50 protein-coding genes, 1 tRNA gene, 1 pseudogene and 1 riboswitch (1 of these 53 cut by a window edge) are annotated in these 55,933 nt (G+C 71.8%); of the genes and pseudogenes, 17 read left to right on the top strand and 35 right to left on the bottom strand.

From position 1 onward, the window contains the following. On the bottom strand, positions 1 to 980 hold the 5' portion of the coding sequence (locus tag AC0ZLC_RS30565; protein ID WP_476755178.1) for a 5-(carboxyamino)imidazole ribonucleotide synthase. It extends 160 nt beyond the left edge of the window; the window shows 980 of its 1,140 coding nt (coding positions 1-980); it begins with the start codon at positions 978 to 980; its stop codon lies beyond the left edge, outside the window. 187 nt (positions 981 to 1,167) lie between these two features. On the opposite strand from AC0ZLC_RS30565, the gene AC0ZLC_RS30560 reads away from it, so the two are divergent. After that, on the top strand, positions 1,168 to 1,707 hold the full coding sequence (locus AC0ZLC_RS30560; protein WP_476755177.1) for a GtrA family protein: 540 nt from the start codon (positions 1,168 to 1,170) through the stop codon (positions 1,705 to 1,707). A 28-nt stretch (positions 1,708 to 1,735) separates the two neighbouring features. Here the strand turns inward: AC0ZLC_RS30560 and AC0ZLC_RS30555 are convergent, their stop codons facing one another. Further along, a complete protein-coding gene (locus AC0ZLC_RS30555; RefSeq protein WP_476755176.1) occupies positions 1,736 to 3,010 on the bottom strand; it encodes an ATP-binding protein in 1,275 nt (424 codons plus the stop codon). Positions 3,011 to 3,155: 145 nt separating this feature from the next. Beyond that, positions 3,156 to 3,833 carry a response regulator transcription factor gene (locus tag AC0ZLC_RS30550; protein WP_358855789.1) on the bottom strand — a complete coding sequence of 226 codons (678 nt, stop codon included), beginning with the start codon at positions 3,831 to 3,833 and terminating at the stop codon, positions 3,156 to 3,158. A 573-nt stretch (positions 3,834 to 4,406) separates the two neighbouring features. Between AC0ZLC_RS30550 and AC0ZLC_RS30545 the strand changes: the two genes are divergently transcribed. Further along, positions 4,407 to 5,903 carry an oligopeptide:H+ symporter gene (locus AC0ZLC_RS30545; RefSeq protein ID WP_476755175.1) on the top strand — a complete coding sequence of 499 codons (1,497 nt, stop codon included), beginning with the start codon at positions 4,407 to 4,409 and terminating at the stop codon, positions 5,901 to 5,903. Between the two features lie 108 nt (positions 5,904 to 6,011). On the opposite strand, the gene AC0ZLC_RS30540 is transcribed toward AC0ZLC_RS30545, so the two are convergent. The 5 genes from AC0ZLC_RS30540 to AC0ZLC_RS30520 all read right to left on the bottom strand — a co-directional run bounded on the left by AC0ZLC_RS30540 (position 6,012) and on the right by AC0ZLC_RS30520 (position 10,930). Then, positions 6,012 to 7,292: a hypothetical protein gene (locus AC0ZLC_RS30540; protein WP_476755213.1), complete on the bottom strand. Its 1,281-nt coding sequence runs from the start codon at positions 7,290 to 7,292 to the stop codon at positions 6,012 to 6,014. A gap of 38 nt (positions 7,293 to 7,330) precedes the next feature. Next, on the bottom strand, positions 7,331 to 8,446 hold the full coding sequence (locus AC0ZLC_RS30535; RefSeq protein ID WP_476755212.1) for a hypothetical protein: 1,116 nt from the start codon (positions 8,444 to 8,446) through the stop codon (positions 7,331 to 7,333). A 134-nt stretch (positions 8,447 to 8,580) separates the two neighbouring features. Beyond that, entirely contained in the window at positions 8,581 to 9,282 is a 702-nt protein-coding gene (locus AC0ZLC_RS30530) for an LPXTG cell wall anchor domain-containing protein (RefSeq protein ID WP_476755174.1), read from the bottom strand. A 530-nt stretch (positions 9,283 to 9,812) separates the two neighbouring features. Beyond that, positions 9,813 to 10,325 carry an ATP-binding protein gene (locus tag AC0ZLC_RS30525; RefSeq protein WP_476755173.1) on the bottom strand — a complete coding sequence of 171 codons (513 nt, stop codon included), beginning with the start codon at positions 10,323 to 10,325 and terminating at the stop codon, positions 9,813 to 9,815. Between the two features lie 236 nt (positions 10,326 to 10,561). Continuing rightward, the gene (locus tag AC0ZLC_RS30520; protein ID WP_358855793.1) at positions 10,562 to 10,930 is read right to left on the bottom strand and encodes an STAS domain-containing protein; all 369 of its coding nucleotides are present in this window, start codon (positions 10,928 to 10,930) and stop codon (positions 10,562 to 10,564) included. Between the two features lie 238 nt (positions 10,931 to 11,168). Here AC0ZLC_RS30520 and AC0ZLC_RS30515 point away from each other — a divergent pair, with 238 nt between their 5' ends. After that, complete coding sequence (locus AC0ZLC_RS30515) at positions 11,169 to 12,092, top strand: RNA polymerase sigma factor SigF (RefSeq protein ID WP_476755172.1); 924 nt, start codon at positions 11,169 to 11,171, stop codon at positions 12,090 to 12,092. 169 nt (positions 12,093 to 12,261) lie between these two features. Here AC0ZLC_RS30515 and hutI read toward each other — a convergent pair whose 3' ends face one another. The 4 genes from hutI to hutU form a co-directional block, all read right to left on the bottom strand. Further along, positions 12,262 to 13,437, bottom strand: coding sequence for an imidazolonepropionase (gene hutI / locus AC0ZLC_RS30510; protein ID WP_476755171.1), 1,176 nt, complete (start codon positions 13,435 to 13,437; stop codon positions 12,262 to 12,264). An 89-nt stretch (positions 13,438 to 13,526) separates the two neighbouring features. After that, on the bottom strand, positions 13,527 to 14,861 hold the full coding sequence (locus AC0ZLC_RS30505) for a formimidoylglutamate deiminase (RefSeq protein WP_476755170.1): 1,335 nt from the start codon (positions 14,859 to 14,861) through the stop codon (positions 13,527 to 13,529). Further along, positions 14,858 to 16,081: an allantoate amidohydrolase gene (locus tag AC0ZLC_RS30500; RefSeq protein WP_476755169.1), complete on the bottom strand. Its 1,224-nt coding sequence runs from the start codon at positions 16,079 to 16,081 to the stop codon at positions 14,858 to 14,860. The genes AC0ZLC_RS30505 and AC0ZLC_RS30500 overlap by 4 nt, the downstream gene beginning before the upstream one ends. Then, complete coding sequence (hutU, locus tag AC0ZLC_RS30495) at positions 16,078 to 17,742, bottom strand: urocanate hydratase (protein ID WP_476755168.1); 1,665 nt, start codon at positions 17,740 to 17,742, stop codon at positions 16,078 to 16,080. The genes AC0ZLC_RS30500 and hutU overlap by 4 nt, the downstream gene beginning before the upstream one ends. Before the next feature lie 143 nt (positions 17,743 to 17,885). Here hutU and AC0ZLC_RS30490 point away from each other — a divergent pair, with 143 nt between their 5' ends. The 5 genes from AC0ZLC_RS30490 (at position 17,886) to AC0ZLC_RS30470 (ending at position 21,781) form a co-directional block, all read left to right on the top strand. Then, positions 17,886 to 19,307, top strand: a complete 1,422-nt coding sequence (locus AC0ZLC_RS30490; RefSeq protein WP_476755167.1) for a type III PLP-dependent enzyme domain-containing protein — start codon at positions 17,886 to 17,888, stop codon at positions 19,305 to 19,307. A gap of 237 nt (positions 19,308 to 19,544) precedes the next feature. Continuing rightward, entirely contained in the window at positions 19,545 to 19,943 is a 399-nt protein-coding gene (locus AC0ZLC_RS30485; protein ID WP_476755166.1) for a hypothetical protein, read from the top strand. Between the two features lie 113 nt (positions 19,944 to 20,056). Further along, a complete protein-coding gene (locus tag AC0ZLC_RS30480; protein WP_476755211.1) occupies positions 20,057 to 20,794 on the top strand; it encodes a transcriptional regulator in 738 nt (245 codons plus the stop codon). 38 nt (positions 20,795 to 20,832) lie between these two features. Then, a complete protein-coding gene (locus tag AC0ZLC_RS30475) occupies positions 20,833 to 21,390 on the top strand; it encodes a roadblock/LC7 domain-containing protein (protein ID WP_476755165.1) in 558 nt (185 codons plus the stop codon). Positions 21,391 to 21,406: 16 nt separating this feature from the next. Continuing rightward, positions 21,407 to 21,781 (top strand): roadblock/LC7 domain-containing protein, encoded by a 375-nt coding sequence (locus tag AC0ZLC_RS30470; RefSeq protein WP_476755164.1) that lies wholly within the window; start codon positions 21,407 to 21,409, stop codon positions 21,779 to 21,781. Positions 21,782 to 21,786: 5 nt separating this feature from the next. On the opposite strand, the gene AC0ZLC_RS30465 is transcribed toward AC0ZLC_RS30470, so the two are convergent. Both AC0ZLC_RS30465 and AC0ZLC_RS30460 read right to left on the bottom strand, forming a co-directional pair. Then, positions 21,787 to 22,371, bottom strand: coding sequence for a hypothetical protein (locus AC0ZLC_RS30465; protein ID WP_476755163.1), 585 nt, complete (start codon positions 22,369 to 22,371; stop codon positions 21,787 to 21,789). Between the two features lie 116 nt (positions 22,372 to 22,487). Then, positions 22,488 to 23,330, bottom strand: a complete 843-nt coding sequence (locus tag AC0ZLC_RS30460) for a MurR/RpiR family transcriptional regulator (RefSeq protein ID WP_476755162.1) — start codon at positions 23,328 to 23,330, stop codon at positions 22,488 to 22,490. Between the two features lie 243 nt (positions 23,331 to 23,573). Here AC0ZLC_RS30460 and AC0ZLC_RS30455 point away from each other — a divergent pair, with 243 nt between their 5' ends. Further along, positions 23,574 to 24,002, top strand: coding sequence for a hypothetical protein (locus AC0ZLC_RS30455; RefSeq protein WP_476755161.1), 429 nt, complete (start codon positions 23,574 to 23,576; stop codon positions 24,000 to 24,002). Between the two features lie 427 nt (positions 24,003 to 24,429). Here the strand turns inward: AC0ZLC_RS30455 and AC0ZLC_RS30450 are convergent, their stop codons facing one another. Next, positions 24,430 to 25,824, bottom strand: a complete 1,395-nt coding sequence (locus tag AC0ZLC_RS30450) for a cystathionine beta-synthase (RefSeq protein WP_476755160.1) — start codon at positions 25,822 to 25,824, stop codon at positions 24,430 to 24,432. A gap of 171 nt (positions 25,825 to 25,995) precedes the next feature. Here AC0ZLC_RS30450 and AC0ZLC_RS30445 point away from each other — a divergent pair, with 171 nt between their 5' ends. The 3 genes from AC0ZLC_RS30445 (at position 25,996) to AC0ZLC_RS30435 (ending at position 29,946) form a co-directional block, all read left to right on the top strand. Continuing rightward, a complete protein-coding gene (locus AC0ZLC_RS30445) occupies positions 25,996 to 27,021 on the top strand; it encodes an SGNH/GDSL hydrolase family protein (RefSeq protein ID WP_476755159.1) in 1,026 nt (341 codons plus the stop codon). A 562-nt stretch (positions 27,022 to 27,583) separates the two neighbouring features. After that, positions 27,584 to 28,804: an acetyl-CoA C-acetyltransferase gene (locus AC0ZLC_RS30440; RefSeq protein ID WP_476755158.1), complete on the top strand. Its 1,221-nt coding sequence runs from the start codon at positions 27,584 to 27,586 to the stop codon at positions 28,802 to 28,804. A 359-nt stretch (positions 28,805 to 29,163) separates the two neighbouring features. Then, a complete protein-coding gene (locus tag AC0ZLC_RS30435) occupies positions 29,164 to 29,946 on the top strand; it encodes a hypothetical protein (protein WP_476755210.1) in 783 nt (260 codons plus the stop codon). 52 nt (positions 29,947 to 29,998) lie between these two features. Here AC0ZLC_RS30435 and AC0ZLC_RS30430 read toward each other — a convergent pair whose 3' ends face one another. Continuing rightward, the gene (locus AC0ZLC_RS30430; protein ID WP_358855384.1) at positions 29,999 to 30,310 is read right to left on the bottom strand and encodes a hypothetical protein; all 312 of its coding nucleotides are present in this window, start codon (positions 30,308 to 30,310) and stop codon (positions 29,999 to 30,001) included. A 101-nt stretch (positions 30,311 to 30,411) separates the two neighbouring features. Here AC0ZLC_RS30430 and AC0ZLC_RS30425 point away from each other — a divergent pair, with 101 nt between their 5' ends. Beyond that, positions 30,412 to 30,642 (top strand): DUF4287 domain-containing protein, encoded by a 231-nt coding sequence (locus AC0ZLC_RS30425; protein ID WP_358855383.1) that lies wholly within the window; start codon positions 30,412 to 30,414, stop codon positions 30,640 to 30,642. 112 nt (positions 30,643 to 30,754) lie between these two features. On the opposite strand, the gene AC0ZLC_RS30420 is transcribed toward AC0ZLC_RS30425, so the two are convergent. The 8 genes and pseudogenes from AC0ZLC_RS30420 to AC0ZLC_RS30385 form a co-directional block, all read right to left on the bottom strand. Further along, positions 30,755 to 31,654, bottom strand: a complete 900-nt coding sequence (locus tag AC0ZLC_RS30420) for a Bax inhibitor-1/YccA family protein (RefSeq protein ID WP_476755157.1) — start codon at positions 31,652 to 31,654, stop codon at positions 30,755 to 30,757. A gap of 148 nt (positions 31,655 to 31,802) precedes the next feature. Continuing rightward, positions 31,803 to 32,979: pseudogene (locus AC0ZLC_RS30415) on the bottom strand (4-hydroxybenzoate 3-monooxygenase). A gap of 650 nt (positions 32,980 to 33,629) precedes the next feature. Continuing rightward, entirely contained in the window at positions 33,630 to 34,391 is a 762-nt protein-coding gene (locus tag AC0ZLC_RS30410; RefSeq protein WP_476755156.1) for a JmjC domain-containing protein, read from the bottom strand. A gap of 147 nt (positions 34,392 to 34,538) precedes the next feature. After that, positions 34,539 to 35,036, bottom strand: coding sequence for a hypothetical protein (locus AC0ZLC_RS30405; RefSeq protein ID WP_476755155.1), 498 nt, complete (start codon positions 35,034 to 35,036; stop codon positions 34,539 to 34,541). Between the two features lie 91 nt (positions 35,037 to 35,127). Then, on the bottom strand, positions 35,128 to 35,361 hold the full coding sequence (locus tag AC0ZLC_RS30400) for a DUF397 domain-containing protein (RefSeq protein WP_476755154.1): 234 nt from the start codon (positions 35,359 to 35,361) through the stop codon (positions 35,128 to 35,130). Between the two features lie 259 nt (positions 35,362 to 35,620). After that, positions 35,621 to 36,022 (bottom strand): ATP-binding protein, encoded by a 402-nt coding sequence (locus AC0ZLC_RS30395; protein WP_476755153.1) that lies wholly within the window; start codon positions 36,020 to 36,022, stop codon positions 35,621 to 35,623. A gap of 5 nt (positions 36,023 to 36,027) precedes the next feature. Continuing rightward, a complete protein-coding gene (locus AC0ZLC_RS30390) occupies positions 36,028 to 36,192 on the bottom strand; it encodes a hypothetical protein (protein WP_476755152.1) in 165 nt (54 codons plus the stop codon). After that, positions 36,186 to 36,671 (bottom strand): hypothetical protein, encoded by a 486-nt coding sequence (locus AC0ZLC_RS30385; RefSeq protein WP_476755151.1) that lies wholly within the window; start codon positions 36,669 to 36,671, stop codon positions 36,186 to 36,188. Before AC0ZLC_RS30385 ends, AC0ZLC_RS30390 begins: the two co-directional genes overlap by 7 nt. Before the next feature lie 170 nt (positions 36,672 to 36,841). Here AC0ZLC_RS30385 and AC0ZLC_RS30380 point away from each other — a divergent pair, with 170 nt between their 5' ends. Beyond that, positions 36,842 to 38,191, top strand: coding sequence for a hypothetical protein (locus tag AC0ZLC_RS30380; protein ID WP_476755150.1), 1,350 nt, complete (start codon positions 36,842 to 36,844; stop codon positions 38,189 to 38,191). Between the two features lie 108 nt (positions 38,192 to 38,299). Here the strand turns inward: AC0ZLC_RS30380 and AC0ZLC_RS30375 are convergent, their stop codons facing one another. Next, entirely contained in the window at positions 38,300 to 38,443 is a 144-nt protein-coding gene (locus AC0ZLC_RS30375) for a hypothetical protein (RefSeq protein WP_476755149.1), read from the bottom strand. A 356-nt stretch (positions 38,444 to 38,799) separates the two neighbouring features. After that, positions 38,800 to 38,885, bottom strand: a tRNA-Leu gene (locus tag AC0ZLC_RS30370). Between the two features lie 386 nt (positions 38,886 to 39,271). On the opposite strand from AC0ZLC_RS30370, the gene AC0ZLC_RS30365 reads away from it, so the two are divergent. Both AC0ZLC_RS30365 and AC0ZLC_RS30360 read left to right on the top strand, forming a co-directional pair. Beyond that, entirely contained in the window at positions 39,272 to 40,045 is a 774-nt protein-coding gene (locus tag AC0ZLC_RS30365; protein WP_476755148.1) for an ABC transporter ATP-binding protein, read from the top strand. A gap of 252 nt (positions 40,046 to 40,297) precedes the next feature. Further along, positions 40,298 to 42,826 carry an ABC transporter permease gene (locus tag AC0ZLC_RS30360; RefSeq protein ID WP_476755147.1) on the top strand — a complete coding sequence of 843 codons (2,529 nt, stop codon included), beginning with the start codon at positions 40,298 to 40,300 and terminating at the stop codon, positions 42,824 to 42,826. 61 nt (positions 42,827 to 42,887) lie between these two features. On the opposite strand, the gene AC0ZLC_RS30355 is transcribed toward AC0ZLC_RS30360, so the two are convergent. The 9 genes from AC0ZLC_RS30355 to AC0ZLC_RS30315 form a co-directional block, all read right to left on the bottom strand. Then, positions 42,888 to 44,183, bottom strand: a complete 1,296-nt coding sequence (locus AC0ZLC_RS30355) for a class I SAM-dependent methyltransferase (protein WP_476755146.1) — start codon at positions 44,181 to 44,183, stop codon at positions 42,888 to 42,890. A gap of 258 nt (positions 44,184 to 44,441) precedes the next feature. Beyond that, a complete protein-coding gene (locus AC0ZLC_RS30350; RefSeq protein ID WP_476755145.1) occupies positions 44,442 to 45,848 on the bottom strand; it encodes an NAD(P)/FAD-dependent oxidoreductase in 1,407 nt (468 codons plus the stop codon). 466 nt (positions 45,849 to 46,314) lie between these two features. Then, positions 46,315 to 47,256, bottom strand: a complete 942-nt coding sequence (locus tag AC0ZLC_RS30345; RefSeq protein ID WP_476755144.1) for a Ppx/GppA phosphatase family protein — start codon at positions 47,254 to 47,256, stop codon at positions 46,315 to 46,317. 237 nt (positions 47,257 to 47,493) lie between these two features. Continuing rightward, the gene (locus tag AC0ZLC_RS30340; protein ID WP_476755143.1) at positions 47,494 to 48,033 is read right to left on the bottom strand and encodes a DUF501 domain-containing protein; all 540 of its coding nucleotides are present in this window, start codon (positions 48,031 to 48,033) and stop codon (positions 47,494 to 47,496) included. A gap of 26 nt (positions 48,034 to 48,059) precedes the next feature. Continuing rightward, positions 48,060 to 48,536, bottom strand: a complete 477-nt coding sequence (locus tag AC0ZLC_RS30335) for an FtsB family cell division protein (protein ID WP_476755142.1) — start codon at positions 48,534 to 48,536, stop codon at positions 48,060 to 48,062. A 97-nt stretch (positions 48,537 to 48,633) separates the two neighbouring features. Further along, on the bottom strand, positions 48,634 to 49,920 hold the full coding sequence (eno, locus tag AC0ZLC_RS30330; RefSeq protein WP_358850111.1) for a phosphopyruvate hydratase: 1,287 nt from the start codon (positions 49,918 to 49,920) through the stop codon (positions 48,634 to 48,636). A gap of 358 nt (positions 49,921 to 50,278) precedes the next feature. Then, on the bottom strand, positions 50,279 to 51,010 hold the full coding sequence (locus AC0ZLC_RS30325; protein WP_476755141.1) for a transglycosylase family protein: 732 nt from the start codon (positions 51,008 to 51,010) through the stop codon (positions 50,279 to 50,281). A 4-nt stretch (positions 51,011 to 51,014) separates the two neighbouring features. After that, a riboswitch (cyclic di-AMP (ydaO/yuaA leader) is annotated at positions 51,015 to 51,185 on the bottom strand. Positions 51,186 to 51,400: 215 nt separating this feature from the next. After that, positions 51,401 to 52,399, bottom strand: coding sequence for a LysM peptidoglycan-binding domain-containing protein (locus tag AC0ZLC_RS30320; RefSeq protein WP_476755140.1), 999 nt, complete (start codon positions 52,397 to 52,399; stop codon positions 51,401 to 51,403). A 255-nt stretch (positions 52,400 to 52,654) separates the two neighbouring features. Continuing rightward, positions 52,655 to 53,938, bottom strand: coding sequence for a cytochrome P450 family protein (locus AC0ZLC_RS30315; RefSeq protein ID WP_476755209.1), 1,284 nt, complete (start codon positions 53,936 to 53,938; stop codon positions 52,655 to 52,657). Between the two features lie 462 nt (positions 53,939 to 54,400). Here AC0ZLC_RS30315 and AC0ZLC_RS30310 point away from each other — a divergent pair, with 462 nt between their 5' ends. Further along, positions 54,401 to 55,693, top strand: coding sequence for a globin domain-containing protein (locus tag AC0ZLC_RS30310; protein WP_476755139.1), 1,293 nt, complete (start codon positions 54,401 to 54,403; stop codon positions 55,691 to 55,693). Positions 55,694 to 55,933 lie beyond the last annotated feature (240 nt).

The raw sequence follows: 55,933 nt of genomic DNA, 5'->3' as shown, positions 1-55,933 counted from the left end.
CAGTGCAGATACGCGGAGTACATGTCGGGGTAGTCGCCGCCGAGGACGTTCACCATGACGGTCCAGGGGGCGCGGGGGCGCGGGTCGCCGAGGGGCAGGTCGAGGACCGCGCGGACGTGGTTGGCGAACTGGGAGGTGATCGCGCCGTCCTGGGTCCAGTGGCCCGAGTTGTGCGGGCGCATCGCCAGTTCGTTGACGAGGATGCGGCCGTCGCGGGTCTCGAAGAGCTCCACGGCGAGGTGTCCGACGACGCCGAGCTGCTGGGCGATGCGCAGGGCCAGTTCCTCGGCCTCGAGCGCCAGCGACTCCGGGATGCCGGGCGCGGGCGCGATCACCGTGTCGCAGACGCCGTCCACCTGCTGGGACTCGACGACGGGGTAGGCGACCGCCTGCCCGTGCGGTGAGCGGACCACGTTGGCGGCGAGCTCGCGGACGAAGTCGACCTTCTCCTCGGCGAGGACCGGCACACCGGCCTGGAAGGGGGCGGCGGCCTCCTCCGCGGAGCGGACGAACCAGACCCCCTTGCCGTCGTAGCCGCCGCGGACGGTCTTGAGGATCACGGGGAATCCGTCGCCCTCGGCCGCGAACGCGGCGACGTCGTCGATGTCGCGCACGATCCGGTGCCGGGGGCACGGCACACCGATCTCGTCGAGCTTCGCGCGCATCACGCCCTTGTCCTGGGCGTGCACGAGCGCGTCGGGGCCCGGCCGGACGGGGATGCCGTCCGCCTCCAGGGCCCGCAGATGCTCGGTGGGTACATGTTCGTGATCGAAGGTGATCACGTCGCAGCCCCGCGCGAAGTCACGCAGCGTGTCGAGGTCGCGGTAGTCGCCTACGACGACATCACCGACCACCTGCGCCGCTGAATCCTGCGGGGTGTCACTGAGGAGCTTGAACCTGATGCCGAGCGGGATGCCCGCCTCGTGTGTCATACGAGCGAGCTGCCCCCCGCCGACCATGCCGACTACCGGGAACGTCACCCCCCAAGAGTATCGGCCACGCGGCGGCGGCCGGATTCCGTCCCCCCGGCCCCGCTCCGGGTGGGCCCCGGCGCCCGTCTTCACACGCGTGTCCGCCCGTACGCGGGCGTCGCGGCGGGCCGCTGGTTAGCATGGCTTGGTTGACGCAACCGACCTACGCATCCGACCGACGGGGGATGGCGACACGATGGGCAGTGGTTCCACGGACGTGCGCGCGCCCCGCAGTGCGGTGCGCGAGCGGTTCGACCGGCTACTCCGCGAGGTCGCGAAGTTCGGGGCCGTGGGCGCCCTGGGCACCGTGGTCAACTTCGCCGTGTCCAACCTGCTGTGGCACACCACGGACCTGCAGGCCGTGCGGGCGAACGTGATCGCCACGGTCGTCGCCATCGGCTGCAACTACGTGGGGTTCCGTTACTTCACGTACCGCGACCGCGACAAGAGCGCCAGGACCAAGGAGCTGTCGCTCTTCCTGGCCTTCAGCATGGTGGGCCTGGTCATCGAGAACGGCGTGCTCTACGCGGCGATCTACGGCTTCGGCTGGGACAGCCCGGTGCAGCGCAACGTCTTCAAGGTCCTCGGCATCGGCATCGCGACGATGTTCCGCTTCTGGTCGTACCGCACCATGGTGTTCCGCTCGCTGCCGGACAGCGGGACCGTGGCGGACGCGGAGCCGTTCCTCGGACCCCGGCCGGAACAGGCCGGGCGGCCCACCCAGCGCGTGCCCTGATCCGGCCCGTGCCGCGGGCCGCCGTCCGTCACCGGACCGTGGGCTCCTCCTCCCCCTCCGCGGGACGCCTCAGCGGCGTACGCGACAGGAAGAGGCCGAAGACCGGGGGGTTGGCCTGGAGCATCTCCAGCCGGCCGCCGTCGGCCTCCGCCAGGTCGCGGGCGACCGCCAGGCCGATGCCCGTGGAGTTGCGGCCGCTGATCGTGCGCTCGAAGATGCGGGCGCCGAGGTCCGCGGGGACACCCGGCCCCTCGTCCGTGATCTCGACGACGGCCTGGTTGCCGGTGACGCGGGTGCGCAGGGCGACGGTGCCGCCGCCGTGCATGAGGGAGTTCTCGATGAGGGCGGCGAGGACCTGGGCGACCGCGCCCGGGGTGCCCACCGCCCGCAGGTGCCGTTTCCCGGAGCTGACGATGGCGCGGCCCGCGCTGCGGTAGGCGGGCCGCCACTCGGCGAGCTGCTGGAGGATGACCTCGTCGAGGTCGAAGGAGACCGCGGAGCCGGTGCGCGGGTCGCGGGAGTTGGTGAGCAGCCGTTCCACGACGTCCGTGAGCCGCTCGACCTGGGTCAGCGCGATCGTCGCCTCTTCCTTCACGGTGTCCGGGTCGTCCGTGAGGGTGATCTCCTCCAGCCGCATGGACAGCGCAGTCAGGGGGGTGCGGAGCTGGTGGGAGGCGTCGGCGGCCAGCCTGCGCTCGGCGGTGAGCATGCGGGCGATCCGCTCGGCGGAGGAGTCCAGCACGTCGGCGACGCGGTCCAGCTCCGGAACGCCGTAGCGCTTGTGGCGGGGGCGGGGGTCGCCGGAACCGAGCCGTTCCGCGGTCTCCGCGAGGTCGGTGAGCGGGGAGGCGAGCCGGTTCGCCTGCCGTACGGCGAGCAGGACGGCGGCGATCACGGCGAGCAGCGCGACCGCCGCGATGATCAGGAGCGTCCGGCCGACCTCGCGGGTCACCGAGGAGCGCGGTTCCTCGACCGTGACCGTCTCGCCCTGCTCGCCGGTCGCCCTGGAGCGGATGACGTCGCCGGTGGGCGCGGTGCCGATCTCGATGGGCGGCCGCCCGGGGACGCGGATCACGGCGTAGCGGCCCTCGGCGACCTGGTCCCTGAGAATGACGCCGCTGATCCGCTCGTCCCCGAGGATCCGGCTGTCCACGATGCTGGCGAGCCGCAGGGCCTCGGAGTCGACGCGTTCCTGGGCGCTGTTGCTGATCGTCCGGGTCTCGACGAGGACGAGGGACACGCCGAAGACGGCGATCACCACGAGCACGACGGCGAGCGTGGACTGGATGAGTCGTCGGCGCATGACCTGTCACCTGGAAGGAACGGGGGCTGGGTCCGCTGCCCGGACGGGCTGGGTCCGCTGCCCGGACGGGCTGGGTCCGCTGCCCGGAGGGGCTGGGTCCCCTCGTCAGGGCGGACCGGGTCCCCTCGCACGGACGAGGGGGGGGTCAGCTCTTCTCGAAGCGGAAGCCCACGCCCCGGACCGTCGCGATGTAGCGGGGGTTCGCCGCGTCGTCCCCGAGCTTCTTGCGCAGCCAGGAGATGTGCATGTCGAGGGTCTTGGTGGAGGACCACCAGGTGGTGTCCCAGACCTCGCGCATCAGCTGGTCACGGGTGACGACCCGGCCCGCGTCCCGGACGAGGACCCGCAGCAGGTCGAACTCCTTGGCGGTGAGCTGCAGTTCCTCGTCGCCCATCCAGGCGCGGTGCGACTCGACGTCGATCCGCACGCCGTGGGTGGCGGGCGGCTGCTGCGGCTCCGCGGAGCCGCGCCGCAGCAGGGCCCGGACCCGGGCGAGCAGTTCGGCCAGCCGGAACGGCTTGGTGACGTAGTCGTCGGCGCCCGCGTCCAGGCCGACGACGGTGTCCACCTCGTCGGCACGCGCGGTCAGGATGAGGATCGGGATGGCGTGGCCTTCGGCACGCAGCCGCCTGGCCACCTCCAGGCCGTCCATGCCGGGCAGTCCGAGGTCCAGCACGACCAGGTCGATGCCGCCCTGGATGCCGGCGTCGAGCGCGGTGGGGCCGTCCTCGCGCACTTCCACCTCGTACCCCTCCCGGCGCAGGGCGCGGGCCAGCGGCTCCGAGATGGACGCGTCGTCCTCGGCGAGCAGTACACGGGTCATGGCCTGATGGTAGTCCGCCCCGGAGGAGAGCCGGGGCGTGATCGGCAGCCGTGCTTGCCGCCGCCGTCCGGCCGTGTCGTGGCAGGCGCCCCGAGGCGGGCCCACGGAGCGCCGTGACGTACGTCACCTGCGGCTGTGGGATGCGATCGTTGCGTAGACCTTCGAATAAACGCCGACGGTTGCATTCTCACCTGTGATCCATGTCTCAAGTCCTTCCATATACCGCATTCACCTGTCGTATGGTGACCAGACGCCTGTAGCACCACACGGGGACCTTTGGCGCGAGATGGATGCTGAAGGTCTCTTTTGTGTGCGGGCTGGTGTTCGCCAGCCTTGAAAGGAATGACCTGTGGCCGGGCCCCGAGCGCACCGACGCGCGTAGGGGCGTGGATCCCGGTGGTCGTCGTCCACCGCTTCGTGACCCGGAGCGGACTCCCCTGGGCGTAGGGGCGGACGGTCGAGTCCCGCCGGTGCCGGCCGCCCCCCACCGGGCGCGCACCCGCCCCCTGGTCCCCGGCTCCGCCGGGCCGGGGGACCCCCCGTGCGGCACGCCCCGACCAGCAAGGAACGACCATGGCGTCCAGCCTGACGAAGGACTCGGTCACTCCGGGCACCCCCGGTTCCGAGAAGTCCTTCTTCGGCCACCCCCGCGGACTGGCCACCCTCTTCATGACCGAGATGTGGGAGCGTTTCTCCTACTACGGCATGAGGGCACTGCTCCCGCTGTACCTCGTCGCTCCGGGCGGCCTGCACCTCAGCGCGGCGACCGCGACCGCGATCTACTCGGTCTACCTGTCCCTCGTGTACCTGCTCGCCCTGCCGGGCGGCTGGTTCGCCGACCGCGTGCTCGGCCCCCGCAAGACCGTCGCCCTGGCCGGCGGGATCATCATGCTCGGCCACCTCACCCTGGCCCTGCCGACCTCCGGCACCTTCTACGCCGGGCTCGGGCTGGTCGCGATCGGCTCCGGTCTGCTGAAGGCCAACATCTCCACGATGGTCGGCCACCTCTACGACGGCCCGGACGACCCGCGCCGCGACGGTGGCTTCACCCTCTTCTACGTCGGCATCAACCTCGGTGCCTTCGCCGCGCCGCTGATCATCGGCACCGTCGGTGAGAACGTCAACTGGCACCTGGGCTTCGCGCTCGCCGCGCTCGGCATGGCGCTGGGGCTGGTGCAGTTCCTGCTCGGCGGCCGTCACCTGAGCAAGCGTTCCGACGTCGTCCCGACGCGGCTGTCCGCCGAGGAGAAGGCGGCCACGCTGCGCAAGGCCGCGCTGTGGGCGGGCGTCGCCGTGGTCTTCTACGCCGTCGTCGGCTTCACCGGCCACTACACGCTGAACTGGCTGCTGGTCCCGATCACGCTCGCCGGTCTGCTGATTCCGGTCATGGTCATCGCCCGCATCAAGCGCGACAAGGAACTCGACCGCGCCGAGCAGTCGAAGATGTCCGCGTACATCTGGTTCTTCGTCGCCGCGGCCGTCTTCTGGATGATCTACGACCAGGGCGGTTCGACCCTGTCGCTGTTCGCGGACAACTCGGCGGAGAACAGCGTCTTCGGCTGGGACTTCCCGGTCTCCTGGTACCAGTCGGTCAACCCCGTCATGATCATGGCTCTCGCGCCGGTGTTCGCCTGGCTGTGGCTGGCGCTGAACCGGCGCGGCAAGGAGCCGGGCACCGCGGTGAAGTTCGCCGCGGGCCTGATCCTGGTCGGCGCGTCCTTCTTCCTCTTCCTGGCTCCGCTGACGATCGCCGAGGGCGGTCACAAGGCGGCCGCGATGTGGCTGGTCGCGATCTACTTCGTGCAGACCGTCGGTGAGCTGACGGTCTCCCCCGTCGGCCTCTCCCTGACGACGAAGATGGCGCCCGCGAAGTACGCCTCGCAGATGATGGGTGTCTGGTTCCTGGCCGTCACCGCGGGAGACGCCACGACCAGCCTGCTCTCCATCGCCGGGGTCGACCTGAACAAGACGGGCATCGTCACCCTGGAGGCCACGCTCGCCGTGGTCGCCGGATTCGCGGTGTGGATGTACCGCAAGAAGGTCAAGCAGCTGATGGGCGACGTCCGCTGACGGGCTCCCGCTCCGTGCTGTGACGTGAACGGCGGAGGGCCGCCGCACCGTTGAGGTGCGGCGGCCCTCCGCCGTGTGCGGGTCCTTCCTCGCAGGTGCCGGGGCGGGTCAGCGCGTCCGCCGGTGGGGCATGAAAGTGAGGACCGCCCCGCCGAGCAGGGTCACCGTCCCCGCGACCAGTCCGAGGGCCCGCAGGGCGCTGTGGCTCCCGGCGCCCGTCTCCGCGAGGCCGCCGGACGCCGTGCCGCCCGCCGCCGAACCGCCGGACGCCGTGCCCCCGGACCCGGAGGAGCCGCCGCCCGAGGCGCCGCTCGCCTGCTCCGTGGTGTCGAGGGTCAGCGAGACGGCCGTCGTGGTCGGCGTGCACGTCGTCGTCGTGCCGAGGGCCCGCACGGTCAGCACGCCCGGCGAGAGGGTCGACTTCCCGCTCGCGCCCGGCTTGTACGTACCGGTGAGGTCGGGGATCTCGATCGGGGCGCCCGACTTGATCGGCGCGGAGTTGGCCGGACCCTCGACGTGGACGGTGCCCTTGTCCGCGCCGCCCAGGACGACCTCCATCGACGGCGTCACCGAGTCCGCGGGGATGTCGGCCGGGCTGTCCATCACGGACTTCCCGAACCGGACGGTGAGGTCGAAGCTCCCGCCGTTCCTCTTCGCGTCGATCTGCACGGGCGACGTGGCGGCCTTGTCACCGATGGGCGTCTTGCAGGCGTAGGAGACGGACACCTCCTTGCCGGGGAAGTCGCTCTGCCCGCCGCCTCCCGAGGAACCGCCCGTGCCGCTGCCGCCGGTGCCGCCGGGGTCGCTCGCAGTGGCCGACGGCGTCGTGGGCGGTGTCGCCGTGGGCCCGCCGTCCGTCGTACCGCCCGAACTCGCGCCGCCCGGCGTCACCTTGATGGTGGCCGCGGACTTCACCGTCTCCTTCGGCGAGCACTTCGTGTCGGTGGACAGCGGCTTGCTGACGTTGATGGCGTACGCGTCCGGTGTCAGCGTCACCTCGCCCGCGGCCGTCAGCTTCAGCCTGCCGGTCATGTCCGGCAGCTTCATGTCACTGTTCTTCGGGATCGGCGGGTTGCTGCGCGGCCCCTCCATCGCGACGGCCGCCGTCTGCGCCCCCGCCGCCCTGAGCGTGCCGGTCGGCTTGACCGTGTCCTTGTCCAGGTCGAGGACGTCCGGGTTCTTCGACGCGGCCTGGACGAACTTCCAGGTGATCGTCACCTCGTCGCCGACCTTCGCCTCGGCCGGTGCCGTGATCTCCGCCCTCGTGGTGCCCTGGACCGGGGGCAGTCCCGAGATCGCGGGCGGGATGCACTCGGTCGCGTACGCCACCTCGGCGGCCTGGGCCGGGGCCGCGGCCACGCCCAGCAGCATGCCCGCGCCGCCCAGCATCAGCGCGGCCCCGGCCACGCCGGCTCTCCGTCTCTGGCTCACGTGTTCCCTCTCCTCGTCGGAGTCGTCGGACCGTTCTTGTGCGGTGCGGAGAGCCGGCCGGCCGCGGAGGTCCCCGGATCGCTGTCCGGTGTGAACCACGGCAGGACCGGGGTGCTCGTGCGCTTCGGCGGCGCCTTCGGGGACCGCGGCCGGGCATGGGCCGACCTCGGGGCGCGCGGGGCCGGCCGGGGCAGCCGCAGCCCGCTGTGCCGGCCGGCCCGTCCGAAGGGCCCGCGCGGCCGCACCCGGTCCACCACGGCCATGCCGGCCCGGAACACGGCGCCCGGCACGACGACGCACACCAGGATCCAGAACAGGGTCACGCCCCAGGGACGGCCGACGCCCCACGGCTGCTCGGCCAGTACCTTCCCGCCGTACTTCAGGGAGACCGTGTAGTCGCCGTGCGCCCCGGCCGCGAGCTCCACCGGCAGGGAGACGCGGGCCTTTCGGCCCGGCGCGATCGTGCCGCGCCACTGCTGCTCCTCCCACCGCGGCGCGAACACGCCGTGGGCGGTGCCGACCTGGAAGACGGGGTTCTTCACCGCGGACGTGCCGGTGTTGCCGACCGTGAACACGAACCTGCGCGCGGGCGGCGAGCCGAACCAGGTCAGCAGGGTGCCGGAACCGTCGAGCCGGGTGTCCGTCAGCACGGAGAGGCGCCCGCCGGTCTCCTCCCTCGGCAGCGGCTCCACCGAGTGCCCCGCGACCATGAACAGGGCGTCCGCCGCGGCCTTCCTGCCCGCGACCGTCGCGACGTGCACCACGCACGGGCAGGGCCTGGGCGGTTCGGCGACGGGCAGCTTGCGGGTGAAGCGGCCCCGGGCATCCGTGGTGACGGCCCGTCCGTCCCCGTTGGCACAGGAGTCGGTGCCGCCGACGACGCCGCGGGACGGCACCGAGCGGCCGCAGATCAGGATCGTCAGCAGCCGCTTCGCGCCCCAGCCGCTGCCGGTGACGGTGATGGAACCGCCCGTCCCCGCCTGGGACTTGGACAGCCGGACCACCGGCCGGTCCGCCGCGACCGCGACCGGGCCGGACAGGGGCACCGCGACCGCGACCGGGCCGGACAGGGGCATCAGGACGAGCACGAGGGCGGCCAGCAGCGCCCACATCCGCACCTTCACCTCACCTCACCGCTCCCGTCGACTCGGCCTGTGTGCTCCCCGCTGCGGACGCCTCGCCCTCCCGCCCGCGCCGCCGGTGCCGTCGCAGGGCGAAGGCGGCGCCGAGGACACCGGCGCCGGCCTCAGCGGCGCGCCGCCGTCTGGTGCCTGCGGGTCAGCCACAGCGTGCCGGCCGCGCCCGCGAGCAGGACGGTGCCGCCGAGCGTGCCGAGGGCGACGGCGGAGTCCTCGGGGCCGGTCTGCGGGAGTTCGGCCCCGGAGCCGGAGCCGGTCCGCTTCTGGCCGGTGGGTGACCCGCCGCCGCCCGCCGCCGTGACGTCGAGGGTCAGCGAGGGCCTGGGGTTGTTCCCCGGGGTGCACGTCGTCGTCGTACCGAGTGCCTCGATGGTGAGCACGCCCGCGGTGAAGGTGACCTTGCCGGTCTTCTTCGGGGTGTACGTGCCCGACAGGTCGGTGATCCGGATGGGGGTGTTGGCGGGGATGGCGGCCGGGTTGGCGGGACCCTTCACCGCCACCGTGCCGCTGTCGGCGCCGCCCAGCTTGATGACGGCGCTGGGGTTCATGGCGCCCTTGCCCAGCTCCACGGGGCTGGAGGAGACGCCCTTCCGGAAGGACATCGTCAGCTTGTAGCCGCTGCCGCTCCTGACGCTCTTGATGTCGATGGGCGAGACGGCGCTCTTGTCGCCGATCGGCGTCTTGCACTGGTAGTTGACGTCCACCACGTCGGCCTGGGCGGCGGGGGCGGCCATCAGCACCGCCGAGCCGGCCAGGGCCGCGGTGAACGCGAGCGCGGCGGTCCGTTTCTGGTACGTCCGGTAGGACACCTCGAGTCCCCTCGTCGCCGGATTTACTGACGGCACATCAGATTGGGCGCTCAAAGTACGCCCGGGACCTTGCGGAGGGAAGACACAGTGCGCCCCGGATCCGAGGAGATCCGAGGCGCGGGGAACGGTACGGGAGGGGAACCGCGAACCGCGGGTAACCCGAGGTGGGACCGGCGGACGCGCACGGGCCGCCCGACGGGCGCGCTCGCGGGCGGGGCGGGGTCCGTACCCTCGACCGGCCGGGGTCTGTACCCGCCGGGGGGCCGCGCCTGGCCGGGTCTGTACCCGCAGGGGTCCCGCGGGTTGGCCGGGGTCGTACCCGCGGGGGTCCCGCGGGCTGGTCGATGGGACCGCTTACGGGGAGGGGCGGCCGATGGGCCCGCTCACGCGGGCGGTGCCACGGGTCGGTCGACGGGCCCGCTCACGCGGGTGACCCCATGGGCCGGCCGATGAGCCTGCTCACGCGGGCGGTCCCAGCGGGTCCGTTGACGAACCCGCCGGCGCGGGCGGCATCGCCGACGGGCGGAGGCCTACGCGGGTGCGCCCAGCTCCGCCCAGACGGTCTTGCCCTCGACGCCGGGGTGCCGGACGACCCCCCAGTCCAGACACAGCCGCTGAACGATGAACATGCCGTGCCCGCCGGGACGCCCCGCGCGGTGCGGTGTACGCGGGGCGGGCTGGCCGGCGCCGCGGTCGGAGACCTCGATGCGCAGCACCTTGTTGTCGCAGGCGATCAGGAGCTGGTCCGGCCCCTCGGCGTGCAGGCAGGCGTTGGTCACCAGCTCGGAGACGACCAGCAGGACGTCCTCGGCGGCGGCCCGCTGCTCGGCGGCGTCGGCCGGCAGCCAGCCCCAGGCGTAGAGCGCCTGACGCGCGAAATCGCGGGCCAGCGGCACGACGCCGCTCTCGCCCTCGAAATCCAGCGTGCGGGCCCCACCGCCGGCGGAGGGCACGGCCGCGCCCGATTCGGACGCCCCGGAAGCGCCGCCTGTGCCCGACTCCGGGCCGCGGTCGCCCGGCGGGTAAGGCCGGGTGGTGCTCATCAGCGCTTCACCTCACCGATTCACCAGTTCATGATTGAAGACTCAGTACATTTGGATCTGTGGCGCAGGCGCCGGTTGAGCTGCCGAGCTGTGCGGTGCCGACTCGTTCAGGATGTCTCCTGCCCGAGCGAACCGTTGGAACACCCACTTATTTCGACAAGGAACGTGTGACCCGGACAACGCGTCGGTCACACGGGGCTCCCTGAAGGTATGTGGTGGGCGAAGGCACGGCCTGCCTACTCGGCCAGTGCCGCGTCCAGCGTCTCGTGGACGGTGAAGACGGCCTCCGCCCCGGTGATCTCGAACACCCTTGCCACCACTGGCAGCATGCCCGCCAGATGGACCCCGCCGCCTGCCTCCTCGGCCTTCAGCCGAGCGCCGAGCAGCACGTTGAGCCCGGTGGAGTCGCAGAACTCCAGGCGCGAGCAGTCCACCACCAGCCGGGCGAAGCCCTTGGCGAGGCACTCCTCGAGTGGCTCGCGCAGCAGATCGGCGGTGTGGTGATCCAACTCACCAGCCGGGGTCACGACAGCGCTCGTGCCCTCTTCTCGCACTTCGACAAGAAGTCGGCCCGACTGTGCGCTGCCGACCGTCCCGCGGTCCATGCCGTCTCTCTCCCGACCGTCGTTGCTGTTGACCGATGCTCACGAACCCTACGCCCTCCCTGCGCACCTTGGCACCCGAACAACCCCGCCAAAATGGACATTTCGCAAGGAAGGGCACTTGCGGTGGTGTCCCGAAACCGGGTAGGGCTATGAGGGACACCCAATCGACACGGCCGGCTTTGGAGGCGCCGCACACCGCAGTGCACGTACAGGCATCGGCGGCCATATGCCGAGAACGATGGAGGACATCATGTCACCCCGGCTCGACGCCTCGCATACCCAGAGGGCGACGTCGACACTCCTTCCGGACAGTCCCGAGGGCGCGTCTTACGCCGCCTCCCCGCCGGAGGCCGACGGGCTCGCCGGCCTTCCGGAGATCCCTCCGTACGCGGAGGTGGGGCCGGTTGACGCACGGGCCCTGTCCAAGACCCTCTTCGAGCGGCTGGAGTCCCTCGAGGAAGGCACGTACGAGTACTCGTACGTGCGCAACACCCTGGTCGAACTCAATCTCGCCCTGGTCAAGTTCGCCGCCTCCCGGTTCCGCTCCCGCAGTGAGCCGATGGAGGACATCATCCAGGTCGGCACCATCGGCCTGATCAAGGCGATCGACCGCTTCGAACTGAGTCGTGGCGTTGAGTTCCCGACTTTCGCGATGCCAACCATCGTCGGGGAGATCAAGCGGTTCTTCCGTGACACCAGCTGGTCCGTGCGCGTTCCGCGCCGGCTCCAGGAACTCCGCCTCGACCTGGCCAAGGCGGGCGACGAACTCGCCCAGCAGCTCGACCGTGCCCCGACGGTGGGCGAGCTGGCCGAGCGCCTCGGCATCACCAAGGACGAGGTCGTCGAGGGCATGGCCGCCTCGAACGCCTACACCGCCAGTTCGCTGGACGCGCAGCCCGAGGAGGACGACTCCGAGGGTGCGCTCGCGGACCGCCTCGGCTACGAGGACCACGGGCTCGAGGGCATCGAGTACGTGGAGTCCCTGAAGCCGCTGATCGCCGAACTGTCCTCCCGGGACCGCAAGATCCTGTCCCTGCGCTTCGTCGCCGGACTGACCCAGTCGGAGATCGGCGAGGAACTGGGTATCTCCCAGATGCACGTCTCCCGGCTGCTGTCGCGGACCCTGGTCCGGCTGCGGAAGGGCCTGACGGTCGAGGAGTGAGTGCCCGACGTCGTCGGCCGCGCCCGGCTCCCTCCCGACGGGAGCCGGGCGCGGCCGTGTGTCGTCTCCCCCGTGCGTCGTCCGCCGTCCGAAGTCCGCCGTCCGCCGTCCGCCGTCCGCCGTCCGCCGTCTGTCGTGACGAGAATCACGCCGCGGGGCGGATGCCGGGTCAGACCGTGCGGACTCCGCGCCGCCACACCTGCGACACCAGCGGGACCCCCGGCCGGTAGGCGAGGTGGACATGGCTCGGCGCGTCGAGCATCGCCAGGTCGGCGTACGCGCCCGGGGTGAGGCGTCCGACGTCGTCCCGTCGCAGGGCCCTGGCGCCGCCCGCCGTGGCCGACCAGAGGGCCTCGTCCGGGGTCATCCCCATGTCCCGTACGGCGAGGGCGATGCAGAACGGGACCGAGGACGTGAAGGACGAGCCCGGGTTGCAGTCCGTGGACAGGGCGACCGTCGCTCCCGCGTCCAGCAGGCGGCGGGCGTCCGGCCACTGCGCGCGGGTGGAGAACTCGGCGCCGGGCAGCAGGGTGGCCACGGTCGCACTGTTGGCCAGGGCGTCGACGTCGTCGTCCGTGAGGTGCGTGCAGTGGTCCGCGGACGCCGCGTCGAGCTCCACGGCCAGCTGGACTCCGGGGCCGTACGTCAGCTGGTTGGCGTGGATGCGGGGGTGCAGGCCCTTCGCCCGGCCCGCGGTGAGGATCGCGCGGGCCTGGTCGCCGTCGAAGGCGCCCTTCTCGCAGAACACGTCGATCCAGCGGGCGTGCGGCGCGCAGGCGTCGAGCATCTCCCCGGTGACGAGGGCCACGTACCCGGCGGGGTCGTCGGCGTGGTCCGGCGGGACGATGTGCGCGCCGAGGTAGGTGACCTCGTCGGTGTGGCGGGCGGCCAGGCGCAGGGCGCGGGACTCGTCCTCGACGGTGAGGCCGTAGCCGGACTTGGTCTCGAAGGTGGTGGTGCCCTGGCGGAGCGCCTCGTGCAGATGCCGGGTGAGGTTGCGCTCCAGGTCCTCGTCGCTCGCGGCCCGGGTCGCCGCGACCGTCGTGCGGATGCCGCCCGCGCTGTACGGCCTGCCGGACATGCGGGCGTTGAACTCCTCGGTGCGGTCGCCCGCGAAGACGAGGTGCGAGTGGGAGTCCACGAAGCCCGGGATCACCGCCCGGCCCCCGGCCTCGACCCGATTGTCAGTGGCGGGTGCTTCTCTTGACTCACCGATCCACGCAATGCGGTCGCCTTCGATGACGACGGCCGCGTCCTGGACCAGACCGAGTGGGGATCCGTCGCCGAGGGAGGGATCGTTGGTGACCAGACGGGCGATGTCGGTGATGACGGTCGTGCTGCTCATGGTGTCCTCGTGGGCCTTGTCGGCCGTGTCGGCGGCGGTGGCCGCGGTGTCGGCTGCGGTGGCCGGGCGGCCGGCGGAAGTGGCGGGGGTCAGGCGCGCAGGGCGTCGACGGCCGAGGCGAGCGCCGCGGGCACGTCGGGTACGAGGGTGTGCGCCCCGTCCCGCACGACCTGCCGGCCGGCCACGACCGTGTGGCGTACGTCGGCCGCCGTCCCCGCGAATACGGCGGTCTCGGCGCCGAGCCGCGGCAGCGGTCCCGCCGTTCTGACCGAGTCGAGCGCGATCGTCGTGAAGTCGGCGAGCGCGCCGGCCTCCAGGGTGCCCGCCTCGTCCCAGCCGAGGGCCGCGTGACCGTCCGCAGAGGCGGCCCGCAGCAGCGCGGCGGCCGTCCAGTGGCCGCGGGTGCGGGTGCGCAGCCGTTCGTTCAGCTCCAGGGCGCGGGCCTCTTCGAGCAGGTCGATCACGGCGTGGCTGTCGGAGCCCAGCGACAGGGGCGAGCCGGCCTGCTGGAGGGCGACGGCGGGGCCGATGCCGTCGGCGAGGTCCCGCTCGGTCGTCGGGCACATGCAGGTGCCGGTTCCCGAGCCGCCGAGCAGGGCGATGTCCTCGTCCGTGAGGTGCGTGCTGTGGACGCCGGTCGTGCGGGGGCCGAGGACTCCGTGGTCGGCGAGCAGCCGGGTGGGCGTGCAGCCGTGGGCTTCCTTGCAGGCGTCGTTCTCCGCCGTCTGCTCGGACAGGTGCACGTGCAGCGGGGCCCGCCGCTCCCCCGCCCAGCGCGCCACGGTCGCCAACTGCCCGGCGGGCACCGCCCGTACGGAGTGGATCGCCGCTCCGATCCGTGCGTGATCCCGGTCCTTGAGAACTGCACAGCGTTCCGCCCAGGCCTCGGCCGTGCCGTCGGAGAAGCGCAGCTGGTGGCGGTTCGGGGGCTGCCCGAAGCCGGCCGAGAGGTACGCGGTGTCGAGGAGGGTGATGCGGATGCCGGCGTCGCCCGCGGCGGCGACGAGCGCCTCGCCCATGGCGTTGGGGTCGGCGTAGGGGGTGCCGCCGGGGGCGTGGTGGACGTAGTGGAACTCTCCGACGGCCGTGATCCCGGCGAGCGCCATCTCGGCGTACACGGCGCGGGCGAGGGCGTGGTAGGTGTCCGGGGTCAGCCGGTCGGCGACGGAGTACATGACCTCGCGCCAGGTCCAGAAGGTGCCGGAGCCGACCTGGACGGTGCCGCGCAGGGCCCGGTGGAAGGCGTGCGAGTGGGCGTTCGCGAGGCCGGGCAGGGTGAGGCCGCGGAGGATCTCGGCGCCGGGCGGCGGGGCGGCGGTGTCCGTGCGGACGGCGGTGATCCGTCCGCCGGCGACCTCGACGGCGACGCCCGGCTCGACGTGGGTGTCGAGCCAGGCGTGCTCCAGCCAGTACGTCTGCGTCACCTGCGGGCCAGCCCTTCGAGTACGTCGGCGAGTGCGGTCACCCCGGCCTCGCAGTCGTCCTCGGCGGCGTGCTCGGCCGGGGAGTGCGAGACACCGGTGGGGTTGCGCACGAACAGCATGGCGGTCGGGATCCTCCCGGAGAGGATTCCGGCGTCGTGTCCCGCGCCGGTCCCCAGCACGGGGACCCGGATGCCCGTGTCCCGGTCCTTGCCCAGGATGCGGGCGAGCTCGTCCCGCAGGGCGTGCTCGAACTCGACGACGGGCGTGAAGGACTCGCGGACGACGTCGAGTGCGATGCCGTGCGCCTCCGCGTACTCCCGGGCGGCCTTCTCGATGCCGGTGACGACGGTGTCGAGGGCCGACTGGTCGGCGGCGCGGGAGTCGAGCCAGCCGCGGACGAGGGACGGGATGGCGTTCACGCCGTTCGGTTCGACGGCGATCTTGCCGAACGTGGCGACGGCGCCCGCGAGTTCGGCCTCGCGGCGGGCCGCGAGCACGGTCTGCGCGTATGGCAGCATCGGGTCCCGGCGGTCGGCCAGGCGGGTGGTGCCCGCGTGGTTGGCCTCGCCCCGGAAGTCGAAGCGCCAGCGGCCGTGCGGCCAGATGGCGCTGGCGATGCCCACCCGGTCGCCGCTCAGGTCGAGGGCGCGTCCCTGCTCGACGTGCAGTTCGACGAAGGCACCGATGCGCGCGAGGCGCTCCGGGTCCGGGCCGATGGCGTCCGGGTCGTACCCGGCCCGCTCCATGGCCCGCGGCAGGGTGACGCCGTCCGCGTCGGTGAGCCGGTGCGCCTGCTCGACGGTGAGCTCGCCGGCGGTGAGCCGGGATCCGACGCAGGCGAGTCCGAAGCGGGCGCCCTCCTCGTCACCGAAGTTGACGACGGCGAGCGGCTTGGCGAGTTCCGTTCCCCGGCTGCGGAGTTCGTCCAGGGCCGCGAAGGAGGAGACGACTCCGAGGGGCCCGTCGAAGGCGCCTCCGTCGGGCACCGAGTCCAGGTGCGAGCCGGTGACGACGGCGTCGCCCGCGGTGGGGTCGCCGAGCCACGCCCACTGGTTGCCGTTGCGGTCCAGCTCGTAGGTGAGTCCGCGCGCCTCGGCCTGGGCGCGGAACCAGGCGCGGCAGTCGGCGTCGGCCCCGGTCCAGGCGAAGCGACGGTAGCCGCCGGAGGCGGAGCTGCGGCCGATCGGCAGCAGCTCCGCCCACATGCTGTGGAAGGTCACGCCAGGTCACCCTCACGCATCGGGACCCGCACACCGCGCTCGTCGGCCACGGTCTCCGCGATGTCGTACCCGGCGTCCACGTGCCGGACGACGCCCATGCCGGGGTCGTTGGTGAGGACGCGGCGGATCTTCTCGCCGGCGAGCTTGGTGCCGTCGGCGACGGAGACCTGTCCGGCGTGGATGGAGCGGCCCATGCCGACGCCGCCGCCGTGGTGGATGGAGACCCAGGAGGCGCCCGACGCCACGTTCACCATGGCGTTCAGCAGCGGCCAGTCGGCGATCGCGTCGGAGCCGTCGAGCATGGCCTCGGTCTCGCGGTACGGGGAGGCGACGGAACCGCAGTCGAGGTGGTCGCGGCCGATGGCGAGCGGGGCGGCCAGTTCGCCGGAGGCCACCATGTCGTTGAAGCGCTCGCCGGCCCGGTCGCGTTCGCCGTAGCCGAGCCAGCAGATGCGGGCGGGCAGTCCCTGGAAGTGGACGCGCTCGCCGGCCAGCTTGATCCAGCGGTGCAGCGACTCGTTCTCCGGGAAGAGGTCGAGCATCGCCTTGTCGGTCTTGGCGATGTCGGACGCCTCGCCGGACAGGGCGGCCCAGCGGAAGGGGCCCTTGCCCTCGCAGAACAGGGGGCGGATGTAGGCGGGGACGAAACCGGGGAAGGCGAACGCGCGGTCGTACCCGGCGAGCCGGGCCTCGCCGCGGATGGAGTTGCCGTAGTCGAAGACCTCGGCGCCGGCGTCCATGAAGCCGACCATGGCCTCGACGTGCCGGGCCATGGACTCGCGGGCGCGGGTGGTGAAGCCGGCCGGGTCCTTCGCCGCGTAGGCCGCCATGTCGTCGAAGTCGACGCCGGCCGGGAGGTAGGACAGCGGGTCGTGGGCCGAGGTCTGGTCGGTGACGATGTCGACGGGCGCGCCCTCGGCGAGCATGCGGGGGAGCAGGTCGGCCGCGTTGCCGAGCAGGCCGATGGACAGGGGGCGGCGGGCGTCGCGGGCCTCGGTGGCCAGCTGGAGGGCGTGCTCCAGGGAGTCGGCCCGCACGTCCAGGTAGCGGTGCTCGATGCGGCGCTCGATGGCGCGGGGGTCGCAGTCGATGCAGATCGCGACGCCGTCGTTCATCGTGACGGCGAGCGGCTGGGCGCCGCCCATGCCGCCGAGTCCGGCGGTGAGGGTGATCGTGCCGGCCAGGGTGCCGCCGAACTTCTTCGCGGCGACGGCGGCGAAGGTCTCGTAGGTGCCCTGGAGGATGCCCTGGGTGCCGATGTAGATCCACGAACCGGCCGTCATCTGCCCGTACATGGTCAGCCCGAGCTGTTCCAGGCGGCGGAACTCCTCCCAGTTCGCCCAGTCGCCGACCAGGTTGGAGTTGGCGATCAGGACGCGCGGGGCCCACTCGTGGGTCTGCATGACGCCGACGGGGCGGCCGGACTGGACGAGCATCGTCTCGTCCTGCTTCAGGGTCCGCAGCGTGCGCACCATGGCGTCGAAGGAGCGCCAGTCGCGGGCGGCCTTGCCGGTGCCTCCGTAGACGACGAGCTTGTCGGGGTGCTCGGCGACCTCGGGGTCCAGGTTGTTCTGCAGCATCCGCAGCGCGGCTTCCTGCTGCCATCCCAGGGCGCTCAGTTCCGTGCCGCGCGGCGCTCGTACGGGGCGTGGTCCTGACATGGTCTGCCTCCTGGTGGGCTGCTGCGCGCGGCTGCGGCATGCGGGTTATTGCACTCGTTATTCACATCCTGGACTCATGAATAGAGCTAGTCAATACGCTCGTACGCCAGCGCGGGCGCGCCGTCGGTGTTTGGCTGGGAAGCATGGGCGCGCACAGGGACACCGCGGGAGACCCGGCGGGCGAGAGGGCGGGCGGGGCCGCACTCCCCCAGGCCGGTGCGCCGGACGGGCCGGACGCGGACCGGGTCGCGCGGCGCCACGCAGCCGTGCAGGCCGCCGTGGAGCAGGGACTCCTCGGGCCCGCCGCCCCGCTCGCGGCACTCCTCGACGTCACCGGGATCCGGGCCTCCGCGCGAGCACTGCGGGCCGCCTTCGACGCGGTGACGCCTCCCGGCACCCCGGTGCTGCACGCCTTCGCGGTGAAGGCGACCCCGCTCGTGCCGGTGCTGCGGCTGCTGCACGAGGCGGGCATCGGTGCCGAGGTGGCGAGCCCGGGAGAGCTCGCGCTCGCCCGCGCCGCAGGGGTGCCGCCGGCCCGCACCGTCCTGGACTCCCCCGCCAAGACAGCGGCCGAGCTGCGGGAGGCACTGGCCCTCGGCATCGCCGTCAACGCCGACAACCCGCAGGAGCTGGCGCGCATCGACGGCCTGGTGCGCTCCGCCGTCACCCGCTCACCCGTAGGACTCCGGGTGAACCCCCAGGTCGGCGGGGGTTCCATCGAGGCGCTGTCGACCGCGACGGCGACCTCCAAGTTCGGCGTCGCGCTGCGGGACGAAGGAGCCCGCGCCTGGATCGTCCGGGCGTACCTGGACCGGCCCTGGCTGACGCGGCTGCACGCGCACTCCGGATCGCAGGGCGTCCCGCTCTCGCTGATGGCCCGGGGCGTGGCCGAGACGTACGCGCTCGCCGAGGAGATCAACGGGCGGGCCGGACGCCGGCAGATCGACACCCTCGACATCGGCGGCGGACTGCCGGTGAACTTCGGCTCGGACGTCACGACGCCGACGTACGCGCAGTACGCGCGGCTGCTCGCCGAGGCCGTCCCCGGTCTGTTCGCCGGGCGCTACGGACTGGTCACCGAGTTCGGGCGGTCACTGCTCGCCAAGCACGGCACGGTGCTCGCGCGGGTCGAGTACACGAAGAGCGCCGGGGGCAGGTCCATCGCGGTCACCCACGCCGGGGTGCAGATCGCGGCGCGCACGGTCTACGCGCCCGCCTCCTGGCCGCTGCGGATCGCCGCTCATGACGCGGAGGGGCGGCCCAAGGCCGGGCCCGACGTGGTGCAGGACATCGCGGGTCCCGCCTGTTTCGCGGGCGACCTGCTCGCCGAGGGACGCCTGCTGCCACGGCTCGAACCGGGCGATCACGCCGCGGTGCTGGACACCGGCGCCTACTGCTTCGCCCACCACTACGCGTACAACTCCCTGGCGCGTCCGGGGATCTACGGCTTCGCACCGGACGGGGACGGCGGGGTGCGCTTCGCGGTCGTACGGGAGCCGCAGACGCCCGCCGAGATCGTCGCGGAGTCGGGCGGGGCCCACACCTCGGCGCTGACCGCGCTCTAGCCGACCGGCGATCGGCGACCGTGCGGGAGCGCAGGACCGGCGACCGTGCGGGAGCGCAGCTCAGCCCCCTCACCGCGCCCGCTCGGCCATGGTCAACTCGCAGCCGAACGAGGCCAGTTGACCCACCTTAGTCATTCCGCGCATGTTCCACTGGAAAATGCCGGAACCCTCACCCGTAGCGCACACGTTGCGTAGCCTCGGCGTCACTCATCCGACCCGAGGGGGAGGGGACACGGGGTGCCAGGGATCGACGAGTGCCTGTTGGAAGCCATGCGACTGCCCGGTGCGCGAGGCGCCGCGGTGGTCGACTGGACCAGCGGTCTGGCGCTGGGCACCGTCGGTGACGCACCGGGTGGCGACCACGAGACGACCGCGGCGGAGGCGGCCGAGCTGGCCCGGCTCGCCGCGGAACACCACGCGTTCGCCCCGGCTGACGGCTCCGACTGGTCCGAGGCGGAGCCGCCGGTCGAGGACCTGATCATCAGCAACCGCGACAGCTACCACGTCCTGCGGTTCGTGCGGACGACGTTCGACAGCAGCGTCTTCCTGCACCTGTGGCTGGGCCGCGAGGAGGGCAACCTCGCGCTCGCCCGGATCAGACTCGGCGAGATGGCCGGACGGCTGGTGCTGGGATGACCACGGCAGGAACACCCACCGCACCCACCGCACCGCCGCTCCCCGTGCGGGACGCCGGGCCGGAGTCCCGCGGCCGGGACCGGCACCCCGGCCCGGCCGGCGCCCTGTCGCCCATGCTCAGCCGGCTCGCCGAGGAGCGGGCGACCGGTGTCCTCATGCGCGAGTGCGGCACGCTCTACCTCTGCGACGGGCAGGTGGTGCACGCCGAGAGCCCGGCGACCCCGGGTCTCGACGTGCTGCTCACCGTCCCCGGCACCCTGCACACCGACGTCTGGCACCAGGCGGTCTCCGAGGCCGGGGCCCGGCGCCGGGTGGGACGGTTCCTGGTCGACAGCGGCCGGATAGCCGAGGGCGCGCTGGAGCTGTGCCACCTCGGGGCGCTGTACGACGCCGCGTACTTCGTGCTCGGCCCGAGCAGCGCCCCCGCTCGCTTCCGGTACGGGGCGGCGCACTGGCTCGGCTCGCTGCGCCCGGTCCCGGTGGCCGCGCTGGAGCGCGAGACGCTGCGCCGCCGCGAGCTACTGCACCGCATCTGGCCCGACCCCGCGACGGACACGGCACCCCTCGTCCGCTCCTGGGGCGCCACGTCCTCGCTCACCCCGCGCCGCCGTGCCGTACTCGGCCGGGTGAACGGCGTACGCACCGCGGCGGACATCTCGCTCGCCCTGGGCCGTCCCGCGTTCCACACCCTGGTCGACCTGCGCCGGCTGGCGGCCGACGGAGCCGTGGCGACGGCACGCGCCCCGGAGCGGGCACCGTCCGCCGCCGTGGCCGCCGTGCTCGACCAGACGTCCGACGACCCGGACGTCGCCCTGCTGCGCCGGCTCAGAGACGCCCTGGAGGCCCTGTGATCCGCGCGCTCCGACAGCGTGCCGAAAGGAGACTGCTGATGGCCGCGGAGGCCGAAGTCCTCGACGAGATCCATCGGCTGAGGGCACGAGTGCCCCAGGTGACCGGCGCGCTCGCGGCCAGCGTCGACGGCCTCGTGCTCGCCCACGACACCCCGGGAGTGGAACCGGAGGGCGTGGCCGCGCTCACCGCGGCGTCACTGGGCGTCGCCCTGCGGCTGACGGACGCCACCGGCCAGGGCGACTTCCGCGAACTGCTCGTCCGCGGTGTGTACGGCTATGTGGCGACGTACGCCGCCGGCACCTCGGCCGTGCTGACGCTGCTGGCCCAGGACCGGGTCAACGTCGGCCGGCTGCACCTGGAAGGGCGGCGCGCCGGGACACGCATCGGCGAGCTCGTGGACGCCGCGACGGCGCGCGGCGAGCCGGCCGCCCCCTCCCGGACCCCCGCGAAGCCGGCCGTCCGGCCCGTCGTCCCGCGCACCCGGACGCCGCGTGCCTCGGCCCTCACCGACCCGCCTGCGGCCCGGGCGCCCGCCGAGCAGGCGCTGCCGGTCAGGACCCCGACCACCAAGACCCCGACCACCACCGAAAGTTGAAGGGAAGCGCAGCACCATGGCCAACACGGACACCGCACTGAAAGAGGCGCTCGCCTCCATCGAAGGCGCCACCGGCGCCGCCCTCGTCGACTACACCACCGGCATGGCGCTGGGCACGATCGGCGGCAGCAAGGGGTTCGACCTCACCGTCGCCGCGGCCGGGAACACCGATGTCGTCCGCGCCAAGCTCCGCACCATGGAGCACCTCGGCCTCAAGGGCGAGATCGAGGACATCCTGATCACCCTGAGCGACCAGTACCACCTGATCCGCCTGATGCAGGGACGCGGCGGCAACGGGCTCTTCCTGTATCTCGTCCTCGACTCCAAACGGTCCAACCTCGCGATGGCCCGCCACCAGTTGAAGAAGATCGAGACCGAGCTGGAGGTGTAGGGCGCCTACACCAGAGCGTCGACGCGGCGGCGCGCCCCGCCCGGGGCCGCGTCGCCCGCGGCGATGCCCGTGCCGCGGTAGGACCTGACGGCCTTGCCCGCGGGCGCGCCGGCCCGCGGGCCGAGCCAGTCGACACGCACCCACAACAGGGCGTCACCGTCCCGTTCGAGACGGCCGAGCCAGGCGGCCTTCAGCCGCAGGCCGGCGCCGGTCCCGGCCAGCAGCAGACCGCCCGCCGCGGGCACCGCGAACGAGCTGCCGAGCGCGGCGAGGAAGGCGAGCAGCAGCCACCAGCGGTGCCCCCGGCGCCAGTTGCGGACGGACACGGCCCGGTCCTGGAGCACGTCGTGCTTGCCCGCGCGGGCGGCGGAACGGGACAGTTCCGCGTACCGCCCCCTGCGCACGTACGCCACCACGGCCGCCGCGACGATGAAGAGCACCGCCCCGGCCATGACCCCGATACGGCGGCCGGTCACTCCGGGCGGCAGCAGGCCGACGCCCGCCGCCGCAGCTCCCGCCCACCACAGCGGTGCGGCCCCGGCCCTCACGACGACCGCCACCCGTGCCAGCCCCTGCCCTCCGCGTGCCACGTCCCGCCTCCTGTCTCGGCCTTTTTTCGGAGGTGCAGATTAGCGAGTGAAGGTGAGACGAGTCTGAGAAACGCGGGTCCTTCCGGAGGACTTCCCGGGGCCACCGCGGGGAGCCCCTACTCCACGAACAGCCCCCGTGCGGCGGCCCGCGCGTCGAACTCCTCCAGCCGCGCCTGCGCGTCGGGCAGGCCGTCGCACATCGCCTCCAGCAGGACCCGGCCGAGGAGCATCGGGGCGCAGGCCGTGTCGAAGGCGAGGCCGGTGCCGACGGCGGCGGGCAGCAGCAGGTCCGACACCTTCGCGACGGGCGCGAAGGCCGAGTCCGCGACGGTGACGACGGTCAGCCCGGCCGCCTTCGCGTACGCGAGAGAGTCGACCACCTCGCGCGGATGCCGGGGCAGCGCGAAGCACAGCAGCGCCGTGGCACCCGCGTGCACGGCGGCGTCGACCCGGTCGTGGAGCATGGTGCCGCCCTCGTGCAGCAGCCGCACGTCGGGGTGGACCTTCGCGGCGAAGTACGCGAAGCCGTACGCCTGGGAGGCGGCGGCCCGCAGACCGAGCACCGGCAGCGGCCGGGACGCGGCGAGCAGCCGGCCCGCGCGCTCCACCGGACGCGGGTCCGCCAGCACCTCCGCGAGGTGTTTCAGGTTCTCGATCTCGGCCTCGACGGCCTGCTGGTACTCGTTGTACGAGGCGGTGTCGGCGACCGGTTCCGCGGGGGCGACCTCCCGCAGGTGCCTGCGCAGCGCGGGATAGCCGTCGAAGCCGAGCGCGACCGCGAAGCGCGTGACGGACGGCTGGCTGACGCCGGCGAGTTCGGCGAGTTCGACGCTCGACAGGAACGGCACGTCCGCGGCGCGCCGCACCATGCTGTGCGCGATGCGCCGCTGGGTCGGTGTCAGCCGGTGCCCCTCGAAGAGCGCCTGCAGCCGCGCGGCCGGGCTGTCGGTCACGCCCATGACGTGGTCCCCCTCCAATGTCCGTGAACCGGTCGAGCGGTGCGGCCGACGGCTCCTCGACGCCACGGGAGAGTACAGCGTGGCCGGGCGGGGGCCTATGCAGACAGTAGGAACTCTGCATGACGATATACAGGCCGGGCAAGCGGCGCCCCGTGGCCCGTCGTCCGGTGCGGGGTGGAGGGCAGCGCGAAAGGGGGGCTAACCCCAGTGCCACAAGGACGTCCGCTCCCTAGCGTGGACCTCATGACGGGTATGGACGCCGGCGAAGCCGACCTCAAGAAGGAACTCGACGCCACGCTGCGGGCGCGCAGGGAACTGGGCGAGGAGTACGAGCCGGCTCTCGTCGACTCGTTCCTGGAGAAGATCGAGCAGCGCCTCGACGGGACGGTGGAGCGCCGGGTGCGCCGACACCTCGCGGAACAGCAGATGGTGGTGGCCCGGGGCGCCCGCTCGCCGCAGTCGCCGGACTCCTGGGGCGAGCGCTTCGGGTTCGGGATCGTCTCGCTCGTGCTGGCGGTCCCGCTGTCGGCCATCGGCGGCGGTGTCGCGCATCTGCCGGGCCTGATGGTCGCCTGGGCGGGGATCGTGGGCGTCAACGCGGTGCAGGTCCTGCGCCACACGCTGCCGTTGCGCCGGGACCGGGACAAGCCGTCCTCGGAGTGGGAGGACTGAGCCCAGGGGACCTCGGGACCTTCCCGCGGATCTCCCGCGCACAGGACTGTGCGCGGGGACCGCCGCACCCCCGTTGCCGGGGGGCGGGACGACGGCGGTCCCCGCGGGGGACGCGGGCCGGGTCAGGGCCGGGCTTGCGCGTCCGTGGCGTCCATGGAGGCCCGGGAGCCGCTCCGGTTGTCCTTGACGCCGTTCCGGTGCCGGCCGGGGCGGGGAACCTCCCCCCGTGCGTAGCGCCCGGGAGGTGTTTCCTTCGCCCTTGCCGACATCCACCAATGTGCCGGACCCGTGTTAAGCGGGTGCTGCGTGAACGTGTCGCGCTCGTACCACTTCCGCGAAGTTCCCCGCCCGGGCGACCGGAAGATTCCCTCCCACCGGGGCACTTCAGGCGATTTCCGGCGCTCCGCGCGGGGCTCGCGCGGAACCTCTACTGCCTGGTGCCGCCCTTGGCGAGGAAGGACAGCAGGTCCTGACGGCTGACGACCCCGGTCGGCTTGCCCTCGACCAGCACGATCGCCGCGTCGGCGGTGCCGAGCACGGACATCAGGTCCCCGACCGGCTCGCCCGAGCCGACCTGCGGCAGCGGCGCCGACATGTGCTTCTCCAGCGGGTCCTCCAGCGAGGCCCGCTTGGTGAACAGTGCGTCCAGCAGCTCCCGTTCGACCACGGAGCCCACGACCTCGGCCGCCATGACGTCCGGGTGGCCCGCGCCGGGCTTCACGATCGGCATCTGCGAGACGCCGTATTCGCGCAGCACCTCGATGGCCTCGCCGACCGTCTCGTCCGGGTGCATGTGGACGAGCGAGGGGATGGAACCGCCGGCCTTGTCGCTGAGCACGTCGGCGACGCGGGCGCTCGGCCCCGAGTCCTCGAGGAAGCCGTAGTCGGCCATCCACTCGTCATTGAAGATCTTGCTGAGGTATCCGCGTCCGCTGTCCGGCAGCAGCACCACCACGACGTCGTCCGGGCCGAGCCGCTCGGCGACGCGCAGCGCGGCGACGACGGCCATCCCGCAGGAGCCGCCGACCAGCAGCCCCTCCTCCTTGGCCAGGCGGCGGGTCATCTGGAAGGAGTCCTTGTCGGACACGGCGACGATCTCGTCGGCGACGGTCCGGTCGTACGCGGTCGGCCAGAAGTCCTCACCCACGCCCTCGACGAGGTACGGCCGTCCCGACCCGCCGGAGTACACGGACCCCTCGGGGTCGGCGCCCACGACCCGGACCCGCCCGTCACTGGCGTCCTTCAGGTACCGGCCGGTCCCGGAGATGGTGCCGCCCGTGCCCACACCGGTCACGAAGTGGGTGATCCGCCCCTCAGTCTGCTCCCACAGCTCGGGGCCGGTGGAGTGATAGTGCGAGAGCGGGTTGTGCGGGTTCGAGTACTGGTCGGGCTTCCAGGCACCGGGCGTCTCCCGGACGAGCCGGTCGGAGACGTTGTAGTACGAGTCGGGGTGCTCGGGGTCCACCGCCGTCGGGCAGACGACGACCTCGGCGCCGTAGGCCCGCAGCACGTTGATCTTGTCGGTGCTCACCTTGTCGGGGCACACGAAGATGCACTTGTACCCCTTCTGCTGCGCCACGATGGCGAGCCCGACACCGGTGTTTCCGCTGGTCGGCTCGACGATGGTGCCGCCGGGCTTGAGTGCGCCGCTCTCCTCCGCGGCCTCGATCATGCGCAGCGCGATGCGGTCCTTCACGGAGCCGCCGGGGTTGAAGTACTCAACCTTGGCCAGGACCGTCGCCTGAATGCCCGCTGTCACGTTGTTGAGCCTCACCAGCGGGGTGTTGCCGACGAGACTGATCATCGAGTCGTGGAATTGCACCGTTGTCTCCGGAGCTGTGTATCTGAGGAATGGTCCTGTCAGCCTAAGGCCCCACGTGGGACGGGGGCGGAGAGTCGTCCCCGGAAGGTGCCGTACCCGCGGTTGAGATTGGCCGACCTGCTCCACGGGGCAAGCAGTGGGTGTACGGCTACGAGGAGGTGGCGGCTACGCATGTCGAGTCTGTCGAGGGCAAGGGTCGCCCGGCGCATCGCGGCGGGTGCGGCGTACGGCGGCGGCGGGATCGGTCTGGTGGGCGCGGCCGCGGTCGGCGTCGTGCTGGCCGAGCTGCGGCTGGCAAAGCGCCAGGTGGGGAACGGGAGCCCGTACGCGCCCCGGGCGGACGGGCTGTACGGACACGCGTACGCCGGTTCCGACGAGCCGCCGCTTCGGCTGACCGTACTGGGTGACTCCACGGCCGCCGGCCAGGGCGTGCACCGCGCCCGGCAGACCCCGGGAGCCCTGCTGGCCGCCGGCCTCGCGGCGGTGGCCGAGCGTCCGGTCGAACTCAGCAACGTGGCGCTGCCCGGCGCCCAGTCGGACGATCTCGACCGGCAGGTGGCTCTCACCCTCGCGGATCCCGCCCGGGTGCCCGACGTGTGCGTGATCATGATCGGCGCGAACGACGTGACGCACCGGATGCCGCCCACGCGCTCGGTCCGTCACCTGGCCTCGGCGGTACGGCGGCTGCGGACCGCGGGTGCGGAGGTGGTCGTCGGCACCTGCCCCGACCTGGGCACCATCGAGCCGGTCCAGCAGCCGCTGCGCTGGCTGGCCCGGCGGGTCTCGCGGCAACTGGCGGCGGCCCAGACCATCGGCACGGTCGAGCAGGGCGGGCGCACGGTGTCGCTGGGCGACCTGCTGGGCCCCGAGTTCGAGGAGAACCCGCGGGAGCTGTTCGGCCCCGACAACTACCACCCCTCGGCGGAGGGCTACGCCACGGCGGCGATGGCGGTCCTTCCCACGGTCTGCGCCGCGCTCGGCCTGTGGCCGGCGGACGAGGAGCGGCCGGACGTCTCGCGCCGCGAGGGCTTCCTGCCGGTGGCGCGGGCCGCCGCGGAGGCGGCGTCCGAGCCGGGTACGGAGGTCACGGCCGCGATGCCCACGGGGCCGCGCGGTCCCTGGGCCCTCCTCAAACGCCGCCGCCGCCGGCGCCTCCCCACCACGGACACGACAACAACCCCGGCCCCCCTCAACTAGCCCCGGGGGCGACCCGAGGGGGCAGCCGAGGGGACGGAGTTCAGCCCCTCCGGCGCCTGCAGAGCGGGGCCCGCCCCCGCCCCCCATCGCGCTGACGCGCTCGTCCTCAAACGCCGGACGGGCTGAATCTGCCCGGCGCCGGAGAAAATTCAGCCCCTCCGGCGTGGCCCGGACGGAGACCCGAGGCGGGCGCCCCGGGGGAAGAAAATCCGGCCCCTCCGGCGCTTGAGGAGCGGGGTCCGGGGCGGAGCCCCCACGAGGCCCTGGCCCGGAGACCCGAGGCGGGCGCCCCGGGGGAAGAAAATCCAGCCCCTCCGGCGTTTGAGGAGCGGGGTCCGGGGCGGAGCCCCGAGGCGGTGCCCTCACGGGGGCCGGGTCCGGGGCAGAGCCCCGATGCGGGCGCCCCCACGGGCCGCACTGGTCAAGGCGCCCCCGCCAGAAAAAAGCAAGCGCTTAGAAAAGTGCGGCCTGAGTCACACCCCCACACCCGTGACCGGGCCGGTACGTACGGGTAACTTCCGAGACAGCCCTGCCCCACCCCCGCTCGCCCAATGGAGCCGTGATGCCAGAAGCCGTGATCGTCTCAGCCGCCCGCTCCCCGATCGGCCGCGCCTTCAAGGGCTCCCTGAAGGACGTACGCCCCGACGACCTGACCGCCACGATCATCGAGGCCGCCCTCGCCAAGGTCCCCGAGCTGGACCCGCGGGACATCGACGACCTGATGCTCGGCTGCGGTCTGCCCGGCGGCGAGCAGGGCCACAACATGGGCCGTATCGTCGCCGTGCAGATGGGCATGGACCACCTGCCGGGCTGCACCGTCACCCGCTACTGTTCCTCCTCGCTGCAGACCTCCCGCATGGCCCTGCACGCCATCAAGGCCGGTGAGGGCGACGTCTTCATCTCGGCCGGTGTCGAGATGGTCTCCCGCAGCACCAAGGGCAACAGCGACAGCCTCCCCGACACCCACAACCCCCTTTTCGCCGAGGCGGAGGCCCGCACCGCGGCCGTCGCACAGAGCGAGGGCGCGTCCTGGCACGACCCGCGCGAGGACGGCGTACTGCCCGACGCGTACATCGCGATGGGCCAGACCGCCGAGAACCTGGCCCGCGTCAAGGGCGTCACCCGCCAGGACATGGACGAATTCGGCGTCCGCTCGCAGAACCTCGCCGAGGAAGCCATCAAGAACGGCTTCTGGGAGCGCGAGATCACCCCGGTCACGACGCCCGACGGCACGGTCGTCGCCAAGGACGACGGCCCCCGCGCCGGCGTCACACTGGACGGCGTCCAGGGCCTGAAGCCGGTCTTCCGCCCCGACGGCCTGGTCACCGCCGCCAACTGCTGCCCCCTGAACGACGGTGCCGCCGCGCTCGTCATCATGAGCGACACCAAGGCCCGCGAGCTGGGCCTGACCCCGCTCGCCCGCATCGTGTCGACCGGCGTCACCGGCCTCTCCCCCGAGATCATGGGCCTCGGCCCGGTGGAGGCGTCGAAGCAGGCCCTCAAGCGCGCGGGGCTGAGCGTCGACGACATCGACCTGTTCGAGATCAACGAGGCCTTCGCGGCCCAGGTGATCCCTTCGTACCGCGACCTGAACATCCCTCTGGAGAAGCTGAACGTGAACGGCGGCGCCATCGCCGTCGGCCACCCCTTCGGCATGACGGGCGCCCGCATCACGGGCACGCTCATCAACAGCCTCCAGTTCCACGACAAGCAGTTCGGCCTGGAGACCATGTGCGTGGGCGGCGGCCAGGGCATGGCGATGGTCATCGAGCGCCTCAGCTAGGCCGCCCTGCCCGAGGCCGTCCGCTCCGCGCGGACGGATCCGGCCCGTCCGTCCCGCGCGGACCGGAGCGCGTAATTCCATATCTGTCACGGCATTTGAACACAGCGTGACGAATCGGCCCGGAGCCCCCGGAAACCCCGGGGACTCCGGGCCGATCCGTGACCCAATCTCCCCCAGGATGTGACCTATCTCGCCCCAGCGGATATTTCCGCAGGTCAGAGCCGTTTTGCTGGGAGACGTAGGACCCAAAGTCCTGTCCCTTTCGTGACGTTACGCACTGACAGCTGGTCAGTCCACCCTTCAAGCTGTTGTAGGAAGTCGGGGGTCGACTTTGAACCGGGAGTACGTCAGTGAGCACCATGCCTCTAGCCCTGCTGCTCACCACGGCCGCATCAGCCGCCGTGGGCGTCGCCGTCCTGCGTGCCGTGCACGGGCTGCGCGGGCAGGTGCGGGCCCTGCACACCGAACTCGCCGAGAGCCGCGCCGAGGCCGTACGCGGTCTGGTGCCCGCCGCCCGCCCGGCCGCCGACACCGAGGACATACGTGCCGCGGTCGCCGAGGCGCTCGCCGAGGAGCGGGAGCGGGAGCTGGCCGAGGCGCGCGCGTTCTGGGCCGCCCAGGAGGCGCGCGACGTCTCCGACGGGCCCATGCTGCTGGGCCTGCCCGACAGCGAGCTGTTCCTGCCGCGTCAGTCGGACTTCGCCGGTCTCGAGCACCTGGAGCCGGTCACCGAGCCGGGCCTGGACGTCGACGAGTTCGCCGGGGAGTCCCCGGAACTGGCCGCGGCCCGCCGCCGCCACCCCTCGCACCCGGACTTCGTGCCGGTCCAGTCACCCGTCGTCAACGATCACGAGCGCACGGTGGCGTGTCTCGAGGAGCTCGCGGAGTCCCGCACCGAACTGGCCGACGTCCGCCCGGGCCCGCTGGGCACGCTCGACGTCTACGTCTTCGCGGACGGGACCACGCTGTGCATGACCCCGGGCCACCGCGAGACCGCGGAGCGCCTGGCCGCGGCCCTGCGCGCCGGCCGCACCCCGGTGCTGCTGGGCGGCTCCGGCGTCTCGGGCGCGTACGCCCTGACGTTCGAGTGCGGCGAGGAGAACGTCTACATCCTCGCGGACCGCGTCATAGCGTCCCTCTAGGCCCCACACCACCGCCACGTCCCACGCGTCGCGTCGGAGCCGACCCCCCGGGTCAGACTCCGGCGCGCTTCTGTGCCTCCTCGACGAGCGTCATCGCTTCCGCCAGCTCCGCCTCGTCCGTCAGGGCGAGCGCCAGGTCGTGCCCGGCCACGGTGATCTGGTCGGCCGCGGCGAACATGCCCACGTCCGGCATCTCCCGGGGCTCGGCGGCGGGATCCTCCAGCCGCTGCGCACGCCGGGCCAGCTCTCTGGCCACGCCCAGCGCCTCGGCCGCCGCACCCCGCTGCAGGCGGCTCTGCGGCGCGGCCCGCAACCGGTCGGCGAAGTGGTCCACGGCTCGGGTCAACGGCGTCGTATCAAGCACGCCGCGAGACTACGCGCCGCGACGGGACTGTTGCCAACGCCCGGACGCTCAGGCACGGTGGCGTGAAGGACCGGCCTACATCCCAGCGTCCGGAGGCGCCGATGTCCCAAGTCTTCTCCGATGAGACCCATCGCAACCTGCTCGCCCGAATCCCCCACTGCACCGGTCGTGAGATCTCCGACTGGCTTCGCACCGTCGACGAGGGCCCCGCCCTCTTCCGCTTCGAGGAGAAGGTCAGCTGGCTCCGCGCGGAACACGATCTCGCGTACGGCCACGCCAAGGCGATCATTCACGAGTACGACCTGAGAAGGGCGGCGCGCAAACTCCTCTGAGCGCGCACCAGCGGAACGGCACCGCCCGCATACGGCGAAGGGCCCGCGAACCGGAGTTCGCGGGCCCTTCGGGTCCGCCGGCGGACCGGCGGGCACGGCTTCGAGGGCCGTACTAGTCGCTGCTGCTGAAGATGGCGACCAGCCGCAGCATCTCGACGTAGATCCACACGAGGGTCATGGTCAGGCCGAACGCGGCCAGCCAGGCCTCCTCGCGGGGAGCGCCGTACGCGATGCCGTCCTCGATCTGCTTGAAGTCGAGCGTCAGGAAGAACGCGCCGAGGATGATCGCGATGATGCCTACGATCACGCCGAGCGGGCCCGTGCTGCGCAGTCCGCCGTCCTCGGCGACACCGAAGACGACCAGCAGCAGATTGACCGCCATGACCAGGACGAACGCGATGGCGATGGCCATGCCGATGCGCGCGTACCGCGCGGTGACCCGGATCCAGCCCGCCCGGTAGACGAGCAGGGTCGCGCCGGAGACCGCCATGGTGCCGAGCACCGCCTGGAAGGGCGCGCCCGACCACTGGCTGTTGTACATCTCGCTGATGACCCCGAGGAAGACACCCTCGAAGGCGGCATAGCCGAGGATCAGCGCGGGCGAGGCCTTGCGCTTGAAGGACTGCACCATCGCCAGGACGAAGGCGATGAGCGCGGAGCCGATCGCCAGGCCGAAGCTGCTGCTCGTCACCGGCAGCAGCGCCCAGGCGAGGACGGCGCCGACGGCGACCGTGCCGAGCGTCATGGCCGAGCGCATGACGACGTCGTCCATCGTCATCCGGCCCGCGGAGACGGGCGCCTGCGGCGGCGCACCGTGCTGAAGGTCCTGCTGGGCGTACGGGTTCTGCGCGTAGGGGTTGCCGCCCTGCTGGGCGTACGGGTTGCCCTGGGCGTACGGGTTGCCCTGCGTGCCGACAGCTGCTCCCCCGGCCTGCGGCGCGGTGTTGAAGCCCGCGTGGCCGTTGTCGCGGCTGAACCCCCGTCGCGAGAAGACCGGGTTGCTGCTCCTCATTTCACTCCTCCATGGCCACGGTGTGGGCCTTGGCTCAAGAGTAATAGGTAGGCAAAGGAAAGAACCTACTGCTTGGGGAGGATCTTTCCCTCGTCCTCGTGCGCAACACGCTACGCGGGCGGGTGATTCCCGGCGCGCCTGGGGCGGTTCACTCGAACGGGAACCCGGTGTACGCCTCGGCCAGGTCCGCCTCGGCGGCCCGCGAGTCGGCGATCCGGCGCAGCCGGGCCAGCTGGATGCGGTCCTCGAAGGGCGTGGCGCCGGGGGCGCGGTGCAGCAGGGTCGTCATGTCGTACGAGAACCACTCGGCCTGCCACACGCGGCGCAGGCACGTCTCGGAGTACGCGTCGAGCCGTTCGGCCGATCCGGTGGCCCGCCGGTGGACCAGCGCACGGGCGAAGGTGACGACGTCCCCGACCGCGAGGTTCAGCCCCTTCGCGCCGGTGGGGGGGCACGATGTGCGCCGCGTCGCCGGCGAGGAACAGCCGGCCGTGCCGCATGGGCTCGTGGACGAAGCTGCGCATCGGGGTCACCGACTTCGCGGTGACGGGGCCCCGCTCCAGCCGCCAGTCGTCGTCGGTCTCCAAGCGCCGCTCCAGCTCGTCCCAGATGTCCTCGTCGCGCCAGGTCCCGGCGTCCGTGCCCTCGGGCACCTGGAGGTAGAGGCGGGAGACGGCCGGCGACCGCATGCTGAGCAGGGCGAAACCCCGGTCGTGACGGGCGTACACGAGCTCGTCGTGCGAGGGGGGCACGTCGGCGAGGACGCCGAGCCAGCCGAAGGGGTAGGTCCGCTCGAAGACCCGGGAGAGCCCGGCGGGGACCGCCTTGCGGGCGACGCCCCAGAAGCCGTCGCAGCCGACGACGTAGTCGCACTCCAGGACGTCCTCGCGCCCCTGGTGACGGAAGCGCACGCGCGGGTGCTCGCTGTCCGCGTCCTCGACGGCCAGTGCCTCGGCGTCGAAGAGCAGTGGTCCGCCCTCCTCCAGCTGAAGCGCGATGAGGTCCTTGCACACCTCGGTCTGCGCGTACACCATCACCGAGCTGCCGCCGGTGAGCGCGGGGAAGTCGACGCGGTGGCGCTCGCGGGCGAAGCGCAGTTCGATGCCGTCGTGCCGCAGTCCCTGGCGGTCCATGCGCTCCCCGGCCCCGGCGGCGCGCAGCACGTCGACCGTGCCCTGCTCCAGGATTCCGGCCCGCTGCCGCTGCTCCACGTAGGCGCGGTCGCGGCTCTCCAGGACGACCGAGTCGATGCCCGCGTTGTGCAGCAGGCGCGCCAGCAGTAGTCCGGCCGGTCCGGCCCCGATGATCCCGACGGTGGTCCGCATCGGCCCGCCCCCTTCGCGCTCGCCCTGCTCTGTCTGTCTGTCTACGGTCGCCGACCACGGTTCGCGGGGTGAAATTTTCTTCACTAGTCTCTTGGTGAGTCTCTACCGAGCCGCGGCAGCTGTCAATGGGGCGGCCGGGAGCGCTCAGCCGTCTACGGCGCCCCGCAACACGCACGCGACGCACCGCATGCCCGCACGCTACTCACGTTCCCAGCAGGCGTGGCACTCACCGAGTACCGGAAGTGGAAGCGGCACTTCGACTCGTCGAAAACCTCCGCATCTTCCCGCATCCGCCCGCATCCTCGCGCCTGGCGTCGGGGTAGTGCCGATGTAAGTCGCGGCGGCTGGCTGGGGTCGTTTCTCGTCTCCATGGGGCCTATGGCACCCGCGACGGCTCCCCCAGGCACGAAAGTCTGCCGCTCCCTTGCTCGAGGCGTCGACAAAAGCCCGCTCGTCCTTGCCGTCGGACCAGCAGTGGCCCTTGTCGTACGGCAGCAACCGCCCGGTACCGGCGGCGCCGGTCACGGCCGCGGAAAGTTCCTCAGCAGCATCGTCCGGGTGGACGGGGCCCAGTGTAGGCACGCACAAAACGGGCATCACGGGTTCGATCCAGTCCCAGCGAAGGTGCGCCGCCTGCCCGGGGCAACGCCTCACGTCGTGTACTCCAGTGACGTCAGCGCCTGTGCGCGGATGGCTGACACCAGTGCTTCGACGTCCGCCTCCGCGAGGTGCGCGACGAGCCGAGCCCGCACCGCGCCGAGTTCCTCCACCAGGCCCGGGCCGGTGATGTCCTCGGGCACGATCACCCGACGGAACGCCGGGTCCTCCAGCGCGCCGGCGAGGAGCTGCTCGGCGATCCAGTACGGCGTGCGTTCCCGGATCGCGAACGTCAGGTGCACGCTCCCCGGCCCGCCTTCCGGGACGTACGGGTTGTGGACCCAGCCGCGCGGGACCAGCAGCGTTTGCCCTGGCCGCAGGTCTACGACCAGGTCCGGACCGGCCGCCGCCCACCGGGGGAGGTACTCCGGCCGCCAGGAGCCGGGCGAGTCCAGGACGTCCCGCATGGGTGCTTCCACCACGGGCCGCCACAGCTCCCACCGCTTCCCGCCGGACAGCTGGACGATCACGGCCAGCTGCTGGTCCCAGTGATGCCGCAGCCCCTGCTCCCCGCCGGGCGTGAGGAAGGCGTGCACGTAGTTCGAGTAGCCGGTCTGTCGCTGGATGCACAGCGACGTCCGCGCCAGGGTCGGCACGACCCGCTGAAGGTTGCCCAGGCGGATCGTGTAGCCCTGCTCGTACGGCGCCCGCAGCTTCCGCCCGTCAGTGCGCCCGTCCCGCGTGAACGCGGCGGCGGTGACGGCCGGGGCGGGCGCCTTCACCGCGGCGATCTCAACGGCCGGGGCGCAGCCCATGTCCACGTACTCGTAGAGCTGGGCCGAGGTGATCGTCCGGTCAATGCCCTGGGTTACGTCAGCGATCGTGGATGCGCGGCTCGTCCGGCCACCGCGTGAGCAGCTCGGCGACGCCGTCCGGCGGAAGCAACTGGTGAAGGGACACCGCTAGATCCCTGCCGTGGCGAAGTGCTGCTCCGCGGTCGCCAAGGAGACCGGGCCGACCTGCTCGGGGCACGGCAGCTCCGGGAGGAACCGGTTCGCGCAGGCGACGACGGAGAACGATGCGAGGAACTTGCCCCGCGTCCAGTACCCCCAGGTGACGTCCGTGCCGCGCGGAAGCGCATCGCGGGCGTACTCGACCTTCGACTCCAGCGGAGCGTACGCCCGCCCGCCGTCCTCCCGCTCCATCGGCGGGTGCTCCTGATAGTTCCGCACCAGGAACGCGATCGCCTCAGCCGGGTCCGTCCACGTCCCCTTGACCTGCCGGGGCCGCATCAGCCAGTGCCCGGTGCGCACCGGCGGCATCTGCGACTCCACGAATGACCGCGTGACGCCGTCGCCCAGCGTGGAGCCCGGCCGCCGCAGGCTTTCCTTCCCGTACTCCGTGCCGCTGCCCGTCCACGGCCCGAAGCCGTGCCAGTGTCCCGTCCAGTCTGCACCCATGTGATCGTCCTTTCGAGGAGAGACGAGCGGGCCCCGCGCTGTGCCCGCGGGGCCCGCTCCAAGGACCTACAGCCGCGCCGGCACCGTAGAGCTAGGCACTGACAACGGCGGACGCGCCAGCGATGAACGAGCGCGGCTCGTCGCGCGTCACGCGCAGCTCCTGACCGGCGCCTTCGGCCTTCGTGTCGCGCAGGACGAAACCGTCGTCCGTGCCCGGGATGCGGGCCATCGAGACGCACTGCTCGTTGTCGCCGCCCTGGTTGCCGCCGCACATCACGGTGAACTCGGCACCGTCCAGCGGCAGCTCGTACAGGTTCGGGGTCACAGAACACTCCTTTGTGTCGTGTGCGGGGAGACGGTCTCCCCGCGGCCGGCCCACAAGGACCGGACCTGTCCGCACTCCCAGGCGGGTGCCTGTAAGGGGAGGGGTGCGGACAGGAGCTTGGTGGGACCCGCCCACGCCTCCGGGTAACCGAGCACCGGGGCGCGGGCGGGCAGTCAGTGGTGGAGCAGCGCGGCGCTGACGAGCGCGGCGACTATCACGGCGACGGACGCGGCGAGGAGCGCCTGTTCCACGGCGGGTTTCACGGGGCGGCCACCACGGCCCACACGCGCTTGCCCCAGTCCAGACGATCGGTGCCCCACTGCCGGGCGAGGACGTTGACCAGGGCCAGGCCGCGGCCATGCTCGCTGCTGGGGCCTGCCGATGTCAGATGCGGCATGGTTCGACAGCGGTCGATGACCGCCACCTCCACGCCGTCAGCGCACCGGACCACGGCCACCCGCAGGGAACGGCCGTGCGCGTGCTCCACCGCGTTGGTGACCAGCTCCGACACGATCAGGGCCGCGTCCTCCGTCGCCTGCTCCGGCATGTCCCACGCGCGGAGCGCGTCGCGTACCAGGTCGCGGGCCGCCCGCACCGACGCTTCCTCGCGCGGCAGCGTCTCGGTGCACAGCGGCGCCCCTGTCCGGGCATGCTGCGTCATGGTTCTCACCGGCCCGCACCGCCCGTCTCGTCCGTCTGGGCGGCAAGCTGGTGCAGGCCGACCCGCACCAGGAGTTCCACCTCGTCGCGCGGGCACAGGGCTCCCGGCCCGCCCCGTGTGCCGTCGACGTCTGCCCACTCCCGGACTGCTACCTGGCGCGCCGTCAGCAAGACGAGTACCGGGTCCGGTTGGCCGGCTTCATCCGGCCGACGTTGATGAGCTGCGAGACGGAGTCAGCGCTCGCCAGGTCACCAGGCGCGTCCATCCTCACAGACCAGAAGCACCGGTGGTTCGGACCGGTCGCAGTGAGCACGGGCACCCCGAGGTGCCAGCCACTTCCGAGGAACTCGGCGTCCTCGCGCCGACGTCGCCACTCGTAGCGTCGACCCGTGCTGACGCCGACGAGGGCGAAGTACCGCCTGGTCTGATGGTCAGTGAAGACCGGCCCGCCCAGCAGCGCGCGTACCAGGTATTCGCTCACGCCGGACGGGTCCTCTGTGTCCGCGGCGGCGTGCACGACAGCCTCGTCGATCCTCACGGCGGCCAGTACACCGCCGCAACGCAGCAAGGCGACACCGTCGCTCTGCCACTCCTTGCGCGCCTTGGCGCGATCCGGGGCCGCCGTCAAGAGCCAGTGCTCCACGGCCAATTGCCGTTCGCTACCCGTAGTGATGTGTCCGTCACGGTGCCTGCTTCCACGGCTGAGCTCGCTGGAAGTCCTCACAAGAGGTAATCGCCTGCTGACCGTCTGCGGGTACCGTGAGGAACAGGTGCGACCGTGAACACCGTGAACGCCATGGAACTGTCGGGAATTGAAACATGGCCACGAGGAACCGCACGCCCAATCCTGCCCTGGCTGACCTTCTTGACCAGGCACGATGGACGCGTACACAGCTGGCACAGCAAGTCAACCGCCTCGGTCCGCAGGCCGGACTCGACCTCACGTACGACCGGACAGCCGTCGCCCACTGGATCGCCGGCACACCACCGAAACCCGAGGTCAGGCCGCTGATTCTGGAGGCCCTGTCCGCGCGGCTGGGACGACCAGTCACCCACGAGGAAGCTGGTCTCACCCCGGCTGCGCCCTCCTACGGTTCTCCGCCTGTCGACACTGTCGAGGAGCTGATCAACCTAGGAAGGGCAGATATGGACCCATCCCGTCGCGGGCTCCTCACCACCACGCTTTTCTCCGCCGCACTCTCCGTGCCTGCGTTCCAGCAGACCGCGCGAGCCAGCAGCGAGCCCGTCTCGCCCGGCAAGGCCACAACCCGGATCGGGACCGCCCAGGTGACCGCCGTCCGCTCCATGACCGAGCGGATCGCGGACATCCTCGACGAGCTGGGCGCCGGCCATGCCAGACCCATGGCCGCCGCCTTCCTCGTCAACACGGTGGGACCCTGGCTGCGCGCCCAGGCGACGGAGTCCACCAAGCGCGCCATACTCGCCGCCGCGTCCGACCTCACGTACCTGACTGGCTGGATGGCCATGTACGAGAAGGCGCATGGCCTCGGGCAGACGTACTACACCAAGGCGCTGACGCTCGCCGACGAGGCAGGCGACCACGTCACCTACTGTCGGACGCTGCGCGGTATGTCGCTCCAGGCGTCCAGCCTCGGCCACGGCCGGATGGCGCTCGAACTCGCGGACTCCGCCGCAGAGGCCGCACCCTCCGCCGGGCCCCGCCTGGTGGCGTTCCTACGCGGACAGCAGGCTCACGCGGCGTCTATGGTCGGCGACCGCCGCCAGGCCCACACCCGGCTACGGGAGGCCGAAGCCGCTCTGTCCAAGGCGGACAACCGGCGTGACGCCGTAGGCGGCTACGACCAGACGGCGTATCTCTTCCACGCCTCCCATGTGCTGATGGAAGAACGCGACTACGAGGGCAGCATCCGAACGCTCAAGCAGAGCATCCGCGTCCAGCCGACTCACGAGCGACAGGGACGCGTCCACGCGTACGCCGTTCTCGCGGACCGGCAGCTCCAATACGGGCACCTGGATGCGGCGTGCCAGTCCTGGGACCGGTTCCTTGACGAGTACGAACTGGTCTCCTCGATCCGAGGAGACGACCACTTCGCGAGCATGCGCAAGAGCCTCGCGCCATACGCCAAGACGCGCCCGGTGCAGGACCTCGCAGGTCGGGTGCGGGAAGTGTCGGCGTCGAAGGGCTGAACAAGAAGACGCCTCCGGGGAAGCTGTCGGGACTTCCCCGGAGGCGGTGCACGTTTCACGGTAGCCCGGCGCTCCGCCATCAGCACTCGAACACGGACAAACGCGTCGTCAGTGACAGGCCGTACGGTTGGAGCAGGTCCCCCGACCAGACCCGCCCGGGGCCGCACTCCCGAACGTGGGGAAGAGGTAGCGCTGCAAGTCGCCGTAGCGGGCCACCCGGTAGTGCTCCTCGATGGCGGTCCTGTTCTCCACGGAGGCGAGCGTGTACGTACGGAAGCGGTATCGGCTCTCGTCGTCTACACCGTCGACGATGTAGCCCTTGCCTTTCGCCCACCCCGGCGGCCACTGCCAGCCGTCTCGTTGACGGCGCCCTTGAAGACGTCGGCGGAGGGCTCGCCGTCGAACACCTCTGTCTGCCACGGGCGGTTCTGCCGCCGCCGAGCCGCCACTTCACCTGGTGGCTGGTGATGCCACCGGCCTTGTTTCTTCGAGAAACTACGGATGCCGTGACGGCACGATAGGACCCGGTGATCCCACGGGGTTCCCACACCACGAAAGAGAGGGAGCATCTTCCCGCCGTTCTGGCTGGTCACGCGCTGTGAGCGCGGTGGTGCCCGGAACCGGACTTGAACCGGTACGCCCGCGAGGGGCAGCGAGGTTTAAGCTCGCCGTGTCTGCATTCCACCATCCGGGCAGGCCATGGGCTCCGCATCGAGGATCCGAGCCTATCGGGACGCATCCCCCTAACTAGGGGTGCGTGGCCCGATCTTGTCTTATTTTATTGGCGTCTGAGGGTGCATCAGTACCTGGTACGGGCCATCCGCACTTGCCAATAGCCTTTCGGGCCGCCCCCGGCCGCGTATACGGAATGACGGAATTTCACCGCCTCGGTGACGGTGTTCGCGTGCCGCGGGCCTGATGGGTCCTCAGGGAGGATCGTCATCCCCAGGTATGACACGGCCGCCCGTGGTCCGACCGGAGTCGCCCCCGGGAACCGGAACAGGGGGTGACTACACGGCGCCCCAGGACCGTGAGGATGGACGACGTCCCCCAACGTCGTCCCGTCAGGAGCACCCTCCCGTGACCACCACCCCCCTCGCCGGCCGGACCACCGCGGTGGCCGCCAGCGCCACGGAACTCTCGAAGGTCTACGGACAGGGCGAGACCCAGGTGGTCGCCCTCGACCGGGTCACCGTCGACTTCCGGCAGGCCGAGTTCACCGCGATCATGGGCCCCTCCGGCTCCGGCAAGTCCACGCTGATGCACTGCGTGGCCGGCCTCGACACCTTCTCCTCGGGTTCCGTGCGCATCGGCGAGACGGAACTCGGGTCCCTCAAGGACAAGCAGCTCACCAAGCTGCGCCGGGACAAGATCGGCTTCATCTTCCAGGCGTTCAACCTGCTGCCGACCCTCACCGCCCTGGAGAACATCACGCTCCCGATGGACATCGCGGGCCGCAAGCCGGACAAGGAGTGGCTGGACACCGTGATCGGCATGGTGGGTCTCGCCGACCGCCTCGGCCACCGCCCCTCCGAACTGTCCGGCGGCCAGCAGCAGCGTGTCGCCGTGGCCCGCGCGCTCGCCTCGCGGCCCGACATCATCTTCGGCGACGAGCCGACCGGAAACCTCGACTCCCGGGCCGGCGCCGAGGTGCTGGGCTTCCTGCGCAACTCCGTACGCGAGCTGGGGCAGACCGTGGTCATGGTCACCCACGACCCGGTGGCCGCCGCGTACGCCGACCGCGTGGTCTTCCTCGCCGACGGGCGGATCGTGGACGAGGTGCACGAGCCGACGGCGGACGCGGTCCTCGACCGCATGCTGCGTCTCTCCGGCGGGAACACCCGGACGTCCTAGGGCCTGTCCGACGCCGAGGGCCGCACCGGCCGACCCGCCCGCGCGAGTCCGACACCGCCGCCCTCCCCCCAGCGTCGCGGGCCCGCCGCAACGCACCGCCATGGGCCACCGTCACCGCCCACCGCCACGGGCCGGCGTCCCCGCCCACCGCCGCGAGCATCGTCGCCCCGCCGTCGCGGGCCGCCTCCGCGACGGCCCGGACCGCTCCCGCGGCCGACCACAGCTTCTCCTTCTCCTGGACTGAGTCAACCCATGTTCCGTACCGCCCTGCGCACCGTCTTCGCGCACAAGGCCAGACTGTTGATGACCGTGCTCGCCGTCATGCTCGGCGTGGCGTTCGTGTCCGGCACCCTGGTCTTCACCAACACCATCTCGGACGCCCTCCAGAAGAGCTCCGCCAAGGGCTTCGACCACGTCGACGTCGCCATCCAGCCGGAGGCCCGGCAGGACGAGGGCGACCGGATCGGCAAGGAGCCGAAGCTCACCGAGCCCCTGCTGAAGAAGGCGGCAGGGGTCTCCGGCGCCGACACCGCCGTCGGCGTCGTGAACGGCTTCACCGCCCTGGCCGACAAGGACGGCGAGCTGATCGGCGACGGCTTCCAGTCGCAGGGCGGCAACTACTGGGGGAAGAAGGACCCGAGGTACCCGCTGACCGCCGGCCACGCGCCCCGCGGCGCTGACGAGGTCGCCATCGACTCGGAGACCGCCCGGCGGGCCGGGTACAAGGTCGGCGACACCCTGCGCCTCTCCGTCGACGGTCCCGTGCTGAAGCCCACGATCACCGGCGTCTTCACCACCGACGACGGCAATGTCGCCGCCGGCGGCAGCCTCGCCCTCTTCGACACGGCGACCGCGCAACGGCTCTTCGGCGAGCCCGGCACGTACGACGAGATCGACGTGACGGCCACCCCTGGCACCAGCCAGACCGCGCTGCGCAACGCGCTCGACGAGGTGGTGCCCGAGGACGTCGCCTACACCACCACCGGCAAGCGGCTCGCCGACGACCAGGCGACGATGATCGCCTCCCAGATGAGCGGCATGAAGACGGGCCTGCTGGTCTTCGCCGGCATCGCCCTGTTCGTCGGCACCTTCATCATCGCCAACACCTTCACCATGCTGGTCGCCCAGCGCACCAAGGAGCTGGCGCTGCTGCGGGCGGTCGGCGCCTCCCGCAGGCAGATCACCCGCTCGGTGCTGCTCGAGGCGTTCGTGGTCGGCGCGGTGGCGGCCGTCACCGGGCTGGCCGCGGGCATCGGCATCGGCGCCGGAATGCGCTCCCTGATGAGCACGCTCGGCGCCACCGTCCCGGACGGGCCGCTGGTCGTCTCGCCGGGCACCGTCGCCACCGCGCTCGCCGTCGGCATCCTGATCACCATGCTGGCCGCGTGGCTGCCGGGCCGCCGGGCGGCGAAGATCCCACCGGTCGCCGCGATGAGCAGCGTGCACGCGAAGGCGACCACCAAGTCCCTCGTCGTACGCAACACCCTCGGGGCCCTCTTCTCGGCGGCGGGCATCGCCGCGGTCCTGTTCGCCACGACCATGGACGGCTCGGACGGCCAGGCCCCGATGGGCATCGGCGCATGCCTGCTGATCGTCGGCGTGTTCATCCTGACGCCGCTGCTGTCCCGCCCGCTGATCGCCGCGGCGGCGCCCGTGCTGCGCGTCTTCGGGGTCTCCGGCAAGCTGGCCCGCCAGAACTCCGTGCGCAACCCGCGCCGCACCGCCGCCACCGCCTCGGCGCTGATGATCGGACTCACCCTGATCACCGGTATGACGGTGATGGCGGGCAGTCTCCGGACGTCGATCGACAAGATGGCCAGCGCCGCGATCAAGGCGGACTACGTGGTCTCGATGGCGAACGGCACCATGCTCTCGCCCGATGTGGAGAAGAAGCTCGCCGCCACCGACGGCGTCACCGCCACCAGCCCGCTGCGCGACGCGCCCGCGCGCATCGGCGGTGAGACGGAGTACCTGACCGGCGTCAACGGCAGGACCATCGAGAGCCTGACCGACCTCACCGTCGACGACGGCACCTTCGAGGTCGGCGGCGCGCGGGTCGTCGTCGACGACAGCACCGCCGACGCGCACGGCTGGAAGGCCGGCTCGCACTTCACGGTCTCGTACGAGGACGGCAAGCGGCAGCGGCTCACCGTCGCCGGCGTCTACCAGGGCAACGAGATGATCCAGGGCATCATGCTGGACAACGCGGCGCTTACCCCCCACCAGAGGGACCCGTACGACATGCAGGTCATGGTGAAGACGTCCGGCGGGCCCTCCGGTGCGGTCAAGGACAGGCTGGAGGCGGCGCTCGGCGACAACCCGGCCATGCTCGTCCAGGACAAGAAGGACATCTCCGAGGACATCGCGAAGATGTTCACCCTGATGCTGAACATGCTCTACGGCCTGCTCGCGATGGCGGTGATCGTCGCGGTCCTCGGTGTCATCAACACCCTGGCCATGTCGGTCTTCGAGCGCTCCCAGGAGATCGGCATGCTGCGTGCGATCGGCCTGGACCGCAAGGGCATCAAGCGGATGGTCCGGCTGGAGTCGCTGGTGATCTCACTGTTCGGCGGAGTGCTGGGCATCGGCCTGGGCGTCTTCTTCGGCTGGGCCGCCGGTGAACTGCTCGGCTCCAAGATGGCGACGTACGAACTGGTGCTGCCCTGGGGCCGGATGGCCGTCTTCCTGCTGCTGGCCGCGGCCGTCGGTGTCCTGGCGGCGCTGTGGCCGGCCCGCCGCGCGGCCCGCCTGAACATGCTGACGGCGATCAAGTCGGAGTAGTCGGACCCCAGTCAGGGGCCCCGTCCGGATCCGGACGGGGCCCCTCCCGCTTTCGCCGCCGCTACGTCCGCGCGTTCCAGGTGCGGGCCCGCAGCGGCATCCCGGAGGCGCCCGGTACGGGGGTCCGCACCGCGAGCACCTGGTTGACGCCGATGCGGTTGCGTTCGAACGCCAGGGCGCTGGCCGCCATGTAGAGGCGCCAGACGCGGGCGCGTCCCGGGCCGGTGAGCCGCACCGCCGACGCCCACTGCGCCTCCAGGTTGGCAACCCACTGACGCAGCGTCAGAGCGTAGTGCTCGCGCAGGGATTCGACGTCACGTACCTCGAACCCCGCCCGCTCCAGCTGCGTCACGGTGGTGCCGACCGGCGCGAGTTCGCCGTCGGGGAAGACGTAGGCGTCGATGAACTCGTCCGCGCGGTGCTTCGACTCGTCGCTCGCCGGGCGGCGCGCGATCTGGTGGTTGAGCAGGCGCCCGCCCGGCTTGAGCAGGGCGTGCAGCACGCGCGCGTACTCCAGATAGCGCTCGGCTCCGACGTGTTCGGCCATGCCGATGGAGGAGATGGCGTCGTACGGACCGTCGGTGACGTCCCGGTAGTCCTGCACCCGGATCTCGACCCGGTCGGTCAGCCCCTCGTCCGCGACCCGCTTGCGGGCGTAGGCGGCCTGCTCCTGCGACAGCGTGACGCCCACGACGCTCACGCCGTGCTCGCGGGCGGCATGGATGGCCATGGAGCCCCAGCCGCAGCCGACGTCCAGCAGCCGTCCGCCGGGCCGCAGGTCCAGCTTGCGGCAGACGAGTTCGAGCTTGTCGCGCTGGGCACCCTCGAGGGTGCCGGCATCCTCCCAGTAGGCGCAGGAGTACACCATGGACAGCCCGAGGACGATCTCGTAGAAGTCGTTGCCCACGTCGTAGTGGTGGCTGACGGCGCGCTTGTCGCTGCCTCTGGTGTGCAGGCGGCGGCGCCTGCGGACCTCCTCCGCGGGCGGGGCGGGCGGACCCATCGGCCCGCCCATCCGCAGCAGGCCCCGGACGGCCGCGCGCACGTCGGGATCCCGCAGGGTCTCGCCGAGGCCCCCGGCCCCCGTCGGGCGCTCCCACAGGAGTCCGGCCATCACCCTCAGGGCCGCGTAGAGGTCCCCCTCCACCGCGAGGTCCCCGGCGACCCAGGCCCGGGCGAGCCCCAGCTCGCCCGGCTTCCAGATCAGCCGGCGCAGGGCCCGGCGGTTCCTGATCACCAGGGTGGGGCCGCCCGGCGGCCCCGCCTCCGAGCCGTCCCAGGCACGCATGCGCACCGGGAGCGGGGCTCCCAGCAACTGCTCGAAAAGGCTCTTCAGCCGCAGCGCGGCATCGGGCATGGCCACACCTCCGTGACAGCGGATCCCGAAACGTCCGACACCACGTAAACACCAACCGCCCCCGCGCACAGTCCCCCACCCGTGTCATGGATGGGCAAAAATAGGTGCATAGAGCATGGTCTCGGGGATGCCGGGCCGCGCCGTACGGGGACGCCGACGGGCCCCGGGGGGAACCTCCCGCCCCACCGCGGAACGCCGAAGGGGCCGCCCGCACCACGGATGGCGGGAGGCCCCTTCGGGTCGATCAGTGACCGGAGGTCAGGAGGCCTTGGCCTTCTCCTCGGTCTTCGCCTGCGGGAGCTTGGCCTCCGCGGCCTGCGCGACGGCGGGCGCCGGCTTCGCGGCCTCGTAGAACTCCTCGCGCGGGGTCTCGATGGCGCCGAGGGAGACGACCTCGCGCTTGAGGAACATCGCGAGCGTCCAGTCCGCGAAGACGCGGATCTTCCGGTTCCAGGTCGGCATCGCCAGCCCGTGGTAGCCGCGGTGCATGTACCACGCCAGCCGGCCCTTGAGCTTGATCTTCATCTTGCCCATGACGATCATCGCGACGCCCTTGTGGAGGCCGAGACCGGCCACCGCGCCCTTGTTCGAGTGCGCGTACTCCTTCTGCGGGAAGCCCCGCATGCCGGAGACCACGTTGTCGCCGAGGACCTTCGCCTGACGCAGCGCGTGCTGCGCGTTCGGCGGGCACCAGGCGTTCTCGACGCCGGCCTTGCGGGCGGCGATGTCCGGGACCTGCGCGTTGTCGCCCGCGGCCCAGATGTAGTCCGTGCCCTGCACCTGAAGGGTGGGCCGGGTGTCCACGTGACCGCGCGGGCCGAGCGGGAGACCGAAGCGGGAGAGAACGGGGTTCGGCTTGACGCCGGCCGTCCACACGATGGTGCTGGAGTCGACCTCGAGGCCGTTCTTCAGGACCACGTGCCCCTCGACACAGGAGTCCATCGAGGTGGAGAGGTAGACCTCGACCCCGCGGCTCTCCAGGTGCTCCTTGCCGTACGCGCCGAGCTTCGGGCCGACCTCGGGAAGGATCTTGTCCGCGGCGTCGACGAGGATGAAGCGCATGTCCTCACGGGACACGTTGTTGTAGTACTTGGCCGCGTCGCGGGCCATGTCCTCGACCTCGCCTATGGTCTCCGCACCCGCGAAGCCACCGCCCACGAAGACGAAGGTCAACGCCTTGCGGCGGACGTCCTCGTCGGTCGTGGAGTCGGCCTTGTCGAGCTGCTCGAGGACGTGGTTGCGCAGGCCGATGGCCTCCTCGATGCCCTTCATGCCGATGCCCTGCTCGGCGAGGCCGGGGATCGGGAAGGTGCGGGAGACCGCGCCCATCGCGATGACGAGGTAGTCGAAGGGCAGCTCGTACGCCTCGCCCACGAGGGGGGCGACCGTGGCGACCTTGCGGTCCTGGTCGATGGTGGTGACCCGGCCGGTGAGGACTTCCGCCTTCGGCAGGACGCGTCGCAGCGGGACGACGACGTGCCGGGGCGAAATGCTGCCGGCGGCGGCTTCGGGGAGGAAGGGCTGGTAGGTCATGTACGACCGGGGGTCGACGACCGTGACGGTCGCCTCGCCGTAGCGCATCTTCTTGAGGATGCGCCGAGCTGCGTACAGGCCTACGTACCCACCGCCTACTACGAGGATCCTGGGACGCTCCGTGGTGCTCATGCCATCGAGTATCCACCCGCCTCAGGGGGGTCGCTCGTGCGCCCCTTCACAAGCATGGGTGGGGCCTCTGCTACACTGCGCGGCCCACGTGACCCAGGTCATGCCGCAGCAGGGGAACCACGGCACCCCGCGGACCGTTGTCAACACCGCGTGAGCAGCCAATCCGGGCCGTCGGGCCGCTGAACCGGCCTCTTGTTCCACGCGGTCGTCACGCCCCGGAAACACTCCCGTGAGCACCCTCCCGCGCCCCGCGAGCCCCTCGGAAGGGCCAACCGGACCCCATCCGCATTCCCGAGGCCCGAATTCCTTGTGAAGAACTTCACGAACTTTCCCGACGGCGCGTCACCAAGGGGTCCTTCCGGGCCCCTCGATCGCGCTCAAACGTTATCCGACCTGCTCAGCCGAGGCTACCGACGGGTAGTAAAGATTCCCTCACGGGTGGCCCCGCGCCGCGGGGAGGACCCCGTCACGCGACGGACCACGCGATGCCGTCGAGGATGTCGTGCTCGCTGACGACGACCTCGTCGGCGCCGATGCGCTCCATGATCGCGAGCAGCACGAGGGCGCCGGCGGCGATGACGTCGACGCGGCCGGGGTGCATCGAGGGGATCGCCGCGCGTTCCGCGTGCGTCGAGGACAGCAGCCGCCCGGTGATCTCGCGGACGGCGGCGTGCGGGATCCGGGAGTGGTGGATCGCCGTCGAGTCGTACTCCGGGAGGTCCTGCGCGATCGCCGAGACCGTGGTGACCGAGCCCGCGAGGCCGACCAGGGTGCGGGCCTCGCCCAGCGGGACGGTCCGCTCTGCGAGGTCCAGCGCGGCCTCGACGTCCGCCCGGATCGCCGCGATCTGAGCGGGCGTCGGCGGGTCGGCGACGACGCCGTCGTGCACGAGGTGCCGCTCGGTCATCCGTACGCAGCCGACGTCCACCGAGCGCGCGGCACGGACCCGGTCCTCGCCGACCACCAGCTCCGTGGAGCCGCCGCCGATGTCGACCACCAGGTACGGCTTCGCCAGGTCGTCCCGCCCCGTCAGCTCCCTGGTCGCGCCGGTGAAGGAGAACTCCGCCTCCTGGTCGCCCGTGATGACCTCCGGCTCGACCCCGAGGATGTCCAGGACCCCGCGGACGAACTCGTCGCGGTTCTCGGCGTCGCGGGAGGCGGACGTCGCCACGAAGCGCAGGCGCTCCGCGCCGTGTTGCCTGATGACGGCCGCGTACTCGCGGCAGGCCGCGAAGGTGCGCTCCAGCGCCTCGGGGGCGAGCCGCCCCGTCCGGTCGACGCCCTGGCCGAGGCGGACGATGGTCATCCGGCGGTCCAGGTCGACGAGTTCACCCGTCGCCGGGTCCGCGTCCGCCACGAGCAGACGGATCGAGTTGGTACCGCAGTCGATGGCGGCGACCCTGGTCATGCGTGCGGTCTCCTGTCGTGAGGACACTTCGGAACAAGCCCGGGCCCGGGGGTTTCCAGCCCGTCCGGCGTTCGAGGACGAGGCCGTCGGAGCGGGGGTGCCGGAAGGCCGGAGCCGGGGAGGGTCCAGCCCGTCCGGCGCTTGCGGACGAGGCCGCCCCGGCCGGAGCCGGGGGTCCGGGGGCTGACCGTCCCCCGGGAACGGCGCCCCCGGGGGACGGTCAGCCCTGGGGGACGGTCAGCCCTGGGGAAGGTCGGCCTCGCCCGCGGGGACCACGCACGCACCCTTGCGCCACCACTCCGGCAGCATGGCGATCGCCTCGTCGCCGAGGGGGTTCACGCCGGGCCCCGCGGCCAGGGAGTGCGCCACGAGCACGTGGAGGCACTTCACCCGGTCCGGCATGCCGCCCGCGCTCGGGAACCCCTCCAGGACGTCGATGGCGTCCCGGCGGGCGATGTAGTCCTCGTGGGCGGCCCGGTAGGCCGCGGCCAGCTCGGGGTCCGTGGCCAGACGGTCCGTCATCTCCTTCATGACGCCGTTCGCCTCGAGCGTCCCGATCGCGGACGCCGCCCGCGGGCACGTCAGGTAGTACGTCGTCGGGAACGGCGTGCCGTCGGGGAGGCGGGGCGCCGTCTCCACCACGTCGGGCTGACCGCAGGGACAGCGGTGCACGATCGCGCGCAGCCCGCGCGGCGGACGGCCGAGCTGCTGCCTGAAGGCCTCGACGTCGGCGTCGGTCGGCTCGGTGCGCGGGGTGGGCGGTGGGGGCGTTTCCATGCCTTGTGTGGTGTCTTTCTGGTCAGTTACTGGGCGGAGCGGTCGGACTTGTCCACGCCGTCCCAGACGTTGGCGTACCAGGGGCGGTCGGCCGCTCCCTGGTCGGTGCGGGACTTCTTCACCGCGTCCGGGTCGATCACGATGTAACCCGTCTCGCCCGGCATCACGAAGTGCAGCCGTTGCCGGATCTGCTGCTCGGCGTACGCGTCGTCCTGCCAGCGGGCCTTGAGGTCGCGCAGCTGCTCGACCCGCTGCCGGGCCTGCTCCTGCTCGCGCTCCAGCTCGGCGACCTCGGCGCGCTGGGACACGTACTGCCTCATCGGGTACGCGAGGGCCACGATCAGTGAGCACAGGACCAGCGCGAGCAGCGCCGCACGGCCCGTCAGGCGGGAGCGATGGGCCTGCCGTTTGGTCTGGGAGCGGTAGACCCGGGCCGCCGTCTGCTCACCGAGCAGGCGCAGCCTGGTCGTGGTGGAGAACCGGTCCCGGTCCTTCACGGCCATGAATCCCGCCTCCCCGGCACAAGCCCGTCACGTGCGTACGTCCCCGCACACGGTACGGGACCGAGTACGGGGACGTACGTACGACGCTTCCTGCGGGTCAGCCCTTGAAGCGGGGGAACGCCGAGCGGCCGGCGTACACCGCGGCGTCGTCGAGGATCTCCTCGATGCGCAGCAGCTGGTTGTACTTGGCGACGCGGTCCGAGCGGGCCGGGGCGCCGGTCTTGATCTGGCCGCAGTTCACCGCGACGGCGAGGTCGGCGATGGTGACGTCCTCGGTCTCGCCGGAGCGGTGGGACATCATGCACTTGAAGCCGTTGCGCTGGGCCAGCTCGACGGCGTCCAGCGTCTCGGTCAGCGAGCCGATCTGGTTGACCTTGACGAGCAGGGCGTTGGCGGAGCCCTCCTCGATGCCGCGGGCCAGGCGCTCCGGGTTGGTGACGAAGAGGTCGTCGCCGACGATCTGGACCTTGTCGCCCAGCTTGTCGGTGATGACCTTCCAGCCGGCCCAGTCGTCCTCGTACAGCGGGTCCTCGATGGAGACCAGCGGGTACGCGGAGACGAGCTCCTCGTAGTACTCGGTCATCTCGGCGGCCGAGCGGGACTTGCCCTCGAACTCGTACGCGCCGTCCTTGTAGAACTCGGACGCGGCGACGTCGAGCGCGAGCGCGATCTGCTCACCGGGGACGTAACCGGCCTGCTTGATGGCCTCGATGATGAGGTCGAGCGCGGCGCGGTTGGACTCCAGGTTCGGGGCGAAGCCGCCCTCGTCGCCGAGGCCGGTGGACAGGCCCTTGGTCTTCAGCACCTTCTTGAGGGTGTGGTAGACCTCGGCACCCCAGCGCAGCGCCTCGGAGAAGGACTCCGCGCCAATCGGCGCGATCATGAACTCCTGGATGTCGACGTTCGAGTCGGCGTGCGAGCCGCCGTTCAGGATGTTCATCATCGGGACGGGCAGCAGGTGCGCGTTCGGGCCGCCCAGGTAGCGGAACAGCGGCAGGTCGCTGGCCTCGGAGGCGGCGTGCGCGACGGCCAGGGAGACGCCGAGGATGGCGTTGGCGCCCAGCGAGCCCTTGTTGTCGGTGGCGTCCAGGTCGAACATCGCCTGGTCGATCAGGCGCTGCTCGGTGGCGTCGTAGCCGACGAGCTCCGGGCCGATCTGCTCGATGACCGCGAGGACGGCCTTCTCGACGCCCTTGCCGTGGTAGCGGTTGGGGTCACCGTCGCGCAGCTCGATGGCCTCGAAAGCACCGGTGGAGGCGCCGGACGGGACGGCGGCACGACCCGTGCTGCCGTCGTCGAGGCCGACCTCGACCTCGACGGTGGGGTTCCCTCGCGAGTCGAGGATTTCCCGGGCTACGACGACGTCGATGGACGGCACGAGCATCTCCTTCTGGGATGTGACGCGGGTAGCGGAGCCCCTTGGCCCCAACTGCACGGAGCCGCGGTCGGCTCCGCGACATGAGCCTAACCGGCTCCGGGGGATCGGCCAGCCGGTCGACCACCCCATGGACAGAACCGAGAGTAAATTGTTTCCGAACGGAACAAAAACCTGCCCCGTACAGGTAACCGCTTCGGAAGCGGGCCCACGGCGCGTCCATGAAAAACCCCGCTCCGGTGCGTACGGGGGAACACGCACCGGAGCGGGGAGCCCATGGGGGCGGGGGCGGCCCGCACGGGGACTCCATGGCGGAGTCCCCGGATGAGGGAGGGCCGTGGTTCAGCTGTCAGCCCGTCGGCCGGTGTCAGCTGAGGTGGAGCTGCTGGCCCGGGAAGATGAAGTCGGCATCGTCGATGATGTCCTTGTTCAGCTTGAACAGCTTCTGCCAGCCGCCCTTGACCTTCTTGTCCGCGGCGATCGAGCTGAGGGTGTCGCCCTTGACGACCTTGTACTCGCCGTCACCCTTCTCGACCTTCTTGCCGGTCGGGGTCTCGACGGTCTTCTTGGCCGTCTCCCGCTCCGAGGAGCGCGAGGCGCGCTGGTCCTGCGACTGCGGGGCCTGCTGCTGCGGCTGGGCCGGCTGGGCCGTGGCCGTGCTCTGCGAGCCGGAGCCGGAGCCGGAGTTGGCACCGGAGCCGGTGTCGGTCGACGAGCCGCCGGTCGAGGCGCCGGACAGGCCGGTGCCGCAGGTCGGCCAGGCACCCTTGCCCTGCGCGGCGAGCACCTTCTCGCCGACTGCGATCTGCTGGGACTTGGAGGCCTTGTCGGCGGTGGCGGCGTAGGCCGAGCCGCCGTAGGCGGACCAGGTGGAGGCGGAGAACTGCAGGCCGCCGTAGTAACCGTTGCCGGTGTTGATCGACCAGTTGCCGCCGGACTCGCACTGGGCGACGGCGTCCCACTCGGAGGTGCTGGCGGCGGAGGCGCTGCCGGCCGCCATCAGCGGAGCGGCGATGGCGACACCGGTGACACCGGCGAGCGCGGCGACACGGGTGGCCTTGGACGGGCGGCGGTGCTTGCCCTTGTTGTTGAGCAGCATGAAGTGATCCCCTCACCGACGCCTGCGAGGTGAGCTGTCGGGTTCGGGCGGGTGAGTGCCCGGTCGTCCGCCTCTGGCGTCCGACTCCACCCCAAGCCGTTCCCGGGTGTCTCTCGACTCCCGGACCCGGCACTTACCTTGGGTCCCCCGCTCCTGCCTACGGCGCTTGCGCGACGACTGTTCCCGGCCGGCCACTGGCAGGATTCGGCGTTGCGACCGTCGGGGCCCGCTGTAGCGAGCGATCACGACCGTAGACACGCGGCCGCCGGAATTTCAAAGATGATCAGGGTTTCTGAGACCCTTGTCTCACTCCACCAAACCGGACATTGCGGTGCGAAACATGACGCGAACTGGCGCTGTTTTGTACCTGATTCGCCATCTGACGCCCACTTAGTCTCCTGCGACCTCAAGGCTCTGACCGGGGAGGATGACGTCCGGGTCGGTGCCGACCGTCTTCTCGTTCTCCGTGTAGAGCTCGTTCCATCCGCCCTGCACGGCAAGGGAGTCGGCGATGCTCGTGAGACTGTCGCCGAGGCGGACGGTGTACGAGCCCTCCGCGGCGTCGCGGGGAGCGGCGGAGCCGCGCGAGACGTGACGGCCGGAGGAGGCCTCCTCGCCGCCGGCGGTCGCGTCGGCGTCCGTGCCGGCGTCGGCACTGGCGCCGCGGTGCCGACCGGTGCCCGTGCCCTCGCTCCCGGTCGCGGCGGTGGCGTCCGAAGAACCTGCGGTGCGACCCGACTTGTCCGAGTCGTCAGCCTTCGCCTTCCCAGCGCCCTTGCTGTCGGCCTTGCTGCCGGCCTCCGGGGAGGCGGTGGCGTCCTCGTCGGCCTTCGACGGCGTCCCGGGCTTCACCGCCTCGCCTGACGCGGCCGGAGAGGGCTTGGCGGTGGCGCCGCCGGACGACAAGCCTCCCGAAACGGGCGCGTCGCTCGACGGGGACGAATCGGGCGAGGGGGAGGCCGGCGATGCGGAGGAGTCGTCGGCGAGACCGGTGTCGACCTCTACGGACGCCGAGTTCTTGCTGAGGCCCGAGAGCGGTCCGCAGGTGGGCCAGGCGGCCAGGCCCTGCTTGTCGAGAACCTTCTCGGCGACGGCTATCTGCTGCGAGCGGCTGGCCTCGTCGGGGCTCGGCGCGTACGCGAGGCCGCCGTACTTCTCCCAGTTCTCCTGGGTCATCTGCAGGCCGCCGTAGAAGCCGTTGGCGTTGTCGGCACTCCACGAACCGCCGCTCTCGCACTCCGCGACCCGGTCCCAGGTGGTGCCGTCCGCGGCACTCGCACCGGTGGCACCGAGCAACGGGATCGCGATGGCCGATCCGGTGACTCCTGCCGCGACGATGAGCGCCGGAGCCTGGCGGGGGCGACGGTGACGACCGTTCCCGGAGAGCATGCGGTGGCCTTTCGAAGACAGCGATGACAGGCGCGACGGAAGATCCATCGCGTTGATGCGTGAACGTATCGGCAGTCGAACGCTTGTCACAAGTCGATGCAGCGCAGATCACGTGAAGATCACATTATTGACGGTGCGTCATGTTTGACGCCTCCGCGCCCGCGTACCGCCGGGCGTGAACTCCACCGGTGTGCGCCTGTTGCGAGCGCAATGCGCCCGTCCGTCGCGGGCCCGCCGAGGGTCCGCCGGCATTGCCTACCGCGAAGGGGTGAACTCCACCGGGAGGGTCCGCAGTCCCCGCATGATGAGACCGCCGCGCCAGCGCAGGTCCGCCGGATCGCCCGCGAGGCGCAGGTCCGGCAGGCGGGTGAGGAGCGTCGCGAGGGCGGTCTGTCCCTCCAGCCGGGCGAGGGGCGCGCCGAGGCAGTAGTGGATGCCGTGCCCGTATCCGAGGTGCTGGTTGTCGCGCCGGGAGAGGTCCAGCGTGTCCGGCTGCCCGAAGCGCTCGGGGTCGCGGTCGGCGGCCGCGAGCACGACCAGGACGGGGTCGCCCGCGGCGATGTCCTGACCGCCGATCCGGACGGCCTCGGTCGCGAACCGCCAGGTGGCGAGCTCCACGGGCCCGTCGAACCGGAGGAGTTCCTCGACACCGGTCTCCAGCAGCGCGGTCTCCTTCGCGGCGAGGGAGGTCTGCAGCCGCTGCCGCTGCTCGGGGTGGGTGAGGAGGGCGTAGGTCCCGTTGCCGATGAGATTCACGGTCGTCTCGAAACCGGCGAAGAGCAGGATGAAGGCCATCGCCGCGGCCTCGTTCTCGGTGAGGTGCTCACCGTGGTCGGAGGCGCGGATGAGCCCGGAGATGAGGTCCTCGCCCGGCCCGGGGTGGTCCGGGAGTGCGGCCCGTTTCCGGTGGATCAGCTCGGCGAGGTAGCCGCGCATCTTCTTCACGGACCGGGCGACCCCGCCCCGCGGCCCGCCGCCGTGCCGGATCATCATCCCGGCCCAGTCCCGGAAGTCGTCCTGGTCCTCGCGGGGAACGCCGAGGAGGTCGCAGATGGCGTAGATGGGGAGCGGGAAGGCGAAGTCGTGGATGAGGTCGGCGCTGCCCCGGTCGGCGAACCGGTCGATGAGGTGGTCCGTGAGTTCCTGGACCCGCGGCGCGAACTCCGCCACCCGCCGGGGCGTGAACGCCTTGCTGACCAGCTGGCGCAGCCGCGTGTGGTCCGGCGGGTCGATGTTCAGCAGATGCGTCATCAGCTCTGCCTTGCGCTCGCCCGGAATGCCGGTCTTCCCCTTGGCGTGCGCCGGCTCGTCGTGGTGCGCCGGGTTCTTGCTGAGCCGGCCGTCCGCGAGGGCCTGCCTGGCGTCCGCGTACCGGGTGACCAGCCAGGCCTCCACACCGCTCGGCAGCCGCGTCCGGTGCACGGGCGCGTGCTCACGGAGCCAGGCGTACGCGGGGTAGGGGTCGGTGGCGAACTCCCAGGTGAAGAGCTCGGGGGCCGGGTCGGGAGCGCTGCCGTCCGGGGTGCTGCTCGCGGGCACGGGACCGGTGGGGGTGGCGCTCCGGTCGGCGGGGTGTGCGGGATTGTCGGTCACGCGTCGACGGTATCCGGGGTGGCGGGAGGGGCGACGGGGCGTCGGGCAGCAACCAGGCCGTCAGGGAGGCGGCCGGGGTGCCGGGAACCGGCTGGGACTGTCCGGGAGGCGGCCGGTGTCCGGGAAACGGCCGGCGGCGCCAGGAGGCGGCCGGGGGGTGCCAGGAGGCGGCCGGGGCTGTCCGGGAGACGGCCCGGGTGCGGGAGGCGGCCGGTGTCCGGGAAACGGCCGGCGGCGCCAGGAGGCGGCCGGGGGGTGCCAGGAGGCGGCCGGGGCTGTCCGGAGGCGGAGACCGGATGGCTCCGAGGGTGGCGGGCGGAGGCCCGCCCGCAGGACGTTTCGCCCTGGACTGTCCCTAAATCGGCCGTGACTTGACTTGGCGGATCGAGAACTCCCTACATTCCGCCCGTGGACCCCGAGATACTCAGATCCAGCTTCGCGGTCGTCGAGAGACGGGCCGAGTTCGCGGTCAAGTACTTCTACTCTCACCTGTTCCGTCACCATCCGGACGTCCGCGAGCTGTTCCCGCTGGACTTCCCGGAGGACATGGAGCGGCAGCGGGACCGGCTGTTCGCGGCGCTCACCCATGTCGTGGGGCGGCTGGAGGACCCGGCGCTCGCGGCGTACCTGGGCGAGCTCGGACGGGACCACCGGAAGTACCTGGCTCAGCCGCGGCACTACGCGGCCGTGGGGACGAGCCTGATCGCCGCGTTCGCCGCCGTCGCGGGACCGGCCTGGAACGCGGAGGTCGAGAAGGCCTGGGGCGAGGCGTACGAGACGATCGCGGACGCGATGCTCCGGGGCGCCTCGCAGGCCGAGGACGACGGGGAACCGCCGTGGTGGGACGCCGAGGTCCTCGCGCGCCGGCGCTTCGGTCAGGACGTCGTCGTGCTGACCCTGCGGCCGGCCCGGCCGCTCGCCCATCTCGCGGGCCAGTACGTCAGCGTCAACATCCCGTACTTACCGGGTATATGGCGTCCCTACTCGGTCGGCAACGCACCCCGGCCCGACCACACCCTCGACCTCCACGTCAGCCGCGTCGAGGAGGGGCTGCTGTCCACGGCCCTGGTGCGGCGGACCCGGGAGGGGGACCTGCTCCGGCTCGGCGCGCCGAGCGGCGGGCTCACCCTGCGGCCCCCGGAGGACCGGCCCGTCACCTTCATCGCCGCCGGGACCGGCTGGGCGCCCGTCAAGGCACTCCTGGAACAGCTGGTGCGGCTCGAACGGACCGAGCACACCGGGCACACCGAACACACGGGGCGGATCGCGCAGACCGGGTCCGCGGGCCGGGACGGGGCGCCCTACGACTCGCGGCTCTTCGTCGTCGCCCGCGATCTCGCGCACGTCTACGACCGCTCCGCCATCGAGGAGTTGCGGGCACGGCTCCCCCGGCTGGTTGTCACCTTCATCACGCCCGCGCCGGGCCGGCCCAGGGCGCAGGCCACCGAGCGGCTGCTCACGGCCCTCGGCAACCGGGCCAACTGGGCCCAGCACGACGTCTATCTCGCCGGACCGGCCCAGCTCGTCGAAGAGGTCGGCGACGCGCTTCCCGCGCTCGGCACCGCGCCCGAGCGGATCTTCCACGATCTCCTGCCGTCCGCCGGGGAGTGCGGCATCCGGCCGTCGGGCCCCGCCGAGTGGTTCCTTGCCCGGCACCGGCCGAGCTGGCACAACCCGGCGAGCCGCGAACCCGGCCACTGACCGATCAGCCACGGCACCCAGGAACGAGGCCCCGGGCGACCGGACACGGCACCCAGGGACGACACCGCAGGGCGACCGGACACGGCACCCCCGGACCACAACCCGGGGCGACCGGTCGCAGCGCCACCGGCCGGCACGCCACGCGCGGAGCCGCCGGACAGGCTCGACGCCCTCCCGCCCACCCTCAGCCCCCGGCGCCCACAGAGCCCGGCGCCCGTCGGCACGCGGCCCTCAGCGCTC

This window comes from Streptomyces sp. GLSS-08, from assembly GCF_056387915.1.
The sequence above is the reverse complement of the archived record's forward strand: the minus strand, read 5'-3'. Positions and strand labels throughout refer to the sequence as shown.

Excerpts from the sequence above, each read along its gene's own strand:
- AC0ZLC_RS30380 (WP_476755150.1), top strand. The coding sequence starts at position 36,842 with ATGGCCACGAGGAACCGCACGCCCAATCCTGCCCTGGCTGACCTTCTT.
- AC0ZLC_RS30460 (WP_476755162.1), bottom strand. The coding sequence starts at position 23,330 with ATGGGCGTGACCGACAGCCCGGCCGCGCGGCTGCAGGCGCTCTTCGAG.
- AC0ZLC_RS30470 (WP_476755164.1), top strand. The coding sequence starts at position 21,407 with ATGGCCAACACGGACACCGCACTGAAAGAGGCGCTCGCCTCCATCGAA.
- hutI (WP_476755171.1), bottom strand. The coding sequence starts at position 13,437 with ATGAGCAGCACGACCGTCATCACCGACATCGCCCGTCTGGTCACCAAC.
- AC0ZLC_RS30325 (WP_476755141.1), bottom strand. The coding sequence starts at position 51,010 with ATGCTGCTCAACAACAAGGGCAAGCACCGCCGCCCGTCCAAGGCCACC.
- AC0ZLC_RS30350 (WP_476755145.1), bottom strand. The coding sequence starts at position 45,848 with ATGAGCACCACGGAGCGTCCCAGGATCCTCGTAGTAGGCGGTGGGTAC.
- AC0ZLC_RS30455 (WP_476755161.1), top strand. The coding sequence starts at position 23,574 with ATGACGGGTATGGACGCCGGCGAAGCCGACCTCAAGAAGGAACTCGAC.
- AC0ZLC_RS30490 (WP_476755167.1), top strand. The coding sequence starts at position 17,886 with ATGGGCGCGCACAGGGACACCGCGGGAGACCCGGCGGGCGAGAGGGCG.
- AC0ZLC_RS30425 (WP_358855383.1), top strand. The coding sequence starts at position 30,412 with ATGTCCCAAGTCTTCTCCGATGAGACCCATCGCAACCTGCTCGCCCGA.
- AC0ZLC_RS30320 (WP_476755140.1), bottom strand. The coding sequence starts at position 52,399 with ATGCTCTCCGGGAACGGTCGTCACCGTCGCCCCCGCCAGGCTCCGGCG.
- AC0ZLC_RS30340 (WP_476755143.1), bottom strand. The coding sequence starts at position 48,033 with ATGGAAACGCCCCCACCGCCCACCCCGCGCACCGAGCCGACCGACGCC.
- AC0ZLC_RS30540 (WP_476755213.1), bottom strand. The coding sequence starts at position 7,292 with ATGCTGGGCGGCGCGGGCATGCTGCTGGGCGTGGCCGCGGCCCCGGCC.
- AC0ZLC_RS30440 (WP_476755158.1), top strand. The coding sequence starts at position 27,584 with ATGCCAGAAGCCGTGATCGTCTCAGCCGCCCGCTCCCCGATCGGCCGC.
- AC0ZLC_RS30535 (WP_476755212.1), bottom strand. The coding sequence starts at position 8,446 with ATGTGGGCGCTGCTGGCCGCCCTCGTGCTCGTCCTGATGCCCCTGTCC.
- eno (WP_358850111.1), bottom strand. The coding sequence starts at position 49,920 with ATGCTCGTGCCGTCCATCGACGTCGTCGTAGCCCGGGAAATCCTCGAC.
- AC0ZLC_RS30545 (WP_476755175.1), top strand. The coding sequence starts at position 4,407 with ATGGCGTCCAGCCTGACGAAGGACTCGGTCACTCCGGGCACCCCCGGT.
- AC0ZLC_RS30420 (WP_476755157.1), bottom strand. The coding sequence starts at position 31,654 with ATGAGGAGCAGCAACCCGGTCTTCTCGCGACGGGGGTTCAGCCGCGAC.
- AC0ZLC_RS30480 (WP_476755211.1), top strand. The coding sequence starts at position 20,057 with ATGCTCAGCCGGCTCGCCGAGGAGCGGGCGACCGGTGTCCTCATGCGC.
- AC0ZLC_RS30475 (WP_476755165.1), top strand. The coding sequence starts at position 20,833 with ATGGCCGCGGAGGCCGAAGTCCTCGACGAGATCCATCGGCTGAGGGCA.
- AC0ZLC_RS30555 (WP_476755176.1), bottom strand. The coding sequence starts at position 3,010 with ATGCGCCGACGACTCATCCAGTCCACGCTCGCCGTCGTGCTCGTGGTG.
- AC0ZLC_RS30335 (WP_476755142.1), bottom strand. The coding sequence starts at position 48,536 with ATGGCCGTGAAGGACCGGGACCGGTTCTCCACCACGACCAGGCTGCGC.
- AC0ZLC_RS30395 (WP_476755153.1), bottom strand. The coding sequence starts at position 36,022 with ATGACGCAGCATGCCCGGACAGGGGCGCCGCTGTGCACCGAGACGCTG.
- AC0ZLC_RS30435 (WP_476755210.1), top strand. The coding sequence starts at position 29,164 with ATGCCTCTAGCCCTGCTGCTCACCACGGCCGCATCAGCCGCCGTGGGC.
- AC0ZLC_RS30345 (WP_476755144.1), bottom strand. The coding sequence starts at position 47,256 with ATGACCAGGGTCGCCGCCATCGACTGCGGTACCAACTCGATCCGTCTG.
- hutU (WP_476755168.1), bottom strand. The coding sequence starts at position 17,742 with ATGTCAGGACCACGCCCCGTACGAGCGCCGCGCGGCACGGAACTGAGC.
- AC0ZLC_RS30550 (WP_358855789.1), bottom strand. The coding sequence starts at position 3,833 with ATGACCCGTGTACTGCTCGCCGAGGACGACGCGTCCATCTCGGAGCCG.
- AC0ZLC_RS30405 (WP_476755155.1), bottom strand. The coding sequence starts at position 35,036 with ATGGGTGCAGACTGGACGGGACACTGGCACGGCTTCGGGCCGTGGACG.
- AC0ZLC_RS30520 (WP_358855793.1), bottom strand. The coding sequence starts at position 10,930 with ATGGACCGCGGGACGGTCGGCAGCGCACAGTCGGGCCGACTTCTTGTC.
- AC0ZLC_RS30445 (WP_476755159.1), top strand. The coding sequence starts at position 25,996 with ATGTCGAGTCTGTCGAGGGCAAGGGTCGCCCGGCGCATCGCGGCGGGT.
- AC0ZLC_RS30360 (WP_476755147.1), top strand. The coding sequence starts at position 40,298 with ATGTTCCGTACCGCCCTGCGCACCGTCTTCGCGCACAAGGCCAGACTG.
- AC0ZLC_RS30525 (WP_476755173.1), bottom strand. The coding sequence starts at position 10,325 with ATGAGCACCACCCGGCCTTACCCGCCGGGCGACCGCGGCCCGGAGTCG.
- AC0ZLC_RS30515 (WP_476755172.1), top strand. The coding sequence starts at position 11,169 with ATGGAGGACATCATGTCACCCCGGCTCGACGCCTCGCATACCCAGAGG.
- AC0ZLC_RS30410 (WP_476755156.1), bottom strand. The coding sequence starts at position 34,391 with ATGGGCTGCGCCCCGGCCGTTGAGATCGCCGCGGTGAAGGCGCCCGCC.
- AC0ZLC_RS30355 (WP_476755146.1), bottom strand. The coding sequence starts at position 44,183 with ATGCCCGATGCCGCGCTGCGGCTGAAGAGCCTTTTCGAGCAGTTGCTG.
- AC0ZLC_RS30560 (WP_476755177.1), top strand. The coding sequence starts at position 1,168 with ATGGGCAGTGGTTCCACGGACGTGCGCGCGCCCCGCAGTGCGGTGCGC.